Origin of the sequence: uncultured Arthrobacter sp. (genome assembly GCF_947495145.1) — a bacterium.
Lineage (GTDB): Bacteria > Actinomycetota > Actinomycetes > Actinomycetales > Micrococcaceae > Arthrobacter_D.
Genome location: NZ_CANLXP010000019.1, coordinates 1 through 57,671, shown reverse-complemented (window position 1 = coordinate 57,671; position 57,671 = coordinate 1). Strand labels below are relative to the sequence as shown.

The window sequence follows — 57,671 nt, the reverse complement described above, 5'->3', positions numbered from 1 at the left end:
AAATCAAAGTCCTGGCCGACCGTGCGAATCCGATCACTAATGCGCCGCGCTTCGTCCTGAGCTTCCCATTCGCCTATACGACCGTTGAGCTCATCCAGGGAACCCACGATAGGCATCGGAGAAAGACGGTTGCGGCGAAACCAACCCACCTCGCCCTCAACGCCACCCTTCTCGTGCGCACCGTCAATGCCCGGTTGACAGTAGAACGCGTCGAACCCGTAGTGGGAGCGGAACAACACCCACCGGTCGTTTTCCTGACGCTGCCTACCCTGCCCAAACACGACCGCAGTCACCGCGCTGGTCAGATTGTCATAGCGGATATGTCTCGTCGGGATTCCGCCCAGGGCGGTGAAGGCCTCGATATGACCTTCAAGAAAAGCTTCCTGGGCCTGCGTCGGGTAGACCCGGTGAATAGCCTTGCCCGAATAGGAAAGCCGATAGACAAACATGTGGCATTTCGTCTTCACCCCGTTCAACACGACCCAGACCTCACCGAAGTCCACCTCGGCCTCCGCCCCAGGTGCGTGCTCCTGCGGAACGAAGACCTCGACCCGGCGGCCAGCCTCGACATCGATCTGCGCGCGTCGAACTCGGACATAGTCGCGGACGGTCGAATACGACAGCTCTTCCGCACCATGCTCCTCAACGAGCCGGGCGAGGATCCTGCGTGCGGTATGGCGTTGCTTCCGCGGAGCAGTCGTGTCCTCCACCAACATCGCATCGATCACGGCCTTAAACGGTTCCAGCCGCCGGGACACACCCTGCCTAGGCTTACGTTCCGGCGGCGAAGCAGAGGTCAAAGCCTGCCGGACAGTTCTCCGGTGCACTCCGTGCCGGACCGCCAGCGCACGAACAGAAAGTCCCTCAACTCTGGCATCCCTACGTATCCGTGCGAATAAATCCACCCTTGACTCCATCCGAACCAGCCCTCCGTCGCGCTCATCAATTGATGAGTCCAACGGTGAGGGTGGGGCCACACATAACCGTCACAACAAGCCCGGCGAGTCACGAAGTGGGGCCAGAAATGACCGTCCTACCGGGGCCCACTCAAACCTGTCACAGTCATACAAGGATTCTCCGAATGGTCAGGAGCTACCCAGACCCTATTCACCAAACATTCAGGAACGGACAATAGTGTGGCGTCAATCACACTGACGAAAGGTCTCTCCTGATGACTGCCGAGCACTTCCCACCCGCAGACTTCTCGACGTTGAAGCGCGGCCAGCAGATTACGCTCCGGCACGCTTCCGGGAACCAGTTCACCGGGGTACTTGAGGACCGGGCTGATGACGCCACAGTCGTATGGGTCCGCTCTGATGACGGCGCAGGCCGTCGCCTCTTTCATCGCGAAGACGGTTACAGCATAGGGGTGTGACGGAGCTGAGTGCTCAGCCGGACTGCTCCGAGAACAGCCGCCTAACTTCATCGGCGCCGAGGGTCTCCTGGCGGTATTCATCCATGAGGACCCCCAGCACATTCTGCGCGTATTCATCGTTGGTCGAGGCAATTGCGTCCTTCGCGTAAACCACCCGCAGGTTGTTGGCATAGGCGTCGGCGGCCGTCTGCGCCACGCAGTTGTGTGTGGAAACGCCGGCAAGGACCACGGTCTCCACGTCAAGATTGCGCAGACGTTGCAGTAGATCCGTCCCGAAAAACGCACTGTCCCGCGTCTTCACCAGTTCAGGTAGCCCGGCCGTGTCCAGCCCGTCAACGGGTTCGGTCTGCTCCGTGCCGCTGAAAAGGAAACCCTGGTCGTCGTCGAGCATGCTTACGGTCCACGTCGACTTGTCCCGCTGGTGCTCCGTACGGATCACATAGACCGGAGCTCCTTCCGTGCGCGCATCAGAAATAGCGGAGTTGCATGCCTCTACCAAAGCGTCCTGCTGGTTCCCCAGGGACTCATCCTCGAAGAATGCCTTCTGCATGTCGATAATCAACAGCGCAGCCGTCATGTTTTTCTTTCCGTTCCAGGATGTCAGGGTCCTTAGACAGCATACTTACCAGTTTCCCTTGAGGCCCACCCGGACGGGGTCTACGGTTGGTCCCACGGAGGTGATCAACCGTGCGAACGCGTCTGCCCGGCGTAGCGGCGCTGCTCGCCGTCGTCATCCTTCCGGGTTGCAGCTCGGAACTCACCGCCGCGCCGGTGCCGCCCTACTTCCAGCCGCTGCCGGTCACCGTGGAGCCGGGCTCGGCCTTTCCGCTCCGGACCGCTTACAGCGGGTGGTGGGACACACTGGCCTTCGCTCCGGGCACCGCAGGACTCCCGCTGCGCGTGGGGCTCGTCCAGGCCGATAACGGACAGTTCCTTGCCGGTTATGACCGCAGGGCCGGCCGTCAGATTCCAGGCGAGGACCGGAATCCGGATCGCGGGTGGCCGTCCGGCGCTATTCTCGCCGTCGATCTATCCACAGGCGGAGTGTGGGACTGGTTCACGGTGTCCGACGACGGCCTCCCCACCCCTGATTTCAAGGACAGGGTTACTGCCGAACAGGGCTATCCGCCCATCGCCGGCAGCCTCGACCCCGGCACCTTTCACACGTTCCTCCGTGATGAGGACACCGGCGAGGTGATTTACCTCGGCACTGCGCCCGGCGACCTGCCCGACAGCACCAACATCGAACTGGACTGGTAAACAACCGCATTCCTGAAGGAGAACTGACCGTGAAATCCCTTTGGCTTGAATCTTCACCGCGCATTCCCGCCGACACCTTCCAGGAGGGCGCCCAGTACGATTCAGTGGTTGTCGGGGCCGGTATTACCGGGTTGACCACGGCAACACTGCTTGCCCGTTCCGGCCAGCGGGTGGCGGTCCTGGAAGCGCGCACGGTCGGTGCTGTCACCACCGGAAACAGCACAGCGAAAGTCTCCCTGCTGCAGGGCACGCAACTGTCATCGATCATCAAGCACCATGGCGCGGCGCTGGCCCGCCATTACGTCACCGGGAACCGTGAAGGCCAAAGCTGGCTGTTGCGGTTCTGTGACGAGTCCGGGGTCAGCTATGACGTCAGGGACGCCATCAACTACGCAATAACCGACGACGGCGCGCGCCTCCTCAGCGAGGAACGAGACGCCTGCGCCAATTCCGGACTCACAGCCGTGTTGGAAGACTCGTCGGAACTTCCCTTCGCTGTGACACGCACTTTGCGCGTAGCCGGTCAGGCGCAGGTGCATCCCATGGAGGTACTGGCCGCGCTGGCCAACGACCTGCGGAAGCACTCAGGGCAACTGGTTGAGGAGGTCCGGGTCACCGGGGTGAAAGCGGGGGCCACCAAGGGCGAGCGGACGACCATCCAGACTTCGCTAGGTGACGTATCGGCGGCCAATGTCGTCATCGCCACCGGCACGCCGATCCTGGATCGTGGCGGACACTTTTCCGTCCTCAAACCGCACCGTTCCTATGCGGTGGCATTCACGGTGCAGGATGAGATTCCCGACGGCATGTACCTCTCGGTGGATTCGCCCTCCCGGACCCTGCGCAATACAACCGTGGAGGGCAGGCCGTACCTGATCACCGGCGGTAACGGCCATGCGGTTGGACGTGAGGCGCATACCCAGTCGCTCGTTGACGACATCATCCGCTGGACCCAGGACCACTTTCCCACCGCGCAGGCAGCGTTCAGCTGGTCCGCACAGGACTACCAGCCGGCGTCGTCGGTTCCCTACGTCGGCAGGATGCCCATCGGCGGCCAATCCATCTATACAGCAACGGGATTCAACAAGTGGGGATTCACCAATGGAGTGGCTGCAGCCCTGTCCCTGTCCGCGGAAATCCTCGGTGGACACATGCCCTGGGCGAGGGAACTGTACAAGACGAGAGTGGGCAAGCAGGATGCGCTCAGCACTGCGAAAACCAACGCCGGCGTCGGCCGTGAGCTGGTGACCGGTTGGCTGGGCGGGCTGGCACGGACCTCCCACGCCCAACCACTGGAGGGGCAGGGCGTCATCGTCCGGGAGGGCGCACGGCCGGTGGGAGTGTGCCAGATCGCCGGAGTGACCCACCGCGTCTCAGCGGTATGTCCCCATCTGGGAGGAGTATTGAGCTGGAACGACGCCGAACAGTCCTGGGACTGCCCGCTCCACGGATCGCGCTTCACGCACGACGGCGTGCGGCTTGAGGGACCGGCCACCCGGAACCTTCAGGCACCGTAGGGCCGGTTCACCACTTGTTCGACGTGGGTTCATCCAGCATTCACCTGTATCGTGGGCGTGTGATTTTTCGCCGCGTTCTTACCATCGCCCTTGGCTGTGCCGCCGGCCTTACGGTCGCGTCCTGCGGCTCGGACTATCCGCTGGGTCCGGAACAGGAAGCGGCAGCGCAGAACGCAACCTCCACCCTGAGCGGAACCATCACCGGCGCCGGATCTTCGGCCCAGGGGCCGGCGATGAACGCCTGGCAGGCGGAGTTTTCCACCATGCACCCGGACGTGCGGGTGCAGTATTCGCCTGATGGTTCGGGGGCAGGACGCGGGGCGCTCCTCGCAGGAGCCGTCGACTTCGCGGGCTCGGACGCGTACCTCAGCGAAGAAGAACTCGAGGAGTCGCGTGAAGTATGCGGCCCCGAGGGCGCGTTCAACATCCCGGCCTACGTGGCACCGATCAGCATCGCCTTCAACCTGCCGGGCATCGAGGAACTGAACCTCGATGCCGAAACGATCGCCCGCATCTTCCGTGGCGAGATTACCCGTTGGGATGACCAGGCGATCGCCAGCCAGAACGAGGGCGTCGACCTTCCCGACACCCGGATCACGCCGGTAAGCCGCTCAGATGACTCCGGAACAACTGAAAACTTCACCGACTACCTGCATGCAGTGGTGCCGGAGATCTGGACCAACGAGGCTGACGGCACCTTCCCGTCCGGTCTGGCCGGGGAGAACGCCAAGGGCAATGCCGGCGTCGTCAGCACGGTTACCAGCACTGAAGGTGCGGTTACCTACGCGGATGATTCCGCCGTCGGGCCTCCGCTCGGCAGGGCGAAACTGCTGGTGGGCGATGAGTATGTAGCGGTCAGCCCGGAAGCGGCTGCGGCCGCCGTCGACGTGGCTGAGCCGGTGGAGGGACGCGCAGAATTCGACATCGCGCTGGACCTCGACCGAAGGACAACAGCGCCGGGCGCCTACCCGCTGGTGCTCGTTTCCTACCACATCTTCTGTTCCACCTACGAGGACGAGGAAACGGCGAACCTGGTCAAGACCTTCGGTTCCTTTGTGGTCAGTGCAGAGGGCCAGCAGGCTGCGGCAGAGGCCGCCGGGAGCGCGCCAATCTCAGAAAGCCTGTCCGAGCGGGCCACGGAAGCGATCAGCACAATCAGCGTCGAGAGCTGACGCATTCACCCACACGCAACGGAGGGCACTCCCTCAGGAAGTGCCCTCCGTGTTCGTATTTGCGCCGGGTGGCGGCTTATGCCGGGTTGGCTGCCCGCGGTCCGCCCGACTCCGGATCATCCAGTGACGGATCGGCAAGACCTGCGCCGCCTGCCAGTGGATCAACCGTCTGGCTGGCTGTAGCCGAACCCGAGCCGGGGGCGTTCACATCACCGCGCCAGGCGCCCGTCGCGTTTCCGGTGTTCTCGATGAACTCCTTGAAACGGGCAAGGTCGGACTTCACCTGCCGATCATCAGCGCCGACAGCAGCACCGACCTTCTCGGTGAAACTGTCCGGATCCCAGTCCAGCTGGACAGTTACCCGCGTGGTGGTGTCATCCAGCCTGTGGAAGGTTACGACGCCGGCATGGGACTTCCCGTCGGTGCTCTTCCAGGCGACGCGCTCATCCGGATGCTGCTCAGTGATCTCTGTGTCGAATTCCCGCTCGACTCCACCGATTTTGGTCACCCAGTGGTTATGGGTGTCGGAAATCTGGGTAATCGACTCAACCCCGCCCATGAACTCCGGAAAGGTTTCGAACTGCGTCCACTGGTTGTACGCGGTGGATACCGGCACTGAGACGTCGATGAATTCCTGAACTGTAGCCATTGTCTGTTCCTCCTTTTGCTGGAACTTCACGTGGAACAAGTCGCGGCCTTGTTCGACCGCTTGACCGCCACGCTAACCCACCGGGCATCACGGATCAATAAATTACTAAGTTTACTTAGGGTTCTGCCAGCAAACGGCCGAATTCTCGTTCCGAGTGGCCTAAGGGATCTCTGAACCGCTCGTGGCCAGGCCAGGCAGAAACTCTTCAGGCAGCTCAGCGACCGGCACAATCACCATGTCCTGGACTTTCCAGTCCATCTCCACGCACGCGTCGCGGGCCTTCTCAAGCCGCCGCAGCGTTGCCCTCGGCCACTTCCGTGGTACCACGAAGGATTCGACGTGGAACACGTGCCCCTCATCACGCACCCTCGACCTGGCTTCCCGGACCCAGCTCAGGCTCCGGAGATAGGAGTCGATCCGCTCGCCCACCGGGTCCGGTCTGGAGTCGTCATAGGTCCGGGCACGGGTGTCGGTCAGGCCTCCCACTGCTCCTCGTAGATTCTTGATCCCGTCGCGCAGGATGCTGGTTGAGATAAGTAGCGCAGCTACGGAGTCAGCCCACCACAGGCCCACGCCGATTCCCAGAACGCCCACCGCCGCAGAGAGCGCCGTCATCCAGTCAGCCTTGTTCATGTCCGCGTCGGCGTAGAGCACCTTGTCATGGAGCGTTTTGGCCAGCTTCATCTTGATGATCCCGAGCACCACCGGAGGTCCAGCGGTCAACAGCATTGCGAGCACCATCAGCCATCCCAGCCAGAAGGTGTTGCCCAGCAGGGTAACTGCGCCGATCGTGGGATGCTCGGCTGTTATCAGGCCGATCCCCGAGTCGACAATGAGGTACGCGCCCATCACCACCAGTGCCACTGCTGCAACGAGATGCGCCACGCCAACTGCACGGTGGTAGCCGTAGGGGTGCGTTTCAGAGGGGCGACGGCGGATAACCCGCGTCGCCACCAGAAATGAGATCGGCGGGAGGAAGGAAAGCAGGTCCTCGATCCAGGCAGCCTTCATAGCCTGCGAGTTTCCCAGCACCAGATACACCAGGAAGGTGGAGAGGGCCAGGAAGACTATGGTGATCCATTCCCACTTGACCGCCTTGCGCAGGGCGCGCCGCTGTTCCTCAGGCAACTCGGTGTGACCGAAGCGTGCTGTGCCCTTTTCCCTTGTGCCCTTTTCCCTTGCGGTGCTCACGGCTTCCTCTGCGGCGCTCACAGCGCAACCTCCTGCGACTGCAGGAACTGGTCCAGTTCCAGCAGGAATGCGTTCTCGCCGAGGGGGACGAGCATGACGTGCTTGACGGTTTCTCCGCGTTCGTTTGTCGTCTCGGTATACGGGCGCGTGATGCCGGCCTCCTCGATCCAGGGCGTATCAGCACCGAATCCGCCGATGGCCAGATCGAGTTCTCCATGGCGGAGGTCGTCGGCGAGTTCGTGTTCAGCACCGGGCACCCATTCGATCGTGGCATCCAGCGTGTCCGCGAACTCCCGGACAAGTCCCGGTTCAATGCCTTCGGGTTCTCCGGCCGGTGGCAGCTGAACCCACTGCGCGTTCTCGCTCACGCCCACCCTGAGGACTCCTTCGGACACCTTCTTCAGGGTTCCTTCCGGGTCCTGCGGGATGGTGATTCCACAGGACGTCAGCCCGAGAAGGAGAGCAAGTCCGGACACAGCCGCGCGAATCTTCAGCATGCTTAGCAACATACCCCTTCGCTAACTTTTCCGCAGGTCAGGGGCACATTTGGTCAGCGTCCGGGAAAGTTGGGGCGTTCCTTTGCGAGGAACGCGCGGGTTCCCTCGGCCTTGTCTTCTGTTGTGAAAGCCTCGCGGAATGCCTCAGCCTCAATGGCAAGACCTTCAGCGGTCGGTTTCCCCTGGGTAACGGACAGCGTCTTTTTGACGAGCGCGACGGCGGCGGGAGACTGGCGTGCCACCAGCGCCAGCGTGCTGTGAGCACCGTCGAGCAGATCTTGTGCTGTGTCAAAGAGTGCTGTGACGAGACCAGCGCTTTTCGCTTCCCCTGCATCCAGCCGCCGCCCCGTGAAGAGGAGTTCGCGCGCCAGGCCCGGTCCAACGTATTGCGGCAGCCGCACGGACCCGCCGAATCCGGGAACGAGGCCAAGGCTTACTTCCGGTTGGCCGAAGGACGCTGTCGACGCCGCATACACAAGGTCGCAGGCCATCGCGAGTTCGCAGCCACCGCCCAGGGCGAATCCGTTCACCGCTGCGATGACCGGGACCGGCAGTTGTTCGATCGTGAGCGTGACCTGGTGCATGCGGGAGCTGTATGCGTGGGCTTCCTCCGGTGTCATCGCCGTCATCTCACGGATGTCCGCTCCGGCGACGAAGGCTTTTCCAGCACCGGTGATGATGACGCCGCGGACCGGCCACGCGCCGTCGTCATTGGTAAGGACTTCCGATACTGCTGCCAGGCAGTGGTCAAGATCTTCAATCACCCTCGAGGACAGTGCGTTCAGCGCGTCCGGTCGATTGACCGTAATAGTCAGGACCTTGTCACGGATGTCTGTAAGGAGCGTGGTGTAGGCGGGAAACTGCATGCCCCCAGCGTAGCCACCCGGTGACCACCCGGTGGCTAAACTGCGCCCCTGATAACCGAAGCATCAGAAATGTCGGAGCGGGATGACACCTTTGGATCAGCACATCGAAGGAGCACACCATGACCGATCTCATCTTTCATCCACACTGCTCTTCGCTGGAGTTCTCCAACCTGCGGCGGGATGACGTTTTCGACCGGGAACGCGTCGAGGCCCAGATTGCACAGGAGGGGTTCCTGTTGCGCTTCAGCGAGGTCAACGGGGAACTGCCCTGTGCCTACACAGTCGGGCTTACCGAGCGGGGGCTTCCTGAACTGATCCTCTATGGGCAGAGTCTCGGTCACGTGCGCCATGCGTGGTCGTTGATGGAACCCGTGCTGCATCGGCTCACGCAATCAGGAGCACGGCTTTTCCACGGGCAGTTTGATGGGCGGGCTGTGGGTGTGCGCCGGGCATCGTTGCGCAGGCTCCGGGATGCGTTTCAGTTTTACGGCCAGGACGGTTTCAGCGCGCTGCAGGTCTACTGGATGGTGGGTTCGGACAATCATCTGCCGCAGCAATGGGAGATCCGGTTCCTGGCCGCGCAGCCTTTCCTCGGGGACGGCACGCTGGGAGACCTCGTCGATGGGGACAGTCCATAATCAGGGCAGCAGCTCAGGCGGAATCAGGAGCAGCAGGGCAACACCGGTGCCGTTGAACACAATATGGGTAACTATCGCTGCACCCAGCCGTCCGGTGAACACTGTCAGCACGCCGCACATCAGCCCAACCGTGAACGTACTGAGAAGCAGATAGATGGATGATCGGAGGTCCGGCACGGCACCGGTATGCAACAGACCGAAGGCAAGGGAGCTCACCAGAAGGGCCAGAACGGTGGAGGTCACAAGGGACCGCCGCTGCACCGCAGGTGTCACGGCGTCGTGGCGGTTGCCCGTCCGTCGGAGCCACAGTGCATTCTGGATCCCGCGCAACACCAGTCCGCGGTTGAACAGCTCCTCAAGGAATGGTGCAATCAGCACACCACCGAGAACGCCGTTGATGAGCAGCCAGACGGTATCGCCTGTGAGAAACAGTTCCGCATTGCCCTGGATGACTTCACCGTCCTCGAGGGGCCACAGCAGGGTCAGGACCGCGAGGATTACCGCCAGCACAATGCGTGCGGCGATTCCGACGCCAAGTCCCACAGCAAGGTCAATCCACCGAAACCGCAGACCGAAGTCGCGGGCAAGCGAGCGGAATCCGTGGCGTCGCGAAGCGTAGAAGGTTACCCCGAACATCGCCGTCCACGTCAGCAGCAGGGACGCAAATATCAACGGCGGCCCGAAAGGGAGCACTTCAACGAGCGCAAGCGTGCCCAGCAGTGGCAGAGCCACCACAAGCACCAGCCCTGCCAGCGCAAGACCGGCGCCCCAACGCGGGGCGAGGGGCCCCTCGGGAGTCAGCTGGCTCGGGTTGGCCAGGCGAAACGGCGTGGGCCGGACTGCGGGTGGAGGAAAGGATCGAGCCATGAAAGCACCCTATCCGGCCATGCCGGGAAGAAACCGGGTCGGGGCAGTTGACGGGCGGGGGTGGGGAGCTCTTTAGTGAAGGGACATCGAGATCAGGGAGTGCGGATGAGCGAGTTCGGATTGCCGGCGGGATTCGTATTTGGGACCTCGACGGCCGCAGCGCAAATCGAGGGTGCAGTCAATGAAGGCGGCCGCGGACCGAGCATCTGGGATGAATACGCGAGCCAGCACAGCAACATTCTTGATGCATCGAGCCCGGCCATCGCGTGCGACCACTACAACCGGTACGAGGAAGATTTCGATCTGCTCAGGCAGTTGGGCGGCAAGGCCTACCGCATGTCCATCGCCTGGCCCCGCATCCAGCCCACCGGCCGCGGGCCCGCCAATCCGGAAGGGATCGCTTTCTACCACCGGCTTCTCGACTCCCTGCTGGAGCGCGGCATTGAACCGTGGGTCACGCTGTATCACTGGGATCTTCCGCTGGCGCTGCAGGACGCCGGCGGCTGGCAGAACCGGGACACGATCGATGCCTTCGCCGATTACACGCGAATCCTCCGCGACGAGTTCGGAAGTAAGGTTGCCGCCTGGATGACGGTCAATGAACCGGTGGTGCACACCGGCGTCGGGCATGCGATCGGGAGGGCGGCGCCGGGGCTCATGCTTCTGGGCAGTGCCTTCTCTGTTGCGCACCACCTGCTGCTTGCGCACGGGCGCGCCGTGCGGGTATTGCGTGAAACGCTGGACACGCCCATCGGCGTCGTCAATAACCACTCCCCCGTGGAGCCAGCCGGCGATTCCGAGAAGGAGCGCAACCTCGCGCTTCTCTACGACCATTACCACAACGGCCAGTTCGCGGCGCCGCTACTGACCGGTGAGTACCCGGCTGATCTTGCGGAAATCGAGGGCATGTCCTTCGAGGTCATCCAGGACGGGGACATGGAGATTATTTCAACTCCCCTGGATTTCTACGGGATCAACTACTACTTCCCGACGAAGGTCGGCGCAGCTCCGCCGCTGTTCCCGGTTCCGTTCATGCCTCGTGATTATTCAGACGTGCCGAAAACCGACTTCGACTGGCCGGTCATCCCCAGCGGGCTGACCACCATCCTCAAACAACTCAAGGAGCAGTACCCCAACATTCCGCCGATCTACATCACCGAAAACGGCTGTGCCTACGACGACGGCCCCGGCGGAGATGTGGAGGACACCCGTCGGATTGAGTTCCTCGAAAAGCACCTGGCTGCGATCGGGGATGCGATTGCCGATGGCGTCGACGTGCGCGGCTACTTCCACTGGACCCTTGTGGACAACTGGGAGTGGCAGGAGGGCTACACCAAGAAATTCGGACTGATCCGTATGGAGCCCGCCACATTGGACCGAGTTCCGCGGGCGTCCTTCCACCGGTATGCCGAGATTATTGCTCAGCACAGTTCGGCAGACGCCGGCGCTGGACCCGCTGCGGCACCGTTGGCTACCGAAGCGTCCTGAAAACCAACTAACGACGGCGGCCGCGGCCGCGAGCGTTCGGCGCACCTTTAGAGGTCCCCGGCTTGTTCCTGGTCCTGCCGGGGGCAGACCTGCCCTTCGCAGACTTCGCTGCCTTCTTCGGCTCGCTACGGGTTTCCTTTTGCCTGGGTGCTTCCTTCTGGGCCGACGGCTGCCGTGAACTGCGCGCGGTCCTGCCCCGCACTATGCCGATGAATTCTTCGATGTCGTCCGTGGTGTTATCAGCAATCCAGGCGACGGCGATGGTGGTCGAAGGCGAATCCGGCACAACCCGGACCTCCACATCACGCCGGTTGTAGTGCCGGGCAACCGACATGGGAAGCATCACGACGCCGGCACCCGACGCCGCAATCTCGATGGCCATCCGCGCTCCGCCGCACTCCTCCACGTCGAGGACATTCTCAGTTCCCAGTTCAGCAAGCGGCACCTCGTCGAGCAGGGAGAGCTCATTCTCCTTTGACATAACCACCACAGCCAGCTCCTCATAGAGCGGGATAACGCTGAGTGCGTCCCTGTCCACAGGCAACCGTACAAAGGCGATGTCCACAGAACCGTCCCGAAGCGCTGAAGCCAGCGCGCCGGCGTCGTACTCTGTTGCTTCGATGGGAAGGTCGGGATTACGTTCCCGCCAACGCCCGACCCACTTGCCGGGTGTCACCCCGGGCACAAAACCGATACTCGGGGCGGAAGGTAGGGGCTCGGGCACGTCCTCACACTAACCCAGTCCGCGCTACGCGCTCCTGTCCTCCCACACCTCACTGTCGCTCGGCGCGGGTCCCTCGGCCAGTACGCTTAGAGGATGACCCCAGCGAAGTCCCCGCAGACCATGAAGCCGGCTACAGCAGCAAAGAAACTCGGCATCTACCTGCCAGCAGCACCGCAGGAATTCCAGGACACCGACATCAGCCGCGGAGACTTCAACGAACTCCAGGAGAATCCGCCCGAGTGGCTGGCGGAGCTGCGCCGCACCGGTCCGCATCCGCGCCCGGTGGTGGCACAGAAGCTCGGTGTCTCGATCAGCGGGCTGACCCGCGGTGGAATCACAGACCCACTGACGACGGCGGAGATCACCGCGCTGCTCCAGTCACCGCCTGAGTGGCTGGTTGCGGAGCGCTCAACGATGGCGCGGGTGCGTGACGAGGAAAAGCGGGCCAAGGAAGCGCGGCGCGCGAAAAGCTAGCCCTTACGCGGGATTCAGCGGCTCGATCAACAGGGGACTGTCTTCCCGGACGGGGCCAACCTCGTGGAACTGCAGCCGCTCAGCAACGGGCGTGGCGGCGGCAACCGCTTCATCGGCCAGCTCCTGCGTTCCCTTCGTTGCGGGGTTCAGCCACTCGTTCCAGAACTCGCGGGGAAGCGTGACTGGCGTGCGGTCGTGGATTTCAGCCACCGGACCCACTGCTTCGCGGGTCAGGATGGTGGAGGAAAGGACCCATCGGTTGGGATGGTCGTCCGGTAACTCCCGGTTTCGCCACCATGCATACAGTCCCGCGAACACCACCGGCTCGCCGGGTAGATGGATGTAGAACGGGATCTTGGTTTTTCCTTCGGTTCGCCATTCGTAGTAGCCGCTGGCCGGGATGAGAGCGCGCCGGCTCTCGAGGGACGGCTTGAAGGTGGGCTTGCTGCCCACCGTTTCCGATCTGGCGTTGAAGGTTGGTGCCTTCGTTTTCAGTTCCTTGGAGAACGACGGCGTCAGCCACCATCGCGCTGCTTCCATGCGCCGGGTGATTTGGTCCTCCTTGAGGGATTCCATCACAACGCGAATGGGGTCGGTTGGGCTGATGTTCCAGGAGGGTTCGGGCAGGTTATCGCCCACGGTGTCGACGTCGAAAAGGTCCACCAGATCCTTGTTCGAGCCTGCCACTACAAAGCGTCCACACATGGAGACAGGGTACTTGAGTACGGGTTGTCCACGAAGTCCTCCACAGGCTGCCGGGCCAATTGACTTAATCGAACACGCGTTCGAACATTAAGTGTGAGTTCATCATCTGCAGCCGTGTTTCAGGCGGCGCCCGCGGGTTCTACCCCGCAGGGTGCCCGCCGGGCTCTGTCGGCTGTGGATCATGCTGGTGACAAGGCCCGGCTCAAAGCGGAACTGCAATCCAAAATCAATGGAATGCAGAACAGCCGGCCCTCCTCCCGGCGGTTGCCAACTGTCCCGGTCCTTGCCGGAATCCTCCCGGGTGGCGGCCTGCAGGCGGGCGCAGCGTACTCGGTGGCCAACTCCACCACTCTCGCCATGGCTTTACTGGCAGGGCCCTCAGGCGCCGGAGCCTGGTGCAGCGTCATCGGCATGCCAACCTTCAGCGTGGAAGCCGCTGCAAGTTTCGGCATAGCACTGGACAGGCTGGTTCTGGTACCCCATCCCGGGGATCAATGGCTCACAGTTACCGCAGCAATGCTGGACGTGGTGTCCATTGTCCTGACCTGCGCCCCACAGCACATAGCTCCGTCGGATGCGTCCCGCCTCATGGCCCGCCTGCGCCAGCGGGGTGCGGCGTTGGTAACCATGGGCCCCTGGCCACACAGCGAGGCCACGCTCAGCGTAACCGGGAGCAACTGGCAGGGCCTGGGTTCAGGAACCGGGCACCTTCGAAGCCGCAGAATGAGAATCACGGCGCGTGCCTCCACCGGGCGTTCCCGCACTGCAGACCTGTGGCTTCCCGAGCTTCAGCACGGGCCCTGGTCAACCTCCATATCTGACCCCGCATCCACATCCACTGCGGACGCGGAATCAGGGCAGCAGGGATTCTTTGCCCGGTCAGCCCGTGCATCATGAAGCCCACCCGTTCCGGCCAGGGCGCTCCGGCTTCCCCCACCACTACCCGCACCATGGTTCTCTGGTGTCCCGACTGGCCCATTACTGCAGCGCTGAGGGAACACCTCCTGTCGGCAGAACATCCCGTGGCGCTGATCGAGAAAGGCGAGGTTTTTACCTGCTCTCCCTCCGCCCGGGAACAGGGAGTCAAACGTGGCCTGCGCCTGCGGGAAGCCCAGACGCGGTGCACCAGCCTTACTGTTCTTCCCTATGACCCTGCACTGGATGCAAGATCCTTTGAACCCGTCATAGCTATGGTGGAAAAAATTATGCCCGGGGTGCAATTGGTTCGCCCTGGATTGTGCGCCCTTCACGCCAAAGGCCCAGCCAGGTATTACGGCAGCGAAGAGCGCGCGGCCGCTGCCCTTCTGAAGGCCCTCGCCGCCATCGGTCTCACTGCCGCCCGGGTGGGAATCGCAGACAGCCCTTTTGCTGCTGAACATGCCGCCCGGGCAACTGAATTCGGAGATGATCCGGGTACCGATTCCATCTGGATCATTCCGCCCGGGGAGACTGCCTCTTTCCTCAGCAGCTTTCCCCTGGAAGTTCTGGAGGAACCAACGCTCGCGGTAGTCCTGCGCCGGCTTGGCATCCGTACTCTGGGTGATTTCGCTGCCCTTACCCGTGCTGACGTGCGCAACCGGTTCGGCGCGGAAGGCGCGCTGGCCCATCTCAAGGCGAGCGGACTTGACCATCACAGCGTGGTGGAGAGAAAACCGCCCGCTGAACTCGACGTCGTCGTGCACTGTGAACCACCGCTGGCACGCATTGATGAACTTACGTTCAGCCTGCGCCTGTCCGCGGAAAAATTTGTGGACCGGCTGCGCGAAGCAGGGCTGGTATGCACGGTCCTGGTGGTGCAGCTGCAATCAGAGTCAGGCGAGGAATCAGTTCGGCTCTGGCGGCATCCCCGCTGGTTCGACGCCGATGACGTACTGGACCGCGTCCGCTGGCAACTGCAGGGCAGCGGGGATGTTGAGCATGGGCTAAGTTCCGGAATCAGCCGGGTCCAGCTTTTACCGGAGACGGTGGAGGATCTCAGCGACCACGCGGACGGCCTGTGGGGAACCGGGCCGGACGAAAATATTCACCACGGCCTTGCCCGGGTCCAAAGCATGTTGGGGCATGGTGCGGTACTGACGGCCATGGTGGCCGGAGGAAGGATGCTTACCGACCGCCGGGTTTTCATTCCCTGGGGAGATCCGCCGTCGGAAGCTGCAGCCAAGAGCCGGAATCTTCCGTGGCCTGGCCAGCTTCCCGGCCCCGCTCCGGCAACCGTTTTCGACGAGCCCCGTGCTGTCCAGGTGCTGGACAGCACAGGAAGCACCGTGGATATTGATGAACGCGGACTGCTGACAGCGGTTCCGGTCACACTTGTCGCCGCACCTCCGCGGCAATCCGCCATTTCGTCCTGGGCCGGGCCGTGGCCCATTGTTGAGCGCTGGTGGGATTCGAACGGCCGGTCGCTCAACCGGTTCCAGATCGTGGATGAATCCGGAACGGCCTGGCTGCTGCTGCTTGTTGATCACCGCTGGTGGGCGGAGGCCAGCTATGACTAGGCCTTCCGCATGCGAAGTTGCGTACAGGGACGGGTTGCCCTGACATGGGTTTCAACAATCCCCCGGTTCCCTGGTCAGAGTTTGAGCGAACCCTTTCCGACCGGCGCCGTCCCGGTTCACCTCCGTTGGGCGCTGACGGCGGCGACAGTCCGGCCTGGTCCCTGAAGCGGCATCCGTATTCTCCGCCGGAAGAGCCGGTACCGGCCCCTGCCGGTCCGGTGGTGCCTTACGCGGAACTTCATGTGCACTCGAACTTTAGTTTCCTTGACGGTGCAGCCAGTCCCGAGCAGCTTGTGGAGGAAGCCCACCGTCTCCGTCTCCACGGATTGGCCCTGACCGACCACGATGGTCTCTACGGTGTTGTCCACCTTGCTGAAGCGGCGGAGAAACATCCAGGGCTGTCCACCGTCTACGGCACTGAACTGTCCCTGGAGCTGAACAAACCTCAAAACGGCGAACCGGATCCGGAAGGCAGACATCTGCTTGTCCTGGCCCGCGGAACTGAGGGTTACCATCGGCTGGCAGCGGCAATCACCGAAGCCCAACTGAAACCGGATGCCGAGAAGGGCAAACCACGGTACAACCTTGACGAGCTTGCCGGGAGGGCAGGCAACGGCTGGATGATACTGACCGGGTGCCGTAAAGGGTCCGTTCGCCATGCGCTCCTCAACGGCCGTGACCAGGATGCGGAACAGGAAACGCGGCACCTGATGGACCTGTTCGGTGCGGACAATGTCGCCGTCGAACTTTATGACCACGGCAATCCCCTGGACAGTGCGCACAATGATGCCCTTTGGGACATCGCAACACGGCTGAAACTACCCGTTGTTGCAACAAATAATGTGCACTACGCCGTACCTGCGCAGCACCGGCTTGCTACCGCCGTGGCTGCCGTCCGGGCGCGAAGGTCACTGGATGACATGGACGGGTGGCTGCCGGCGTCGGGCTCCGCCCACCTGCGCAGCGGCGCGGAGATGGCCGCCCGTTTTGCCGCCTATCCCGGTGCGGTTGACCGGACGGTGGAACTGGCCGATGATCTGGCGTTCCGGCTCAGCAGCGTCAAACCCGGCCTGCCCAGATTGAACCTGCCCGACGGCCACACGCAAATGAGTTGGCTGAGGAAGCTGGTCTGGGAAGGCGCAGCGAAGTATTACGCCGGCCGCGACGATGTGTACGAGCGCATTGAGAAGGAACTACGGGTTATCGAAGAAAAGGATTTTCCCGGCTACTTCCTGATTGTCCATGACCTGGTCCAGTTCGCCCGCAGCAGGGGAATCCTCTGCCAGGGCCGGGGATCAGCGGCGAATTCCGCGGTCTGTTACCTGCTGGAGATTACCGCCGTCGATTCCATTCTGTACGACCTCCCCTTTGAACGTTTTCTCTCCAGCCTGCGGGATGAGGAACCGGATATCGACGTTGACTTCGATTCCGACCGCCGCGAGGAGGTCATCCAGTACGTGTACAACAAGTACGGACGGTTCAACGCCGCGCAGGTTGCCAACGTCATCACCTACCGGCCCAAGTTTGCGGTCCGTGACATGGCCAAGGCGCTGGGACACAGTCCGGGCCAGCAGGACGCCTGGTCAAAACAGGTGGAACGCTGGGGGGCACTGGTGTCCAGCGATGATCACGACATCCCCGAACCGGTGGTGGAACTCGCGCAGGGAGTGCTGAAGTTTCCGCGCCACATGGGAATCCACTCCGGCGGCATGGTGCTTACGGACCGGCCGATCGGGGAAGTGTGTCCCATCGAACACGGCCGCATGGACGGGCGCACCGTCCTGCAGTGGGACAAGGATGACTGCGCCTGGATGGGACTGGTGAAGTTCGACCTGTTGGGGCTCGGCATCATGGCGGCCATCCAGTACAACTTTGATCTGGTCAAAAAGCACTTCGGTGAGGAATGGACGCTGCACACTTTGCCCCGGGAAGAGCAGGGTGTCTATGACCAACTGTGCTTCGCGGATTCCATCGGGGTGTTCCAGGTGGAAAGCCGTGCCCAGATGGGAATGCTGCCGCGGTTGCAGCCCCGGCGGTTCTACGATCTGGTCATAGAGGTTGCCCTGGTCCGTCCCGGCCCCATTCAGGGCGGTGCGGTTCACCCCTACATCAAACGAAAACTGGGCGAAGAAGAAGAAAGCTACCTTCACCCCAAACTCGTACCAGTTCTCAAGCGCACGCTCGGGGTGCCGCTCTTCCAGGAACAGCTCATGCAGATGGCCATGGTGGTCGGCAACTGTTCAGGTGCCGACGCCGACCAACTGCGCCGTGCAATGGGATCCAAACGCGGACTCGAGCGGATCGACACGCTCAGGGAGAAGCTGTACGAGGGCATGCAGTCCAACGGAATCACCGGTGAAGTCGCCGACTCCGTGTACCGAAAAATCCAGGCGTTCGCGAACTTCGGGTTCGCTGAAAGCCACTCGATCAGCTTCGCCCTACTGGTGTACGCCAGCGCCTGGCTCCGGCTCCACTATCCCGGGGCTTTCCTGGCCTCGCTCCTGCGCGCCCAGCCAATGGGCTTCTATTCGCCGCAGACCCTGGTGGCCGATGCCCGTCGGCATGGTGTCATGGTGCTGCGTCCGGACATCCTGCTTTCCGGAACCCATGCGGATCTGGAGCTCGGCAGCAACGCCGGCCCTGAAAGCGGCACCGGACCTACGGGTGCGGATGGCTGCCTGGCGTTTCATCAGCCGCCGGTCGGAAAATTTGACCGTTCAGTCCCCTTTGATTCCACCGTTCACAGGCGGGACGGCAACTATGCGGTCCGGTTGGGGCTGGACAGTGTTCAGTCCATCGGAAAGAAGCTGGCACAAACCATTGTCGAGGAGCGCGAGGCCAACGGTCCGTTTGAAACCATGGGGGATCTTGCGCGCCGAACCAAGCTGAATTCCAATCAACTTGAAGCACTGGCTGCAGCTGGAGCGTTTGACTCCATGGGAATTTCCCAACGGGAAGCTCTCTGGCATGCCGGTCCAGCCTCCACCGAGCGCGAGGGCCAGCTCAAGGGGACCACTGTGTACATTCAGCCGCCCCTGTTTCCCGACCTTACCGACGTCGACCGCGTGGCAGCCGACCTCTGGTCCACCGGAATCACTCCGGATGACCATCCGGTGCGCCACATCCGGCACACATTACGACGCCGGGGCGCACTGACGGCCGCAGACCTCCTAACAGCCGAATCCGGCCGGCGTATTGAGATTGGCGGAGTGGTCACTCACCGGCAGCGCCCAGCCACGGCCAGCGGCATCACGTTCATGAACCTCGAAGACGAGACCGGACTGGTGAATGTCATCTGCTCAGTGGGAGTGTGGCAGCGGTACCGGCGGATAGCGAGGGAGGCCAGCAGCGTCCTGGTCCGGGGGGTGCTGGAGCGATCCAATGAAGGGGTAGTGAACCTGGTTGCAGACAAGTTCGAGGTCCTCAGGCTCAAAGCCGCCACAAAGTCCCGCGACTTCCGATGAGCGGGGCGCGGCTGTTCAGGCACCCAACGCTGTTCAGGCAAAACGGGCCGCACAGCAAAATGCCCCGACCTGAGGTCGGGGCATTTTCTTTGGTGCGCGAGGGGGGATTTGAACCCCCACACCCTTTCGGATACTGGCACCTGAAGCCAGCGCGTCTGCCGTTCCGCCACTCGCGCAAATGAGAAGAACTGGGAAAGACTGTCAAAACAATCTCTAGAACAGCAGAAATAAGCATAACGGAGCGGCGTCGAAAACACCTAAACGGGTGAACTGCCGCACGCACCGCAACTTTGCGACGGGTGCAGACGTTGAAGGTAATCGACGGGGCAACATGCCCGGTTAAGGCCATTTAGGGGACGCCCCAGTAGTATCGACACAAGACAGCAGCGACCCGGCATGCCTCCGCGCGCTTTCGTGCGGGCACGTTCGGGCAGCCAAAGACGCAGGTGAGGAGGCAGAACATGGGCATATTGGATAACGTCGAACGCGGTCTCGAGAAGATGGTCCGTGGCGCCTTCTCCACTGGTTCGCGTTCCCAGGTGCAACCCGTCGAAATAGCCAGTGCGCTCCGCCGCGAGCTCGACAACAAATCGTTGACGTTGGCACAGGGACGCACGCTCGCTCCGAACGTTTTCACAGCCCGGTTATCGGATCCCGACTTCGCGCTGGCACAGGAGTGGGGGGCACCCCTCGCAGAGGAGCTGTGTGATGTCGTCATCAAGCACGTCAACAGCCAGAACTACACGCTCCAGGGGCCGGTGCGGGTCTCCTTCACACGCGATTCCGACCTCAAGCCCGGCACCTTTGAGATTGACTCCGCCACCGAAAAGCAGCCGGCGCAACGACGTTCCGCCCCCAGCGCCCCAAACCGCCAGCCCACCCGCTACCAGCCCGTTCTCGAACTCGACGGCCAGCGCTTCTCGCTCAATGCCGGCTCCGTCCTGTTGGGCCGCTCCTCCGAAGCCGACATCCTCATCGATGACACCGGAGTATCCCGGCGGCACCTCGAAATCCACACCGGCCAGGGCCAGTCACGCGCGGTGGACCTCGGCTCAACGAACGGCAGCTACGTCAATGGGCAGCGCGTACGGGGAGAGGCTGAACTGACAGACGGCTCAGTGATCACGATGGGCCACACCCGTATGACTTTCCGACTTGTACCTGTGCAGAACGGTGGCCGCCAAGCATGAGTGATCTGACCGTGACGCTGCTGAGGTACGGGTTTCTTCTCCTGATCTGGATCCTCGTGCTCAGTGTTGTCAGCGCTCTCCGACGCGACCTCGTGGTTGGGCGCCGCAACCGTACCGGCGCCCCAACAGCCCGCGAGGCCCGCAAGCATCCAGAGCTGGTTGAGGAGCCGCCCGCCAAGGCACAGGCCCGGCGCCTCGTTGTCACGGAGGGTCCGCTCAAGGGCACGGCCCTTGACCTTGCATCCAGCCCTATCCTGCTGGGCCGCGCGCAGGAAGCTACCCTCGTCCTCGAAGACGACTATGCCTCCGGCCGCCACGCCCGGCTTTTCCCCCAGGGGAGCCGATGGTTCATCGAAGATCTCGGTTCAACCAACGGAACCTATCTCAGCGGCAACCAGCTGACCCGTGCCCAACCAGTGGAGCCTGGAGTACCAGTTCGGATCGGTAAGACGGTCATCGAATTGAGGCAGTAGTACATGGCCTTGGTTTTCCGCTTCGCGGCCCGCTCTGATGTGGGAAAAGTCCGCGCCAAGAACGATGATTCCGCTTATGCCGGGCGCTATCTCGCGGTCGTAGCTGACGGCATGGGTGGTCACGCGGGCGGCAACATCGCCTCAGCATCGACCGTCCTGGATCTGGTGCATCTTGACCGCAAGGACTACGACGGCGACGCCGGCACCCACCTTGCTGACGAAATCCAGACCGCCAATTCCCTCCTGTCCGAATTGGTCAGCACCAACCCGCAACTGGCCGGCATGGGCACCACAGTCACCGCGTTGCTCCTCAACGGCGAGAAAATCTCCTTTGCCCATATCGGTGATTCCCGCGCCTACCGGCTCAAAGACGACGTTTTCGAACAGATCAGCGTCGACCACACCTTCGTGCAGCGGCTCATCGACGAGGGCAGGCTGAAGCCGGAAGAAGCTGAAATCCATCCTCACAAGAACGTGCTGATGCGTGTTCTCGGTGACGTTGATGCCAGCCCGGAACTCGACCTGACCACCCTAGATGCGGCGCCGGGCGAGCGGTGGCTGCTCTGCTCCGACGGATTGAACGCGGTGCTCGATGACGGCACAGTCGAGCGGGTTATTCGCGAGACGCACGATCTGTCAGCCTGCGTCAACACGCTCGTTGACCTGACGCTGGCCGGCGGTTCACCCGACAACGTCACCATCGTGGTGGTTGACGTGGATACCGCCACGCCCGAGGATCTGCGCACAGCGGCGCTGACCGCTCTCCCGCCCGCCCGTGAAGCCGCCGGGGAAAAAGACGGCGGTGCAGCTTCGCCCGATGTGGAGACTCCGGGCGTCGCCATCAGAGCGGACGTCATCCGTGAGGATCTGACGTCCAGGCCTCATACTCTCGTGGGCTCCGCCGCGCTGGCTACCGAAACCGGCCAGATTCCGATTGTCACCCAAAGGTCCACCGAGCGCCGCGCGGCCATGATGTTGACGCACAAGGCGCCGCCTGCCGGTACTGAGAACGACGACGACGACACCGAGGGTGCGTCTGATTCCCGCCGCCGGCGCTGGCTGATGCCCGCCGCCCTGGCTCTCATGGCCCTCATTCTCGCAGCAGTCCTCTCGCTCGGCTACGTGTGGACCCAGACCCGCTATTACGTTGCGACCTTCGAGAACAGCGTGGCCATCTATAACGGCGTTGCACAGACTCTGGGGCCGATTCCACTGAGTCACGTCGACCAGACAACTGATATCCCGGTTTCGAGCCTTCCGGAGTTTCAGCGGAACCGCCTGGAAAACACCCTTGCGGCAAGGGACCTTGAACATGCCCAAACCATCGTCGAGGACCTACGCCAGTCGCTTCGCGCGCTGCCCTGTCCGCCCGCAAGTGATCCCAGCCCGTCGGCGAGCCCCTCGCCTACAAGCTCAGCTTCACCTGAGACGACGACGCCAGAGCCGTCGGCATCTGCCGACGCAACGCGGGAGCCGAGTGCCAGCGCCACTGCTGAACCGAGTGTGGGTGCATCCGCGAGCGCCGATGCCGATCCGGGCGAACCCGCCCTGTGTGGAGGGAGAGTCCAATGAGTGAGGTTTTCACTGTCCCCAAGTCCCGGCGCAATGCCGAGGCGCTTCTGCTGCTCGTCGCGCTGACCGTAGCGATCGGCGCCAACTGGCTGGTCGGCCTGGACAAGGATAATCCCTTCGATTCAGCCTTCTGGCTGCAGGGCGGCACCCTGGCGGCCCTGGCACTGATTTTCCACCTTCTGCTTCGCTTCCGCGCTAAGTATGCTGACCCGGTAATACTTCCGATCGTCATCGCTCTGAACGGAATCGGCCTGGCTATGATCTACCGGCTGGACCTCGCGCTTCCCGCCGAAGCGCAACCCGTAGCTCCGAGCCAGTTCCTCTGGACGACGGTCGCCATGGCCGCGTCCATCGCAACACTTCTGGTCATCCGTGACCACCGCATACTGCGACGTTTCACTTATATCTCCCTGATTGTCAGCGCAGTTCTGCTGATGCTGCCGCTCACCCCGCTCGGAGTAGAGATCAACGGAGCGCGTATCTGGATCAATGTCGGTGTAGGCACATTCCAACCCGGTGAAGTCGCGAAAATAACGCTGGCTATATTCTTTGCTGGGTATCTCTCGACGAACCGGGATCTAATCCTGCTGGCCGGCAAGAAGCTCGGACCGCTGCAGCTTCCACGTTTCCGTGACCTTGCTCCCATGGTCGCTGCCTGGCTGGTCAGTATCGGCGTGTTGATCTTCCAACGCGACCTTGGCTCCTCCATTCTGTTCTTCGGCCTGTTCATGGCAATGATTTACGTCGCCACCTCACGCGTCAGCTGGGTCTTGATCGGTCTGGCGATGATTGCCGTCGGCGGCTATGTCGCCCTTCAGCTTTTCAGCCACGTCGCCCTGCGCATCGACAGCTGGATCAACGCGTTCGAGCCGGAAGTCTTCAACCGCAATCCTGGTGGAAGCGGCCAGGTGGTCCAGGGGCTCTTCGGGCTCGCCAACGGCGGGCTCGTCGGCACCGGACTCGGTCAAGGCAGACCGGACCTGGTGACCTATGCCAATAGCGACATGATCATCACTGCGCTCGGCGAGGAGCTCGGCCTTATCGGACTCTTTGCCATCGTGCTGCTCTATATCCTGCTCATCTCGCGCGGATTCAGGGCAGCACTTGGTACCCGCGACGGTTTCGGCAAACTGCTGGCCTGCGGCCTGTCGTTCACCATCGCCCTACAGTGCTTCGTGGTCATCGGCGGTGTGACCCGGTTGATCCCGCTCACGGGTCTCACCACGCCCTTCATGTCCGCCGGCGGTTCCTCCCTCTTGGCGAACTGGATCATCGTCGCCCTCCTCCTCCTCATCTCCGAGACGGCCCGGCGGCCGGCAGTCAAGGGTCCCGTGCGTGAAACATTCACTGACGGAAAGCAGAACCGCAACACCCCGGCAACGGGCAGCACCAGGGAGGTCAGCGCATGAACCAGGCCATCCGACGCTCGTGGATCGTAGCCATCAGCATGTTCGCGCTGGTCCTGGGATCGCTCACCTACGTCCAGTTCTTCGAAGCCGACGCCCTCGAGAACAACGACTGGAATACGCGCCAGATACTGCAGGATTACGGCAAGAACCGCGGCGCAATTCTGGTCGACGGTCGTCCCGTTGCCGAATCGGTTCCCTCCGACGACCAGTTCAACTATCAGCGCGTCTACAACCAGCCGGAAATGTATGCGCACCTCACCGGCTTCTTCTCGCTGGTGAACGGGTCCACCCAGCTTGAGAACGTCATGAACGAAGAGCTCTCGGGCAGTAGTGACGACCTCTTCATCGACCAGATGGTGCGCCTGTTCTCCGGCGCCCAGGCCCAGGGTGCGTCCGTCGAGCTGACCATTGACCCGCAGCTGCAGCAGATGGCCTGGGACATGATCCCCGAGGGCCAGACGGGATCGATCGTGGTGATGGAGCCGGCCACCGGAAACATCCTGGCGATGGCGTCCAAGCCGTCCTACGACCCCAATCTGCTGGCCGCACACGACACCTCGGTGGTTGTGGAGAACATTGAGCAGCTGTCCCGAGTTCCGGGGTTGTCCATCTACTTCAATCCGGCCACGCAGGCCCTGGTTGCTCCGGGCTCAGTGTTCAAGCTCGTGGTGGCGGCAGCAGCCCTAGAAACAGGCCAGTTCGACGCGGAATCCACCATTCCCAACCCGCCGGTGCTTGACCTGCCCGGTACAGACGTGGGGCTCCCTAACTTCACCACAGGCGGATGCGCTGCTCGGGACACCGCAGACCTCGAATTCGCCCTGGAGCAGTCCTGCAATACGCCGTTCGCGCAGATCGCCTGGGAGCTCGGTGAGCAGGCAGTATTGGAGCAGGCGCAGGACTTCGGCTTCGGGGAGAACTTCAATATCCCGGTCGACGTCACGGCCAGCCAGTTCCCCAACGAGCTCGGTGAAGCGCAGCTCGCGCAGTCAGCCATCGGGCAGTTCAGCGTCGCGGTGACACCGCTGCAGATGGCGATGGTGAGCGCGGCCATCGCCAACGACGGTGTGCTGATGAAGCCGAATCTGGTGAAAGCCGTCCGCGCGCCTGATCTCTCCATCATCGATGAACCTGAGCCGGAGGTTTTCCGGGAGTCGCTCAACGCTGATAACGCCAACCAGATCACTGACTGGATGGTCAACGTGGTGGAGAACGGTACCGCGCAGAACGCTGCGGTCCCCGGCGTGGACGTGGCCGGGAAGACCGGCACGGCGGAAGTTCCCGAGCAGGGAGACAACGCCTGGTTCACGGGCTTCGCTCCGGCGGACAATCCGGAAGTAGTGGTTTCCATCGTTATGCAGGACGTCGACATCGCGACGGGCGCCCAGCTGACAAGTCCAAACGCTAAGCAACTCATAGAGGCGGTGTTGAATAGGTGAGACCTACTTCAGGTATCACATTAGGCGGCAGGTTCCAGCTCACTGATCGCATCGCCATCGGGGGTATGGGTGAGGTCTGGAAGGCACGGGATCAGGTTCTTGGCCGCATCGTGGCCATCAAAATCCTGAAAGAGGAATACACGGGCGACCCCGGGTTCCTCAATCGGTTCCGCGCCGAGGCCCGCCACACTGCACTGCTGAACCATGAGGGCATCGCAAACGTCTTTGATTATGGGGAAGAGGGAGGCTCCGCCTACCTCGTGATGGAACTCGTTCCTGGTCAGCCGCTGTCCACCATCATCGAGCGTGAGCAGATCCTGTCCCCGGACCGGGCGCTCTCCATCATCGGCCAGACCGCAACAGCCCTCAGCGTTGCCCACCGTCAGGGACTCGTGCACCGCGACGTGAAGCCGGGAAACCTGCTGATCATGCCGGACGGCCGCGTGAAGATCACCGACTTCGGAATCGCACGCCTGGCGGATCAGGTTCCCCTGACTGCCACTGGCCAGGTAATGGGCACCGCCCAGTACTTGGCGCCTGAGCAGGCCACCGGCCAGCAGGCAACCGGTTCCAGCGATATTTATGCACTAGGGGTGATCGGCTATGAGCTGCTCGCCGGCCGTCGCCCGTTCTCGGGCGAGTCGCAGATCGCCATTGCACTCGCCCAGGTCAACGATGCTCCGCCTGACCTCCCGGAAAACATTCCCCACGCGGTTCGTGCGCTCATTGCCAGCATGCTGGCGAAGGACCCGGCGGACCGCCCGCCGAACGCTGAAGCTCTAGCCGAGGCTGTTGCAGCGATCCGCCGCAACGATGTCCGCGCGGCCGAGGCCGCCGTTCCCGGCATGCTTCTCTTCACGGACCCCACCGGGCCACTCACCACTCCCGTGCCTGCGCCCACCAGCGCCACCCGAGCTGTTCCCGCCCCGACGACCTCGGCCCTGCCGACCGTTGCGGGTGTCGGCGCCGATGCGGGGGCGGTGGCAGCATCCCGTGAATGGAGCGAGGAAGACATTGATGACGCAGCCCCGCGCGAGGAGGAGTCACGCGGGCGCAGCCCCTGGCTCATCGCTTTGATCGTCCTGCTCGTGCTGGCGGCGCTTGCGGTTGCCGGTTTCCTGCTGGCTCCCCTTCTGGCGGGAGGCGACGACGACCCCGCCCCGGCGCCAAGCACCTCCTCGGCGTCTCCGTCTCCGTCGGAAACGGAAACTGAGCCTGCAACCGAAAGTCCGACGCCGGAAGAGACAACTCCCGAGCCCGCAACCCCGGCGCCCACAACGCCGGAAGCGATCGTGGTGGACGCGCTGACCTATCAGGGGCGGCCGATTGAAGACGTCGTGACTGAGCTCAATGCACTTGGATTTTCGGTGGACCAGCAGCCGGAGGTTACGGATGACTTCGCCCCCGGTACGGTACTGACACTGAATCCGGTGGGTCCCCTCGCGCCCGGCTCTCAGATCACGGTCACCTTCGCGGAGGCACCCGAGACAGTGACACTGCCGGAGGGCCTCGAAGGCGCCACCGAGGAAGAGTTGCAGCAGACCCTTGCCGATCTGGGGCTCAGTGCCGTCCGTTCCGGCACTGAGACATCCGAGGAAGAAGCTGGCACCGTACTTTCAGTGGATCCGGCAGAAGGAACCGAGTTGGAACCGGGCAGCACGGTCCGCTACGTCGTCTCTTCGGGCCCCGAGACCGAAGCGCCGCCGGCGATCGGACCCGGCCAGACCCCGCCTGGCCAGGACCAGCCCTAGGAAGCATGTGAAGGGGCACCAGGTGAGCAGCGAGAGAGTCCTCAACGGACGCTATGAAATGGGTGAACTGATCGGCCGTGGCGGAATGGCCGACGTCCACCTTGGTCGCGATGTCCGGCTTGGCCGGACCGTGGCCATCAAGGTGCTGCGCCAGGATCTGGCCCGGGACCCGCTGTTCCAGTCCCGTTTCCGCCGGGAAGCCCAGGCTGTGGCCGGGCTGAACCACCCAACGATTGTCTCCGTGTACGACACCGGTGAGGAAGAAATTGAGGGCCAGCACCATGACGAGGTCCGGGTTCCGTTCATCGTAATGGAATACGTCGCCGGGCGCACTCTGCGTGACCTGCTGAAGGCCGGGGAGCTCACCCCGGAGACGTCCGTGAACTACCTCCTGGGGGTTCTCTCAGCACTGGAGTACAGCCACCGTGCCGGAATCGTTCACCGGGACATCAAACCGGCCAACGTCATGATCACTCCTGAGGGCCAGGTAAAGGTGATGGATTTCGGTATTGCCCGCGCAATCGCTGACTCCGCAGCAACCATGACCCAGACGCAGGCGGTGATCGGCACCGCGCAGTACTTATCGCCTGAGCAAGCGCGCGGGGAGACTGTCGATGCGCGCAGCGACCTGTACTCGGCCGGGTGCCTACTGTACGAACTGCTGACCGGGCGGCCGCCATTCATCGGTGACAGCCCGGTCTCCGTTGCTTACCAGCATGTCCGTGAGGCTCCCACACCCGCACGCGAACTCGACGGCAGCATTCCGGCGGAGATCGAGTCAGTGCTGCACATCGCTCTTGAGAAGGACCGCGCCCGGCGCTTCCAGACCGCCGCAGATTTCCGGACCGCGCTCCTTGACGCCCGGAAGGGCATACCGCCCGGTGCACCCGGTGATCCGACCGAGGCGCTCGCTGCGGTTCCAACCCGGGCTGACGACGACGCCCCGCAGACGAGAGCCATGGCCAAGGTCCTGGCCGGCGGCAGCATTGCTGGCAGTCCACTGATGGAGGATGAGGAGACCGGTCCGCTGACGGCAGCGCATGCGGAACAGAGCGGGCGCGACGCCGATGACCGGCGTCGTTCCCGGCGGCGCGGCTGGATCGCGGTGCTGCTTGTGCTGCTGGCCCTACTGCTGACAGCCGGTGCCATCGCACTGTTCGGGATTCTCAACTCGCAGCCGGAGGAGCCTGTGCTCACTTCGGTACCGTCTGTCGAATCAATGACTTCAACCGAGGCCAGCAACGCGCTTACCGCCGTCGGCCTCCGACCCCAGGTGGAACATACCTTCCATGATGAGGTGGAGTCCGGACTTGCGATCGGCACGGAGCCCGAGACCGGCAGTGAGGTTGAGCCGGACTCATTGGTGACTCTGCTGATTTCCGATGGTCCCGCCAACCGCACTATCCCTGATGACCTTTTCCAGATGACCGAATCGTCCGCGCGGGACGCACTCGAATCGATCGGTCTGCGCGGCGGCAGCGTAAGTGAGGCGAACAGCGCCACCGTCCCCGCCGGGAGGGTCATTGCAACTGAACCGGCGCTCGGTTCGTCAGTGCCTGCGGAAACAGAAGTGAACCTGGTGCTTTCCACCGGCTTGGTGACGGTTCCACGGCTTATCGGTCTGCCCAGCGAGGAAGCCGTAGCTCTTCTCGAAGACCCGGTCCGTGCGCTGGTGCCGCGGATCGAGGAGGAGGTGAACGCCGTCGTCGAACCCGGGCTTGTAGTGCGGCACGAGCCAGGTCCTGATTCCAACGTCGCGCCGGGCACTGAAGTGGTGCTCTACGTCGCCACAGAGCCACCCGAAGAAGAACCCTCCGCGCCGGCGAGTCCCGCCCCCACGTCCAGTGCTCCTGCCGAGGAAGATCCCGGCAACCAGGGAAGCGGACGTGGCCAGGGGAACGGAGGCAACCAGGGAAGCGGACGTGGCCAGGGGAACGGAAACGGCCAGGGGAACGGAGGCGGTCAGGGGAACGGAAACGGCGGCTGATCAGCGACGCTCTTGAGGGCCTAAGACCCTGACTGCTGGTGAATCAGCGGGCTGAGCTTGGCTGAGCGGTCAGCCGCACCATTCAGGCCGACTGTCTCCAGCCAGTTTCCCAGCATCCGGTATCCGCCCTCGGTGAGCACCGATTCCGGATGGAACTGCACGCTGCACAGCGGGGCCGAACGGTGCTCCAGGCCCATGATGACGCCACTCGCCGTTCGAGCCGTGACACGGAGCTCCGCGGGAACTTCGCCGACCGCTGCCAGCGAGTGGTAACGGGTAGCCGTCAGGGGCGAGTCCAGTCCCTCGAACACGTTGGTGGAGTCGTGCTCCACCAGGGATGTCTTGCCGTGCATCAGTTCAGGGGCGTGGGTAACCGATCCTCCGTAAGCCTCGGCGAGTGCCTGGTGGCCAAGGCACACGCCCAGCATCGGCTTGCCATTCACGCCGCACCACTTGATGAGGTCGATGCAGACGCCAGCCTCGGCAGGGGCACCCGGACCGGGAGAGATAAGGACCCCGTCCCGCGCTTCGGCAAGCGCAACCGCTTCGGTGAGCGTCACGTCGTCGTTCCGGACGACAGTGGTCTCTGCGCCGAGTTCCTGAAGGTAACCGACCAGGGTGTACACAAAGCTGTCGTAGTTATCGACAACCAGAATGCGGGTGGGATTACTCATGCTTAAGTGCCAATCGTTGAATCGGTCAGAGGGCTGAACTGGGAGAGCCAGGGGAAGACCCAGGTCACAAGAACTACCAGCGCTGCGGCGACCAGCAGAATCACCCAAATGATGCGCAGCCAGAGCGGCCCCGGCAGGTGACGGAAAATGAATGCGTACATCAGGCGGATCCAGCAGCGACGTCCGCCACCTGGGCGGCAATCTCGTCCGGCGGCCCGTCGGCCAGCGGCTGGAAAGATTCCATCACGGCGTAGGCGATGATTCGTTCCTGTGCGCCGAAGCGGGGGTTGCAGCTTGTCAGGGTGAGCATCCGTTCCTCCGGTTCCACGCCCGGCCGTGTGGGAACCGGCGCGAGTACATCAACGCGGTCGGGCAGCACAATCTGGGTATTGCGGTACACGTAGCTATAGAACCCGTCCTGGGTCTGCACATAGATGCGGTCGCCGGGCACCAGCGTGTGGATGTCGTCGAGGACAGCCCCGTTGGTCTGCCGGTGGCCGGCCAGCGCGAAGTTGCCTACGGCGCCCGGCATGCCCGTCTCCGGATAGTGGCCGAGACCCAGATTATCGAGTACCGCCGTTGTAACCCCACTTGTGACCGGGCGGGTGTAGTTATCTCCGAACCGCGGGATGTAGATGACAGCAAACGTCTCACCCGGTGCCATCGTCTCCAGCACGGGGATCTGATCGCCGCCGGAGGTTTGGATGTCTTCTTCGGGTTCCTGGGTGACGGGATTCTCGCCGAGGTCCGCGAAAAACTCCTCCACCGCCTGGTCCTGTTTGGCGTTCGATTCGACGTTTGTCCACCAGAGCTGCCAGGCGACGAACAACAGGAGGATCACACCGGCCGTGATGAGCAGTTCACCGAATACCTGGGCAGCTATCTGCAGGAAACTGCGACGACGGCGACGAGCGGACGGGCGTTGGGATCGATCACGGCGGGTCACCGCGATGCCGCCGCCGAGGTTGCTCAAACCTTCTCCCTGCCTACCGAATGGTTGTTCGGCTTCATAGCGCCGGTTCATTAGCTAGAATGGGCAGCTAGAACCGCGCCGATGACAATAGTCCTGTTCTCAGGATAACTGGTGTCGTGCCCGCGTTCGGTGCCCGTATGACCGCAAACACAGCGGCTGGAAGCCCAGCCGCGTCCAGGAGGATCCGTGCCCGAGTCGAAGTCCCGCAAGAAGCAGGTCGAGTCGAAGACGCGCGCCGCTGCGGAGCCGAAGCCCAACCCGGTCTGGTACAAGCCGGTGATGTTCGGTTTGATGGTGCTCGGGCTGCTGTGGATCCTCGTGTACTACATCTCGGAAGGACGCCTTCCCATTCCGGGAATCGACTCCTGGAACATCCTCATCGGCTTCGGAATTGCCATTGTCGGATTCCTGATGACAACCCGCTGGCGGTAGCAGCTTTCGCCTAAGCCCGAACATGAAAGAGGCGCCTTCCGAGCGGAAGGCGCCTCTTTTCACGTCCGGCGGCTTTACGTCCGGGCGTTGCAGTTCTTATCCGAGGGAGGCAAGCCCAAAGACGGCGGCGGCGATCCCGAAGCCCATCACGCCAATGGCTGTCTCCATCACGGTCCAGGTCTTGAAGGTCGTTTTCACATCCATGTCGAAGAACCGGCCCACCAGCCAGAATCCTGAGTCGTTGACGTGGCTGACCACAACGGAGCCGGCAGCAACCGCGATCACGAGGGCTGCCAGCTGGAGACCACCGTAGTCTGCCGATGCGATTGCAGGACTGATCAGGCCGGCCGCTGTAGTCAGTGCAACGGTGGCGGAACCCTGCGCGATTCGAAGAATTGCGGCGATGAGGAACCCCGCAAGGATGACGGGAATGCCGAGGTTGCCGAGTGCGCTCTCAAGCGCTGCTCCGATTCCGGAGGACCGCAGCACGCCGCCGAACATACCGCCGGCGCCGGTGATGAGGATGACCGAGCAGACGGGCCCCAACGAGGATTCGAGGACCTTCTCGAGCGCGGTCTTCTCAACACCGCGTCGTCGTCCAAGTACATAGGCAGCGACGAGCAGGGCGATCAGGAGGGCGACCGGCGTCTCGCCCACGGTCCGCAGCACCTGGAACCACCCCTGGTCGGCAGCGCCTTCCGGAAGTGCACCGCCGACGTTGAGCGCGTTCAAACCGGTGTTCAGGAAAATGAGAACCAGCGGAAGCAGCAGGATTGCCACGACGGTACCGAAAGAGGGCGGATTGTTCTCGTGTTCTTCATCCGCCTGGCCGAGGAGCGCCGGAACCGGCAGGACAATACGCTTGCCCGTCCACAGCCCGTAGAGGTAGCACGTAACGTACCAGGTGGGAATGGCCGCAATGAGTCCCACGAGCACAACGAGACCGATATTTGCTCCGAAGAACTCAGAGGCGGCAACCGGGCCGGGATGGGGCGGTACGAAGATGTGCATCACCGAGAAGGCGCCCGCAGCGGGCAGGCCATAGATCAGTACGCCGCCGCCCAGTCGCCGGGCCACTGAGAACACCACCGGCAGCATAACCACGAGGCCTGCGTCAAAGAAGATCGGGAAGCCGAAAATCAGTGACGCGACGCCGAGAGCGAGCGGCGCCCTCTTCTCACCGAACTTGCCGATGAGATAGTCGGCGAGCACTTTCGCACCGCCGCTTGTCTCCACCAGGCGCCCCAGCATTGCACCCAGACCCACGAGCAACGCCACTGTCGCGAGCGTCGAGCCGAACCCGCTGGTCAGTACGGGCACTACCTGGTTGGCCGGGATTCCGGTAGCGAACGCGGTCAGCAGGCTGACGAGGATCAGTGCAACGAATGCATGGACCCGTAGCTTGATGATGAGTACCAGGAGCACTGCGATTGCGCCGGCCGCGATGAGCAGGAGGGGACCGGCGCCGAGCGTCTGGGTCCAGCCTTCAATTTGCATGGGTTGTTTCTCCGTCAGATCTTTTCGTAGGTTCTCAGGCGGCCAGGCCCAGACGGGCCATGATGTCGTCGATCACGTTTTCCAGGGTGTCGACATTGTCAACGGTGAGCCCGTGCTCACCCTCCTGAAGCGGTTCCAGCGTGCTGACCTGTGAGGCCAGCAGGGACTCGGGCATGAAATGCCCGGTACGGGTCTTCATGCGGGAGCGAATGAGTTCCACGTCCCCGCGCAGATGGACAAACCGGACGTCCCCGTCAGCAGCCGCGAGTACGTCACGGTAACTCCTTTTGAGCGCCGAACAGGTCACGATGGTCGACTCACCGTTCCGGCTCTTGAGACTGATCCACTGCGCGATTGCATCGAGCCAGGGCTTTCGGTCCTCGTCAGTCAGGGCAATGCCCTGAGTCATCCTGGAGATGTTCTCTCTGGAATGAAACTCATCAGCTTCGGCGTAGATCCAGCCGAGGCGTTCGGCCAAAGCGGTCGCGATCGTTGTCTTGCCCGATCCCGACACACCCATGATCACCAGATGCATGCGTGGTTCCATGTCGTCTCCTCGACTCCCTCGTCGCCCGCGCCATGTGACGCACCGCTCGTTTGCTCGAGGACAAAGGTAGCATCTTTACGCGTCCGAAAGATAGCACCTTTAGTTTATTGTCGTCCCCGCCTATCCTGATCTCATCCTCCCCTCGGAAAGGTCTAAACAGTGGCGCTGTCCTCGCAAGATCCTGCACCGGCGGCAGCGGTGCTGTACAGCAGCATCATTGAGGAGCTTGGAAAAAGCATCGTCAGCGGCGAGCTGGCAGCGGGCGAACGGCTGACGATTGAATCGCTGCAGCAGCGGTTCGGTGTTTCGCGAACCGTGATCCGGGACTGCATGCGCATCCTGGAATCCATGAACCTGGTCTTCAGCAAGCGCCGGGTGGGAATCGTGGTGCAATCACCGCGCCAGTGGAACGTCTACGACGCCCGGATCATCCGTTGGCGGCTGGAGGGCGCCTCCCGTGCGCGCCAGTTCAAGAGCCTGACCGAACTGCGCTGTGCGGTCGAGCCGCTTGCCGCGGCAGGAGCAGCCCGCAACGCGACCGAGGAACAGCGTGCCGCCGTCGTCGACCTCGCCGGCCGGCTGCGCACCCTGGGCGAGGCAGGCCGGCTTGAAGAGTTTCTCAGCGTGGACATCGAATTTCACGCGCTGCTTCTGCTAGCCAGCGGCAACGAAATGTTCTCAGCTCTTGACGACGTCGTCACGGAGGTGCTGCGCGGCAGGACCAATCAGGGACTGATGCCCCGCACGCCGCGGGAACATGCCCTTGCCAGCCATGAAGCCGTTGCGGCTGCAATTGCCGAAGCCGATGCCACCGCAGCGGAAACGGCGATGCGCAGCCTGCTCGCGGAAGTACGGGACGCGATCACCTAGGAGAGAAGGTCCTGATTGCGTCATACACACGTTGTGCACCGAGTTATCCACAGCTGTGTGTAACTTGAGTTGTTCTTCCACGTTCGACCCCGAAAACACGGGGATATGCTTATCCACAGCTGTGGAATTACATGTGTGTAAGTTATCCCCGTTGTTGATAAACCCTGTGGAAAACTAGAACGGCAGCATGACCAGGTTGGCGCCCACGAAGGTCAGCACCACCAGTAGAATCGTCAGCGCAGCCATCCCGGACCACTGGATCAGTGAGCGCTTGGGACTGCGCGGCGTATAGGCAATAATTGCTGCGGCCGCGCTTCCCGCTAGAAGACCGCCGAGGTGTGCCTGCCAGGAGATTCCTGAAACCACAAACCCCAGCACGGTATTGATGGCGATCAACACCACCAGTTGACGCACGTCCCCGCCGCGTCGCCGCTGCACAATGAGCATGGCGCCAAAGAGCCCGAAGACCGCTCCGGACGCTCCGACGACTCCCTGCAGGGGATTGGTCAGCAGGAGGACAGCAACCGAGCCGCCGAACGCGGCGATCAGGTAGAGGGCAAGGAACCTCGCCCTCCCAAGCAGCGGTTCGAGGGCCTGCCCGATGATCCATAGCGCATACATGTTGAAACCGATATGGAGCAGGAACCCGGTCGAATGCAGGAACGCCGCAGTGATCATGCGCCACGGTTCCGGAGCGACGATGTCAGAGGTGTAGATACCCGCGTACGCCAAGGCGTCAGTAACTCCGGGGATCACGAGTTGGGCGAGGAAAAGAGCCACGCAGGCACCAATGAGGGTGAAGGTGACAAGCGGGCGTCCCTGCCGCACTGTTGCACCGAAGATAGTTCTGGTTGCAGGAGCGTTGTGCTGAGCCTCTTGCACGCAGTCAACGCACTGGATCCCGACGGCCGCCGGACGCTGGCATTCCGGGCAGGCAGGCCTGCCGCATCGTTGACACCGCACATAGCTCACCCTGTCGAGGTGGCGCGGGCACACGGGAACGTCCTGGCCCGGCTGACCCGCCGGGATTCCATAGGTCATGAGGCGTTATGCCTGCTCGATGGTGATGCTGCTGATGACGACGTCTTCGAGCGGACGATCGCGTCCATCCGTGGGAATGGCATTGAGCTGATCAACGATGGCACGGGAATCCTCGTCTTTCACCTCGCCGAAGATGGTGTGCTTGCCCTGCAGCCAGGTGGTGGGAACCGAGGTGATGAAGAACTGGGATCCGTTGGTTCCGCGGCCGTTCTGCAGACCGGCGTTCGCCATTGCCAGCTTGTAGGGGGTGGCGAAGTCGAGATCCGGGTTGATCTCGTCGTCGAACTTGTAGCCTGGCCCGCCGATCCCCTTGCCGAGGGGATCCCCGCCCTGGATCATGAAGTCCTTGATAACGCGGTGGAAGATGGTGCCGTCGTAAAGCGGTGCGTTCGTTTCTTCGCCGGTGCCCGGGTGGGTCCACGCGATCTCGCCCGTGGCGAGGCCGGTGAAGTTCTTGACCGTCTTGGGAGCGTGGTTGCCGTAGAGCTCTACCTTGATGTCACCGAGGCTGGTGTGGATGGTTGCGTGTGCAGTAGCGATAGCTGTCATGCGCTCCATTCTTCCACGCGGGTGCGTTGTTATCCCCTGAAGTACCGGGTTCCGCGCACAGTGAAAAAGCTGTGAAAAAAGTGTGCGGATAGCACGGACCTCGGGATAGCACGTAGGCTGACTAACAACAGTCACTATCCCCGGGAGGTAGTTGTGAAGAAATCCGAAAGCGTTGTCCGCACCATCGAGAACAACGTTCTGATGGGCGTCGGCACGGCACGTGATTGGGCCGTGCCGCGGGTGGACGCCGCAAAGGTGTGGGTCGCTCCGCGTATTGAACGAGGCATCGAAACGGCGTCACCGAGGATCCAGCAGGGTGTGAATCGTGCAACCCAGGGTTTGTCGGACGGCATCGCCGTGGTCACCCCTCGCATTCAGGGGAGCCTGGACCGGGTGGGGCCGCGCATTTCGCAGTTCGTCGACGGTACCGCACCGCGCATCCAGGGAACCCTGGACCGCGCAACTCCAGCCATCAACCAGGCACGTGATCGCGTCGTCACCGAGTACATTCCGGCCGTTTCATACCGGCTCGGGGATGCAGCGGACTCTGCGTCGCGCACGCTGGCCGCTGCCACCATCCCAGCCGGTGTTGCTGGTGTTGTCACCAGGGTGACCGGTGACAAGAAGGCTGTGAAGAAGTATCAGAAGGCTGCCGTTGTGGCGGCTCAGAAGGCTGCGAAGGATCTCAAGCGAAGCCAGCAGAGCAAGAGCAGCAAGGGCGGCAAGGGCTGGCTTATCGTCGGTATCATCGCCGCGGCCATCACCGCAGGCGTAGCCGTCTGGCGTGCATCCCAGCCAGTTGAGGATCCGTGGAAAACCCCCGCTCCAGTTGAGCCCAAGCCGGTTGCCGACATTGAGCACAATGACGAAGCCAAGAAGGCCGTCAATGACATCAAGGAAGCAGCGGATCGCGCGGCTGAGAAGTCGAACGACGACGACGGCGCACCGAAGGGTTCTGCCATCTAGTCCCTGCACCGCCCGAAAGCGGGAAGGATCCACCGAAGGGCGGATCTTTCCCGCTTTTTTCATGTCTGCCCCCCTGAGCATCACCGGCTGGTGATAGATTTACCGCCGTGCACCCCGAGAAGCCGTCCGTGTCGATCGTGATCCCGGCCTACAACGAGGAAGGCGTTATTCGCCAATGCCTCATCGCTGCCATCTACCAGTCCATGCCGGCGCACGAAATTCTGGTCGTCAATAACCGTTCGACCGACCATACAGCCGACGTGGTCCGCCAGATGCAGCTCGAGTACCCGGAGAGCCCTATCTATCTGCTCGAGCAGAATGAAGTGCAGGGCCTCATCCCTACCCGGAACTTCGGTCTGAACCACGCCACGGGCGACGTGCTGGGCCGGATTGACGCAGACTCCGTTCTGGAACCCGATTGGGTGGAAACCGTCCAGGCTGGCTTCACCGATCCCGAGGTGGCCGCTGCTACGGGTCCTGTCGTGTACTACGACATGCCGATGCGTCGATGGGGCCTCAAAGCTGACGACAAGATGCGCCAGCTCGTTCTCAAGCTCGCGCGCAACCAGTACCACTTCCTGTTTGGCTCGAATATGGCCCTTCGCAGGACGGCGTGGGAACAGATCCGGGACAGAACCTGCCTCGACGAGCAGGACCAGATGCACGAGGATATCGACATATCCCTGCATCTCGCGGAACAGGACCTGGTCATCCGCTATATTCCAGCCATGGTCAGCGGCATGTCGGCCAGGCGTCTTGAGAATTCGCCCAAGGACTACCGCTACTACGTCACGAGGTTTGACCGCACGTACCGTGCGCACGAGATCGACAAGACGGTTCTCAAGATTCCCATGCTGATTTTCATGTCGATCTACTATCCGGCGAAGGTCCTTCGCGCCGTACATACTGCTCGCACGGCCAGAACCACAACACCTCAGCGCCAGGAGCGTTAACCAACGAAGGGCTCCAGCCTTCCGGCTGGAACCCTTCGTCTTTCGGTGGAGGCACGGGGACTCGAACCCCGAACCCCCTGCTTGCAAAGCAGGTGCGCTACCAATTGCGCCATGCCCCCGTAAAACGGAACCTGATCAGTATACCCCGATCAGGGAGTGAAGTTTTACTCGACCGAATCGGTCGCGTTGCTCCACACTTCCTTGTCCTTCTCGGATTCCTGCCACCGCTTGTAGGCAAAGACACCTGCGACCGCAGCTGCAGCTACCAGCAACTTCTTCACAGTGCTCCTCCTTGCAGTTTCCTGCCGGTTTCAGGATCCGTGGGCGTACCAGGACTTGAACCTGGGACCTCTTCGTTATCAGCGAAGCGCTCTAACCGCCTGAGCTATACGCCCCCGTACCTCATCGGGCCGAGATACGACTTTACAGTAGGCCCTCAGCGATCTACAAATTGAGAGCCTAGCCCCGATTACAGCGGGTCAGTCGTCCGTGAGGGTGACACCAATGCCGCCCACAAGTGTGGATGAGATGTTGTACAGGACCGCTGCAAGCATTGCGAGAGCGGTCAGTAGGACAACATTCACGACGGCGATGATGGTGGCGAAGGAGACGACCTGACCGAGGGATGCGAACTGGCGAAGATCGAATCCTGCACCCTCCGACCCGGCAATCTCTCCGAGTAGCTGGTTAACCCGGTCGAAGATTCCCGTGAGGTCGAGAACTGTCCAGATCACAATCGCCGCAACAACCGTGACAATCCCCAGCGCTACGGAGAGCAGGAAGGACATCTTCAGCACCGACCACGGATCGATCTTGCTGACCAGGAGTCTGGCCTTGCGCGCCTTCGCCTTTGGAGCTGGTTTCACCAGCCCAGGTCGATTGCCGGCAGGCCGCGCGGCCGACGAGGCTGGCCGCTGGGTTGGGCGTGCAGGTGGGTTCACCCGAGGTCCTCCACCCGACGACCGGACAGCACTTCCCGCTGCCGCGCGCGGATTTGAGTTGGCAGAACTCACTCGGAACCTCCAATATCGCTTGACTCAGCATCAGGCTCAGCCGTTTCTTCTGACGACAACGGTACTTCATCTCCAGCGTCCGGTGCAGATACAACGTCTTCCACGCCGATCACTGGAATCTCGTCATCAACCGTGAGACCGCGTTCGGTATTGCGGGCGACGGCGATAATCCTGTCGGACTTGTCCGGCTTCGCGAAGATGACGCCCATGGTGTCCCGGCCCTTTGCAGGAACACCCGAAACAGCGGAGCGGACAACCTTTCCGCCGCCCATGACCACGAGGACCTCATCCTCTTCCTGAACGATGAGGGCACCGACGAGATCTCCACGGACCTCGGCGAGTTTGGCAACCTTGATGCCCAGGCCGCCACGGCCCTGTACCCGGTACTCATCCACTTTGGTCCGCTTGGCAAAGCCCCCCTCCGTCACGATGAAGACATAGGAATCATCACTGACGACATTGGCTGCAAGCAGCTCATCATCCGCCCTGAACTTCATACCGGTAACTCCCGAAGTGGCCCTGCCCATCGGACGAAGCGCGTCATCGGTGGCACTGAAGCGAAGGGATTGACCCTTTCGGGAGACAAGCATCATGTCATCGTTCTCCGACACCAGCTGGGCAGAGACCAGCTCGTCGCCGTCGCGCAGATTGATGGCAATGACACCCGCTGAACGGTTGGTGTCGTAATCCTCGAGCCTTGTCTTCTTGACCAGGCCGCGCTTGGTCGCGAGCACCAGATACGGCGACTGCTGATAGTCCCGCAGGTCCAGAACCTGGGCAATCTTCTCCTCAGGCTGGAACGCCAGCAGGTTCGCGACATGCTGGCCCTTGGCGTCACGCGCCGCTTCCACAAGCTCATAGGCTTTCGCGCGGTAGACGCGGCCAAGGTTGGTGAAGAACAACAGCCAGTGGTGCGTCGTGGTCACGAAGAAATGCTCGACGACATCGTCGCCCCGCAGCTGGGCGCCACGGATTCCCTTACCGCCACGTGCCTGCTGGCGATAGTTGTCGCTTCGGGTCCGCTTGACGTAACCGCCGCGGGTGATAGTGACCACCATCTCCTCTTCAGGGATGAGGTCTTCCATGCTCATGTCGCCGTCGTAACCCATGAGGATCTCGGTGCGGCGGTCATCACCATGCTTGTCGACAATCTCCTGCAGCTCGGTCGAGACAATCTCACGCTGCTGCACCTCGGAGGCGAGAATCTTCTTGTACTCGGTGATCTCTGATTCAAGCTTGGCATGCTGGTCCTGGATCTTTTGCCTCTCCAGGGCGGCGAGCCGGCGCAGCTGCATGTCCAGAATTGCCTGTGCCTGGATCTCGTCGATCTCCAGAAGGCCCATCAGGCCGTTGCGCGCATCCTCCACGGTCGAAGACCTGCGGATAAGGGCGATGACCTCATCGAGCGCATCAAGTGCCTTCAGCAGTCCGCGCAGGATATGCGCGGCTTCTTCGGCTTTACGCAGACGGTACTGGGTCCTGCGGACAATGACCTCGAGCTGGTGCGTAACCCAGTGACGGATGAACGCGTCAAGGCTGAGTGTCCGCGGCACCTCATCCACAATCGCAAGCATGTTCGCGCTGAAATTGTCCTGCAGCTGAGTGTGCTTGTAGAGATTGTTCAGGACCACCTTGGCTACGGCATCGCGCTTCAGGACGATGACGAGGCGTTGACCTGTGCGCCCTGAAGTTTCATCCCTGAGGTCAGCGATTCCCGAAACCTTCCCGTCCTTGACGAGATCGGCGATCTTGATAGCGAGGTTGTCGGGGTTGGCCTGGTAGGGCAACTCGGTCACGACCAGGCAGGTACGGCCCTGAATCTCCTCGACGTTGACCACGGCACGCATGGTGATTGAACCGCGGCCGGTCCGATATGCGTCCTCGATTCCCTTGTGGCCGAGGATCTGCGCACCGGTGGGGAAATCCGGGCCCTTGATGCGCTGGATGAGCGCCTCAAGCAGATCTTCCTTACTCGCCGTCGGGTTCTGCAGGTACCACTGCACACCGTCCGCAACCTCGCGCAGATTGTGCGGCGGGATGTTGGTGGCCATGCCCACCGCGATGCCCGAGGATCCATTGACCAGCAGGTTGGGAAAGCGTGACGGCAGGATAGTTGGTTCCTGGTTTTTTCCGTCGTAGTTGTCCTGGAAATCGACTGTCTCTTCGTCGATGTCACGGACCATCTCCATGGCAAGGGGAGCCATCTTGGTCTCGGTGTACCGGGGAGCGGCAGCGCCGTCATTGCCCGGCGATCCGAAGTTCCCCTGGCCAAGGGCCAGTGGATACCGCATGGTCCAGTCCTGGATCAGGCGAACGAGTGCATCGTAGATAGCACTGTCACCGTGCGGGTGGTACTGGCCCATGACCTCGCCGACAACACGCGCACACTTGTTGAACGAGCGGTCAGGGCGGTAGCCGCCGTCGAACATTGCATACAGGACGCGCCGGTGGACCGGCTTCAGACCGTCACGCACGTCAGGCAGCGCGCGACCGACAATGACCGCCATGGCATAGTCCAGGTAGGACCGCTGCATCTCTGTCTGCAGGTCCACCTGCTCGATGCGGTCCGTCAGCACGGCACCTTCAAGAGGCGTGCCGTCGCTCGGAACCTCAGGCGTTACTTCGTCACTCATCTAGTTCGTTCCATTCGTAAGTGCGTGTCAAAATCCGGTGACAAGATAGCTGCGTGCCCGGCCGGGTCTGCGCGACCTCGGTCAGATGTCGAGGAACCGTACGTCCTTGGCGTTCTGCTGGATGAAGTTGCGGCGTGACTCGACATCCTCACCCATCAGGACAGAGAAGATCTGGTCGGCTGCCGCGGCATCGTCCATGGTGACCTGCAGGAGAGTGCGGTTGTCGGGATCCATGGTGGTTTCCCACAGCTCCGTGTAGTCCATCTCGCCAAGGCCCTTGTAGCGCTGGATCCCGTTGTCCTTGGGAAGACGCTGGTTGTTGGCAAGGCCCATCTTGATCGTTTCGTCACGCTCACGGTCGCTGTACACATAGGAGTGCGCAGCATTGGACCACTTGATGCGATAGAGGGGCGGCTGTGCCAGGTACACATAGCCGTTCTCGATCAGCGGGCGCATATAGCGGAAGAGAAGCGTTAGCAGCAGCGTGGTGATGTGCTGGCCATCGACGTCGGCGTCCGCCATCAGCACGATCTTGTGGTACCGGGCCTTCTCAACGTCGAAATCCTCACCGATTCCGGCTCCGAAAGCGGTGATCATTGCCTGGACTTCAGTGTTGCTCAGGGCGCGGTCAAGCCGGGCACGCTCGACGTTCAGGATCTTCCCGCGCAATGGCAGGATGGCCTGAGTTTCGGGGTTGCGGCCGCGCACCGCCGAACCGCCCGCGGAGTCGCCCTCCACAATGTAGATCTCGGACTTCGAGGGATCCTTGGATTGGCAGTCCTTGAGTTTGCCGGGCATCCCACCGGACTCCAACAGGCCCTTGCGCCGCGTGGATTCGCGGGCCTTGCGCGCGGCAAGGCGGGCCTGGGCTGCCTGGATGGATTTGCGGATGACGTCGCGGGCCGGGCCGGGATTGCGCTCCAGCCAATCACCGAGCTGATCGGTGACCACTCGCTGTACGAAGCCCTTGGCTTCCGAGTTGCCCAGCTTCGTCTTGGTCTGTCCCTCGAACTGCGGTTCTGACAGCTTCACGGAGATGACGGCGGTCAGACCTTCACGGATGTCGTCACCCGTAAGGTTGTCATCCTTTTCCTTGATGATGTTCTTCTCGCGCGCATAGCGGTTGATCAACGACGTCATCGCTGCGCGGAAACCCTCTTCGTGGGTCCCACCCTCGTGGGTGTTGATCGTATTGGCGTAGGTATGAACACTCTCGGAATACGCCGTGGTCCACTGCATTGCCACTTCGACGGCGATGGACCGGTCGGAATCTTCGGTCTCGAACGCGATCACATCTTCATGGATGACGTCCACGCGCTTCGACGAATTCAGGTGCTTGACGTAGTCCAGCAAGCCGTTCTCGTACAAGTACTCCACATGCCGGTGTTTGTTCTCTTCGGCCTTTTCTGCCTCAGCATGAGCGGCGTCCGTAATCTCTTCGGTCTCCACCTCGGGAACGCGCTCATCCACAAGGGTGATACGCAGGCCCTTGTTGAGAAAGGCCATCTGCTGGAACCGCGCCCGCAGGGTCTCAAAATCAAACTCAACCGATTCAAAGATGGAAGCATCGGGGTAGAAGGTCTGCGTGGTTCCGGTCTCGGTGGTTTCCCCGCCCTTTTCGAGCTGCCCGACCGGCTTACCGCCGTCCTCGAAGGACTGTCTCCAAACGTGGCCTTGACGCTTGATTTCCGTGTCCACGCGGGAGGAAAGCGCATTCACAACCGAGATGCCAACTCCATGGAGGCCGCCCGAAACGGCGTACCCGCCACCGCCGAATTTGCCGCCCGCGTGCAGGATGGTCATGACCACCTCGACGGTGGGTTTGCCTTCGGTTGGGTGCATGTCGACCGGGATACCGCGGCCATTGTCGATAACCCGCACGCCACCGTCTGCCATTAGGGTCACCCTGATGTGATCGCAGTACCCGGCGAGCGCCTCATCCACAGAGTTATCCACAACTTCGTAAACCAGGTGGTGCAGGCCGCGCGGCCCAGTGGACCCGATATACATACCGGGCCGTTTGCGGACTGCTTCGAGTCCTTCAAGGACCGTGATGTCGCTTGCGCCGTAACCCTTGGGTGCGCCGGCGCCGGTCTCCGGCGATCCGGCAGATTCCACTTCGTTGTCGTTAGCCACGGACGCTGTCGACTCCTCGTTGTCCTAGTGTTGCCCAGTCTCAGAATGAAGGCATCCCGAAAAGGAATGCCTGCACGTTCCATTCTACCGTGCACGCCGCCACAACGGTGCCTCAAATGCCCTCTAGCACCGAATAAACCGTGATTTAAGCTCACGGCAGGGGGTCGCGTGGGGGCGTATACGTCCGCTGGGGTCCGCTCGACGCTGCACGCCGTCCAACAATGGGCTTCCGATTGTTCCGCTGCCGGCTACCCGTAGGTATCCCGAGGTCCGCGACCTCGAACCGATCGGCCGCCCTTTCGCCAGGATGGAGCGGATGGGCCAACGATCTTCATGGCCGTCACTACGCCGGTACCCAGCTCGTGCTCGAACCGCCGGAGCAGGTCCGGGCTGATCAGCCTGAGCTGCGTTGCCCAGGCGGTCGAATCGCACCGGACAAGAACTGTTGTTTCATGGAAACTTTCAGGCGTGCAGTGGGCAGCAATCTCCGGGCCCACCAATTCTGCCCATCGCGCCATGACTGAGCCGACAGCTACCGGAGAATTCCAGCCCCGCTCGCTCAGAAGCCGCCCGAAGACCGCGCCGACACCCTGAGGATCCCTTCCGGTGTAGGACTCCTGTCCCCTCGGGCGAGCAGCACCGGAACCAGTACGACGACGACGGGCCGCCGGCGCCCGAAGATCACCGCGCGCTATAGACGCGTCACGAAGGCGGTTCAACAGAAGCCGCGGTGCATCCTGCACCGGGGTTTCGCCGGCGTCGGCAGGAACGGGGGCGCCGTCGTCGTCGTTGGTGGGTACCGTTTTCGCCTCTGACCGCTTTGCCTTATCCTCAGGCCGGAACTTCACTGAAACCTCCCGGCACCACCTCGAACTGCCGGCCGTCCAGTGCGGCCGGGACATCGTCACCGACTGCTGCAGTCACAAGGACCTGCTCCGCGCCGACGACGACCGAGGCCAGTCGTTCCCGCCGGTCTGCGTCCAGCTCAGCGAATACATCATCAAGGATCAGAACGGGCGTCGATCCAGGAGTCCGGTCATCGTCGGTAAGAAGGTAATAGGATCCAAGGCGCAGCGCCAGGGCCATGGACCAGGTCTCCCCATGGGAGGCATACCCCTTGACCAGGGCACGCCCGAGCATGAGCTCCACTTCGTCGCGGTGCGGTCCCACGAGGGAGATCCCGCGCTCGGTTTCGCGCCGGCGCTGCTCAGCAATCGCGGTCAGAAACCGTTCGTTGATTGCTTCGACAGAGAGGGCGCTGAGGTCTTCGCCGGTGGCGGTGGAGTCAGCATCGTCATCTGAAACCGCACTGACCAGAGACGAGCGATACACGGCCGCAGCGATTTTGGAACCGTCCGTCAGCTCACGATAGGCCTGCTGCATGTGTGGCAGGAGCCTGGTCAGTACCGCAAGGCGGGCATGGAGCAGCTTCGACCCGACAGCAGCAAGATGCTGGTCCCACACTTCGAGGGTGGTCTCGTGAGCGTCAGTCAGCCTTCGCCCCCGAATCGACTTGAGCAGGGCATTGCGCTGTTTCAGGACCCGTTCATAATCCGCTCGCACACCAGCATGGTGTGGCACCAGCTGCACCATCAATTCGTCGAGGAACCGGCGTCTGTTGGAGGGGTCGCCCTTCACCAGTGCGAGGTCTTCCGGCGCAAACAGAACCGTTCGCAGTATCCCCGCAGCGACCCGGGCGCGCACAGGATTTGCGCGGTTGATGCGTGCACGGTTGGCGCGCTCGCCGTTGATCTCAAGCTCCACGCTCGTAGCCTGTGTTCCGCGCACGAGCCGTCCGCGCACCAGTGCCCGCTCTGCGTCGAAAGCGATGAGAGGTTTGTCTGTACTGACCCGGTGTGAGGATAGAGACCCCAGGTAGCCGATCGCTTCAACGATATTGGTTTTTCCTACACCGTTCGGTCCGACGAATACCGTCACACCTGGCTCGAGCGGGACCTCAAGCTGCGAATAGCTGCGGAAATCGGTCAGGGAAAGATGCTGGACATACACCACTTATCACTCATGCTTCAATTGCGGGGTGCGCGCACGGCGTGGCCGCCGAACTGGTTGCGCAGCGCAGCTACCATCTTCAGCGATGGCGCGTCCTCCTGACGTGAACTGAAGCGGGCGAAGAGCGCCGCAGTGATAGCGGGCGCTGCCACTTCGTTGGCGATCGCCTGTTCCACAGTCCAGCGACCCTCGCCGGAATCCTCAACGTACGCACCGACGTTGCTGAGTTTCGGATCTTCCTCCAACGCCTTGATCAGCAGATCCAGCAGCCAGGAACGAACAACCGTTCCCTTCTGCCAAGCGCGGAAGGTGCCGTGAACATCCTTGATGATGTCTTTCGCTTCAAGAAGTTCGTATCCTTCGGCGTACGCCTGCATCAGACCATATTCGATGCCGTTATGCACCATCTTCGCGTAGTGGCCGGCACCCGTCTCACCCACGTGAACGAAGCTTTCCTCGCGATCGCCTTCGGGCCGCAACGCGTCAAAGACCGGCATCACGCGCTCGACGTCGGCCTCTGATCCTCCGACCATCAGGCCATAGCCGTTCTCCAGGCCCCAAACACCACCCGATACTCCACAGTCAACGAAGGAAATACCCCTTTGGGCGAGCTCCGCGCTGTGCTCCTGATCTGTGCTGAACTTGGTATTCCCGCCATCGATCACCAAATCACCTTCAGCGAGTTTTGCGCCCAGCTCGGTGATTACCTGGTCGGTGACCTTTCCAGCCGGCACCATCACCCACACGACCCTCGGCGCGGGCAGTGCAGCGACAAGCTCATCGAGCGTTGCAACGTCGGATACTTCGGGATTCCGGTCGTAGCCGGTGACCTCAATACCGCGGGCACGCAACCGTTCCCGCATGTTGTGTCCCATTTTCCCGAGTCCGATCAGGCCGATGTGCATACTGTCCTCCATGGGGTTCGGTGCGGTGGGTGATGCGTTCCTACTGGTTCGGCAGCCTCACGGGCATCAGCAGGTATCTGTAGTCTTCACGGTCCTCGCCGGTGGCTTCTTCCTGTGCGGAAATGACGGCAGGCTTGGGCGGCGTGGTGAAGGAGAATCGCACGAAACGGCTGCTGAATGCTCCCAGTCCTTCGCTCAGGTAGTGCGGGTTGAATGCGACTGTGATGTCGTCGCCGTCGAGAGTTGCCTCGATCGCTTCAGATGCCTGGGCGTCCTCACCGGTTCCGGCGTCGAGGACCACCTGGCCGGCGCTGAACGCGAGACGCACGGGGGTGTTCCGCTCCGCAACCAGTGCCACGCGGCGTACTGCTTCGACCAGCTGGCTGGTTTCCACCGTTGCGTGGATTGGTGTGTTGTCAGGAAAGAGTGAGCGAATCTTCGGGTAATCCCCGTCGACCAGTAGTGACGTTGTGCGCCTGCCACCGCTTTCGAATCCGATCAGTTCGCTGTTGTCGGACAACGCAATCTTGAGGTCGCCGGATCCACCAAGCGTTTTCGCTACTTCGCTAAGGGTCTTGGCCTTTACCAGGGCGCTGGTGGAGATTCCGGGATTGGTGGGCTTCCAGGAGAGTTCACGCAGCGCGAGCCGATAACGGTCCGTCGCCAGGAACGTGATGAGGTCTTCCTCGATTTCCATGCGCACACCGGTGAGAATCGGCAGAGTGTCGTCGCGGCTGGCAGCGATGATGACCTGGGAAACGGCTTCAGCGAATGCATCGCCGTCGACGACGCCGCTGACGTCGGGGAGGGCAGGAAGCTCCGGGTACTCGGCTTCCGGCATGGTGGCGAGATTGAACCGGCTGTTACGGCAGGTGAGGGTTACTTTCGAGCCGTCCGTCGCGACTTCGACCGGTGCAGACGGAAGACTGCGGCAAATATCAGCGAGCAACCGACCGGAAACCAGGATTGTTCCTTCTTCGGCTACGTCCGCGGGTATCTCCAAGCGCGCTGAGATCTCGTAGTCGAAGCTGGCGAGGCTCAGACTGCCGGCGCCCGCCTTGATCAGCAAGCCAGAGAGCACCGGCACTGGAGGCCGCGGCGACAGGGAACGCGCTGTCCACGTTACGGCCTCAGCCAGGACATCGCGCTCGACTCGGAATTTCACTGAAGGGTGCCGCCTTTCGCGAGGTACATGGGAAGCCACTCATCCTCGCCTTTCGACAAAGGAGGACGCGTGGGCAAAGGTCAACTCTACTGAGTGACAGCTTAGCGCGACACAGTGGGCAGTCTTGCCGGGTGGTCGGGAGGGGAAATGTTATTTGGAAAGGATCGATGGACTAAGGATCAGTAGTGTTAATAACTCCTGTGGATACTGTGGATAACCGGGATGACCCGTGTGTTTCAGGCAGTGTTGCCTGTTGACAGGATGTGAACTCAGTCGACTGGGGCAGATGCTTCGTTGTGTATGAAACATCTTTGTTTCCAGCGGTCCACACCCCTGTGGGAGCTTGTCCTCATTAACGTCCACGGGAATCGCCTTGTTATCCACAATTCTTTCCACAGCTGTTAATTTCAGTTCGGCGAAGAGCCTTCCGCCTGGAGGCTACGATTCCTTGCGGTGGTGCTTGATGCGGTTGGTCAGCTCAGTGACCTGGTTGTAGATCGCGCGGCGCTCGGCCATCAGTTCACGGATCTTGCGATCGGCATGGATGACCGTGGTGTGATCCCGTCCGCCCAGCTCGTGACCGATCTTGGGCAGCGACATATCCGTCAGTTCCCGGCACAGATACATAGCTATCTGTCGAGCGGTGACGAGCGTGCGCGTCCGGGACTTGCTGCACAGGTCATCGAGCGTGATGTTGAAGTACTCGGCCGTCTGGGCCATGATCAGCGACGAAGTGATCTCTTGCGCGCCGTCGTCGGTGATGAGGTCTTTGAGGACTATCTCAGCGAGATTCTCATCGACCGCCTGGCGGTTCAGGCTCGCGAATGCGGTAACCCGGATCAGGGCACCCTCCAGTTCACGGATGTTCGTTGAAATCTTCGACGCGATGTACTCGAGCACTTCGTCAGGTGCGCTCATTCCTTCGCTGATTGCCTTTTTGCGGAGAATCGCAATCCGGGTCTCGAGTTCCGGCGGCTGGATGTCGGTGAGCAGTCCCCACTCGAACCGTGAACGCATCCGTTCCTCGAAGCCCGACATCTGCTTGGGAGGCAGATCCGAGGTGATGACCACCTGCTTGTTGTGGTTGTGCAGCGCGTTGAAAGTATGGAAAAACTCCTCCTGCGTGCGGTCCTTGCCGCTCAGGAACTGGATGTCATCGATCAGGAGGATGTCAACGTTGCGATAGGTCTGTTTAAAGCTCGTTCCTTCATCGTCACGGATCGAGTTGATGAAGTCGTTGGTGAATTCCTCGGAGTTGACGTATCGGACGCGGATGCCTGTATAGAGATGGCGGGCATAGTGTCCGATGGCGTGGAGCAGGTGGGTTTTTCCCAATCCTGAATCCCCGTAGATGAACAGGGGATTGTACGCCTTTGCCGGTGCTTCCGCTACAGCTACAGCTGCTGCATGTGCGAATCGGTTCGACGAACCGATGACGAACGTATCGAAAACGTACTTCGGGTTCAGGCGCCCGAACTCATGGGAGTTGCTCGGAGGGGTAGGCGACGGCGCCTGCTCCCGCTGGGTACTTTCGTCCGGGACCTCCTCGGGCTCCTCTTCGATGACCGGAGTAAGGTCCGAATCGATAACGAATGCGCATTGGATCTCTTCCCGGAACACGTCCCGAAGGGCATCATTCAACGGGCTTTTCAGCTGGCTTTGAAGAACCTCGCGGGTCAGTTCGTTGGGAACCGCTACAAGGAGGGTGGTGCCGATCAGTCCCTGTGCCTGGGCGAGTACAACGAAACCGCGCTGGCGTGGAGATATCCGTTCGTCCTGTTCAAGCGTGCGAATCACCTTGCGCCAGGAGCTGCCTACATCGTTGATCTCGTCGGTACTCACTCGCGTCCTCAATTGAAGTTCAAAACAGGTGTCCAGGCCGTGTTGGGGCACTCATCCACAGAGTTATACACAGCACGTGGATAAATGCGTCATCCGGCAACAGTAGACGATGAAAAGTCCACAGGACAGCTGGAACCCCACCTGTGGATAATGATCACAACAAGGTCCCTGCGAGCTGCTTTCTGCAGCGTGCGGCTCGCCAGTTGTCCACAGAGTTTCCGCAGACCTGCGCTTCAGGCAGACCTGCCTCCGGTTTGACCGTCGTGCACCCGGTGCCCTAACGTTATGTAGTCCTTTATGTCTGCATTTCGCATGCCTCCGTACCGTCAGCCACGTGCTGAACAGTATGCCGGGGTAAGCCAAGGTGGACGTACTACAACTTCATTGCGCCAGCCCGTTCTTCCCCCTTGTTGCAACGGCAGCGCATGCCAAGAACGTTCTGGAGTATCACAGTGAGCAAGCGGACCTTTCAGCCGAATAACCGCCGTCGTGCCAAGAAGCACGGTTTCCGTCTTCGCATGCGGACCCGTGCCGGTCGTGCCATTCTGTCCGCGCGCCGCGGCAAGGGACGCACCGAGCTTTCGGCTTAACCTCAGTTAATCCGTCCGCCGGCGCTGGCCAACCAACGGCGCCCTGACCGTCACGGAGCTCCAGGTGCTGTCTACCGCCCACCGAGTTCGGACGGCAACAGATTTCTCTCACACCGTACGTTCCGGTGCCCGGTCAGGGTGCCGGAACTTGGTGTTATATGCGGTAGGAACCGGAACGGGTACGCCTTCACGGTTCGGCTTCATCGTCTCAAAGAGTGTGGGGAACGCTGTCACACGGAACCTCGTTAAGAGGAGACTGAGAGAAGCAGCAGCGTCAGCGCTCGCTCAGCGACCGGTCGGACTCGATGTTGTAGTTCGGGCGTTGCCCCCGGCGGCGTCTGCGAGTTGGTTTGACCTCAGCTCCGATTTTGAGCGGTGTCTGGCATCGAGTGTAAAGCGGTTCAGTAAGAGCGGCGGCAGAAAGGAAGACGGCAAATGACAGCGGATCATTCGCCGTCGAACTTGTCTCGGCTTGCTTCGCTGCCCCGCGCCGTCCTCATCGGGCTTCTGGTGGGATACCGCCGCGTGATCTCACCTCTGTACGGGCCGGTATGCCGCTTTTTCCCTTCCTGCTCGGCGTACGCGCTCGAGGCAGTGGTGGTGCACGGTGCGCTGAAGGGTTCCTGGTTCGCTGCCAGGCGGCTATGTCGCTGTCACCCCTGGAACGACGGCGGAGTAGACCATGTGCCTTCCGGGGGACGACGTTTTGCATCCGGTGAAGAACCACAGATTGTAGTGCTGAATCACCCGGTGATTCCTGCAGATGAGGAAAGCCGCCCAGCGGCCTGAGGAGCAACAGATTATGGATTTCTTCGAGACGATTCTCCTGCCCTTCCGCTGGCTGGTGTCCTGGGTTATGTGGGCCTTCCACGAAGGATTCACCTTCCTCGGAATGGAAGCGGCCTCGGGCTGGACCTGGACACTGTCCATTGTTGGCCTCGTGGTGGTGATCCGTGCCGCGTTGATCCCGGTCTTCGTCAAGCAGATCAAGGCGCAGCGCGGAATGCAGGCCCTGCAGCCAGACCTTAGGAAGCTGCAGCAGAAGTACAAGGGCAAGACGGATCAGCTCTCGCGCCAGGCAATGACGCAGGAGCAGATGGCCCTATACAAGAAGCACGGAACAAACCCGTTTGCTGCCTGTCTGCCGATCCTGATCCAGATGCCGTTCTTCTTCGCCCTGTTCACAGTTCTAAATGGCGTATCGTCTGCAAGCCGGGATGGCGAAGGAATCGGCGCACTCACGGTAGAGGACGTCCGTCAGTTCGATGCCGCCGAGATTTTCGGGGCTCCGCTCTCCTCATCCCTCCTTCACGGTTGGGGTACCCCTGGGCATGGTTCTGTGGCCATCCTCTCCATCATCATGATTCTGGCAATGACTGCCTCGCAGTTCATCACGCAGAAGCAGATCATGGCGAAGAACATGTCCGAAGAGGCGATGCAGAGTCCCTTCATGCGTCAGCAGAAGATCATGCTGTACATCCTGCCGCTGGTCTTCGGCGTTGGTGGTATCAACTTCCCCATTGGTGTGCTGATCTACTGGACCACCACCAACCTGTGGACTATGGTGCAGCAGTTCTACGTCATCAGGCGGATGCCCACGCCTGGATCTCCCGCCGCTAAGGCCCTGGCTGAGCGCCGGGCAAAGAAGGGCCTCCCCATGGTCCCTTTGCTTGGTGAGAAAAAGAGTGAGCCGGCGGTTGAAGCAGTGACACCACCCCGAGCTCAACGAGTACAGCCTCAGCGCAAGAACAGGAAACGCAAATGAGTACTGACAACATGCAGGAAGAGACGCTCGAGACGGAGAACGAGGACACGGTTGGCAAGGACGGAGGAGGTCCAGCCGAGGACGAAGGCGACGTAGCAGCGGACTATCTCGAGGAACTCCTCGACATTGCCGACATAGACGGCGACATCGACATTGAGGTGCGGAACGGGCGTACCTACATCTCCATAGTGTCGGAAGATAACGATGCACAGGGGCTGCAGGCTCTCGTCGGTCGGGACGGTGAGGTACTGGAAGCCCTGCAGGAACTGACACGTCTTTCCGTGCTCACGTCGACTGAGCACCGCTCGCGCCTGGTTCTGGATATCGACGGCTTCCGCGATTCCCGTAACAAGGAACTGCGCGAGATTGCAGAGCAGGCAGTTGCCAAGGTGAAGTCGGCTGGCGACGCAGTAGCGCTGGCGCCGATGTCTGCCTATGAACGCAAGATCGTTCACGACATCGTGGCTGATCTCGGCATGGTCAGTGAATCCGAGGGCGAGGGTTCGCGGCGCCACATCGTTGTGTCGGCGGAGTCCTGACGTCTGCCTGTCTTTGCCGGAGGAGGGATTGCCTTGACGATTGAGATTGGCACCAAGGAGCTTGAGGCTGCGCGCAGCATCTTCGGTGAGCGCCTGACACTTGCCGAGCGATTCGTGGAGCACCTTGCAACTTCCGGAATTGAGCGTGGCCTGCTCGGACCACGTGAGGTACCCCGCTTGTGGGACAGACATGTGCTGAACTGCGCCGTGGTAGGTGAGTTGATACCCGCAGACGCCCGTGTAGCCGATGTTGGCAGTGGCGCCGGCCTTCCCGGATTGGCTCTTGCCATAGCGCGCCCGGATGCAACGTTCTACCTGATAGAGCCTCTTGAGAGAAGAGTGAACTGGTTACGCGAAGTGACCGACGATCTTGGTTTGACCAACGTTGAGATCTTTCGCGGACGGGCCGAGCAAGCGGTGGGTAAGTTCTCGGTGAATGTTGTGACTGCGCGTGCTGTTTCAGCGCTTTCCGGCCTTGCCTCACTAACCATTCCCCTTCTGAAGGGGTCTGGTGAGGTCCTGGCCATCAAGGGTCGCAGCGCACATGAGGAAGTGGAAAAGGCGGCCAAGATCATTCGTCGCCTGGGCGGCAAGAGCACCAGCGTTGAGACGGTCGGGGGCTCGCTTCTTGAGGAGCCGACGACGGTAGTCCGCATCGTCGTCGTGCGCTGACTTCCGATTGAGAGGGAAGTTCCGCACTCGTCGGATAGTCTGCCCGAGTATTTCGATCACACCGGATAACCTAGAGTGGACCCATCCGGTACCAGAAAGTGAGCGAGGCGCTTGTGACGAAGAATTCTGCCACGCGACGTGAGCAGCCTACGTCGACGATGACTTCTTCTCTGGCTATCACTATCGCCGATATTCAACCGGAAGTGTTTTCAAACCCCATAAACACAGGCATTGTTTCACGTGAAACAGTGGCAGTGCACGGGGTAATCGATTCGAGTCAGGCCACAAGAGTGAAATCGAATGGAAATGCCAAGAACGTGATGGACGTTCTGGACGACAGCACCCCTCTAGCGCGCGAGCTGGCGTCCGAGACCCGACGCCGCGAGAAGTTGTTGGGACGGAAGCTTCGCCGGCCAGCCGAGACGCGTGTTCTCACGGTAAGTAACCAAAAGGGCGGTGTGGGTAAGACAACCACCACGGTCAATCTGGCCGCTGGCCTCGCATCGGCGGGTTTGAACGTGCTCGTCATCGACATTGACCCGCAAGGGAACGCCTCCACCGCGCTGGGCATCGAGCACCACGCGGAAGTAGACAGTATCTATGACGTGCTCATCGATGACCTGCCGTTATCCGGCGTTGTTGCACCCTGCCCTGACGTCCCTAATTTGATCTGTGCGCCGGCGACAATTCATTTGGCCGGCGCTGAAATCGAGCTGGTGTCCCTTGTCGCTCGCGAGCAGCGCCTTCGTCGTGCGATCGATCTCTATGCGAAGGAGCGCGCGGAGAATGGGGAGGAGCGACTGGACTACATCTTCATTGATTGCCCGCCCAGCCTCGGCCTACTGACCGTGAACGCGTTCGTCGCGGCGCGGGAAGTACTTATCCCGATCCAGTGCGAGTATTACGCCCTTGAAGGGTTGAGCCAGCTTCTCAAGAACATTGAGATGATTCAGAAGCATCTCAACGCTGAGCTGGTTGTCTCTACTATCCTGCTGACGATGTACGACGGGCGCACCAATCTCGCTGCCCAAGTTGCCGCAGAGGTTCGCGAACACTTTCCTGACCAGGTGTTGAAAGCTGTAGTACCTCGGTCAGTACGAATATCCGAGGCTCCGAGCTACCAGCAGACGGTGCTCACCTACGATCCCTCCTCGAGTGGCGCGCTGTCCTATCTTGAGGCTGCAGCAGAAATAGCTGAACGCTCCTAGAGAGCGCCTTCCTGCGTGGCGGTGTCCCCCGCAGTAGACTGAACGCGTTATCAATCGCTGCAGTTTGTCTGCTCTCCTTCGAGAGGAACCGTTTCATGCCCGAGAAGCGTAGGGGTCTAGGTCGAGGACTCGGCGCGCTCATTCCGAGTAGCGCAGAGCAGCAGGGCGATACCGCCGGCAACACGAGCACGAGGGTGGCTGAGCGAGGCCGCCCGGTGGACCTCTTCTTCCCCTCCGCTGGGTCCAAGAGTGTCGCCGATCAGGGAGCTGGCGGCGGCGAAGAGGAACGTTCTTCGCGCTCGACCGGCAGGTCGTCGATCAACAAGGAAGCGCTCACGGCGCCGTCCAAGAGGACCAATGGACGGGGCCAGACGGCTTCGAAAAGGCCCTCGACGACGAAAGCTAAGAAGCCCGTGGATGGGACGCCCGGGGCTAAGGTCGCCGCACAGCCTGTTGAGGCGGCAGATCGAGAACCGATCGTCGATGAGTCAGTGGCCATAGAGCAGACTATTGTTGAGCCGGCACTCGAGAAGTCAGCTGTCCTCGAGCCGGTCATCAAGGATTTGACTGTCACCGACCCGATTGCTGAGGAGGCGGCTGCGACCGAGCCCGACGTTGATCCCGCGGTGGAAGATCATGTCTCGCCGTCGGCGGACGCTGAGGCAGAATCCGGTGGCGCTGAGGAGAATGATCCGGAGGTAGCTTCGGGTTCTCGAGAAACCAGTGGCGAGGGCGCGGAAGACGTTTCACGTGAAACGCTGCGGGAGGTACCCGGGGCCCGGTTTGCCGAGCTGGCCATTGACTCCATCCACCCAAATCGAAAGCAGCCACGTACGGTCTTCGATGAGGACGAGATGGCTGAACTGGTGCACTCAGTCCGTGAGATCGGAGTGCTGCAGCCTGTAGTGGTTCGCATTTCGCCGGAGGGCGGAGAACATAGCTATGAGCTGGTTATGGGGGAACGGCGGTGGCGCGCATCAAAGGAAGCCGGGCTTGATTCCGTTCCGGCGATCATTCGCGACACCACCGATGATGATCTACTCCGCGACGCACTCCTCGAGAACTTGCATCGTAGTCAACTGAATCCGCTTGAGGAAGCCGCTGCATACCAGCAGCTCCTGGAAGATTTCGGTTGTTCTCAGGAGGAGCTCGCCACGCGGATCGGTCGTTCTCGTCCGCAGATCTCAAATACTCTGAGGTTGATGAAGCTACCGCCGCTTGTGCAGCGACGGCTGGCAGCAGGGGTACTCAGCGCTGGCCACGCACGGGCGCTCCTGGGCTTGTCTGATCCGGCTGAAATGGAGAAGCTCGCGCAGAGGGTGGTTGCAGAGGGTCTTTCAGTTCGTTCGACAGAAGAAGCCGTCGCGATGAGCGACGGATTGCGTCGACCAAGTAAGCCCAGCACTCCTCGCGCCGGTGCGCGTCACGAGAGACTCGATTACCTCGCCACGTCGCTCTCGGATCGTCTGGACACCAACGTAAAGATAACTTTGGGTGCCAAAAAGGGTCGGGTCAGCATCGAGTTCGCTAGCGTCGATGATCTCAATCGAATCATGGGCGTTCTTTCTCCCACCCCGTAGGTCCGAACACTTAAGGAGTCGGCGCCGTTTCACGTGAAACGGCGCCTCTTCTGTGGGCTGTGTCAGTAGACCAGGTCGGATCTCCCTGCAACGCGTCGAAGTCACAACCATCGAGGCCACCCGGGAATTGGGCCTGCTAAGGCGTGACGGTGGTCTTGGAGGAGGGTATGCGCCTGACATATCCAGATGAGACGGCGTTGTAGTGATTGTCAGCGCGCTCGTCACTCAGAGTGCGCTCTCTAAAGCTCATGTAGGTGATAGATCTTCGCTCGTTCCCATTCGCGGCGGCTGACTCTCGCTGCCGTACTGACCGGGGTTCATTCACGTTGGTCGATCGTGATCGAGCCTGATGCGCCCGCGGGAGGGAATCCGGAGGATCCGGCCCGTTTCACGTGAAACAGTATCGAGTGGCGGTGTGCCGGGACGCGCTCAGACAGCGACCGGCCGTTGGTTGGGGTCCCCGAGGCAGCGTGTCGAGGAACGTTCGGTGGATCGCATAGTGCAAGGCTTGGGAGAGGCGAGGGGTAATGAGCTGATCGGACGGTCGATTGGCTTGTGGCCGCGAGAATGTCGCCCACTGGTGGGTCCCGCTGCACCGCGCACTTCTCAATTTACGACACGGTCAAACGCCCTTCGGCACAAGTGGTGGATCTCAGTTATACCCCCGCCGGCTCACGCGACGGGAGATCCGCAATCCCAGGAGAGTCGGGTACCTCGGCTTCCAGGAAAGCCGGCTACGTCGACTTCGGCTTTCCTAATCGCGCGCGAACTGGTGTGCCTGTTCTGCACGCTAAGTGGTTACTACGCGAGAACCGACGCGAGTAATCTCTTACTTGTTGCGCCCGTGCGTGGTCAGCGCATCTCTTGATTGACCAAACATCGACCCCTACGGGTAAGGGTGTTTCACGTGAAACACAGTGTTCGTGCGCGCCCTATTTGGCGGCTAGCGTCTGGAGCACATTATGACGACCTGTGTTCGGTCAGGGGCGAAGGGCACGTGACGGACGCGGCCCACATTCGTCTGCGAACTCGTCCGAGCGACGAAAGGGCCGCCGCCGACAACGACTATCCGGCACGAGCATGACCGCGTGGTACTCGCCGCGCCCCCCGCACTTCTGCAGGGCGAAGCTGCCAGTTCATTCGTGGGCTCGAGCTGCTCGTGTCCTTAGCGGGGTCTGGGAGCAACTATTGGCTTTGCTCCCCGCTAGTAGCAGCGTCTCCCCAGCAGCGACGCGAACCAACCATCGCAAGCTGGCCGGTCGGACGCCCGTGTGTTGGTCCGTCCTAACGTCAGTGACCAGCGCCGCCGCGGGTGCTGTTTCACGTGAAACGCTTGCCGTGGTCGGCCTGGAGGGGTCAAGATCGGCTATCGAGGGACAGATCCGACAGGAGTTGTGCGCGATCGGACGTTCACGCTCCTGGCTTAGATGACATTGCGCTACCCGTGCGTGGTTTAACCATCTGGTGATGTCGATGCTACGTTTAGCTGCCGTCGGCATCGCCCTGGTGTCCAGTCAGGACAATAAGGTTTGTGAACGAACGCGAGCTATCAGGAGCAACCGCCTGGTTGAAGGCCTTCTCAAGAGTCGACCCAGTATCAGTGCCGTGCCACTATCGCTTGAAGGAAGCAAGCCCGCGCGGCGCCCCGAGCTGCTGAGGGCGAATTTCCTCTTATCCGGAGGTTGGTGCGGCGTTGGGGTGTCCGTTCTCGATTAGAACTTCGTTTCGATGGAGAGTGCTTATGACGGTTTCACGTGAAACCTCAGCTTGTAATTCGGGCTATAAGGTTGCCCGGTTAGAAGCCCTTCTCCACCCTTGACGGGTGCCGGACAGTAGTGCCCCTTAGAGTGGTGTAACGCCCGCCGGTGACCCGGCACCGCCCCGCAACGGGGCGCGGTCACCGTGTGC

53 protein-coding genes, 3 tRNA genes and 1 pseudogene (1 of these 57 running past the window's edge) are annotated in these 57,671 nt (G+C 61.5%); 29 read left to right on the top strand and 28 right to left on the bottom strand.

Going from position 1 to position 57,671, the window contains the following annotated elements:
* A protein-coding gene (gene istA / locus Q0877_RS13485) for an IS21 family transposase (RefSeq protein WP_299168646.1) crosses the window boundary here: on the bottom strand, positions 1–917 show its 5' portion. 820 nt of this gene lie to the left of the window's left edge; 917 of the gene's 1,737 nt are visible here — the first part of the coding sequence; the start codon lies at positions 915–917; its stop codon lies beyond the left edge, outside the window.
* A 254-nt stretch (positions 918–1,171) separates the two neighbouring features.
* Between istA and Q0877_RS13480 the strand changes: the two genes are divergently transcribed.
* Positions 1,172–1,375, top strand: coding sequence for a hypothetical protein (locus Q0877_RS13480; protein WP_299168645.1), 204 nt, complete (start codon positions 1,172–1,174; stop codon positions 1,373–1,375).
* A 13-nt stretch (positions 1,376–1,388) separates the two neighbouring features.
* On the opposite strand, the gene Q0877_RS13475 is transcribed toward Q0877_RS13480, so the two are convergent.
* Complete coding sequence (locus Q0877_RS13475) at positions 1,389–1,952, bottom strand: cysteine hydrolase family protein (protein ID WP_299168643.1); 564 nt, start codon at positions 1,950–1,952, stop codon at positions 1,389–1,391.
* 110 nt (positions 1,953–2,062) lie between these two features.
* Between Q0877_RS13475 and Q0877_RS13470 the strand changes: the two genes are divergently transcribed.
* From Q0877_RS13470 to pstS, 3 genes are all read left to right on the top strand, one after another.
* Positions 2,063–2,635: a hypothetical protein gene (locus tag Q0877_RS13470; RefSeq protein WP_299168641.1), complete on the top strand. Its 573-nt coding sequence runs from the start codon at positions 2,063–2,065 to the stop codon at positions 2,633–2,635.
* Positions 2,636–2,664: 29 nt separating this feature from the next.
* Positions 2,665–4,152: an FAD-dependent oxidoreductase gene (locus tag Q0877_RS13465; protein ID WP_299168639.1), complete on the top strand. Its 1,488-nt coding sequence runs from the start codon at positions 2,665–2,667 to the stop codon at positions 4,150–4,152.
* Between the two features lie 62 nt (positions 4,153–4,214).
* Positions 4,215–5,324, top strand: coding sequence for a phosphate ABC transporter substrate-binding protein PstS (gene pstS, locus Q0877_RS13460; protein WP_299168668.1), 1,110 nt, complete (start codon positions 4,215–4,217; stop codon positions 5,322–5,324).
* A gap of 202 nt (positions 5,325–5,526) precedes the next feature.
* Here pstS and Q0877_RS13455 read toward each other — a convergent pair.
* The 4 genes and pseudogenes from Q0877_RS13455 to Q0877_RS13440 all read right to left on the bottom strand — a co-directional run.
* Positions 5,527–5,973: pseudogene (locus tag Q0877_RS13455) on the bottom strand (SRPBCC family protein); the annotation flags it as partial.
* A gap of 159 nt (positions 5,974–6,132) precedes the next feature.
* Positions 6,133–7,185 carry a cation diffusion facilitator family transporter gene (locus Q0877_RS13450; RefSeq protein WP_299168637.1) on the bottom strand — a complete coding sequence of 351 codons (1,053 nt, stop codon included), beginning with the start codon at positions 7,183–7,185 and terminating at the stop codon, positions 6,133–6,135.
* The gene (locus tag Q0877_RS13445; RefSeq protein ID WP_299168636.1) at positions 7,182–7,661 is read right to left on the bottom strand and encodes a transporter substrate-binding domain-containing protein; all 480 of its coding nucleotides are present in this window, start codon (positions 7,659–7,661) and stop codon (positions 7,182–7,184) included. The genes Q0877_RS13450 and Q0877_RS13445 overlap by 4 nt, the downstream gene beginning before the upstream one ends.
* Before the next feature lie 53 nt (positions 7,662–7,714).
* Positions 7,715–8,527 (bottom strand): enoyl-CoA hydratase/isomerase family protein, encoded by an 813-nt coding sequence (locus Q0877_RS13440; RefSeq protein ID WP_299168634.1) that lies wholly within the window; start codon positions 8,525–8,527, stop codon positions 7,715–7,717.
* A 119-nt stretch (positions 8,528–8,646) separates the two neighbouring features.
* Here Q0877_RS13440 and Q0877_RS13435 point away from each other — a divergent pair, with 119 nt between their 5' ends.
* Positions 8,647–9,165: a DUF4262 domain-containing protein gene (locus Q0877_RS13435; protein ID WP_299168633.1), complete on the top strand. Its 519-nt coding sequence runs from the start codon at positions 8,647–8,649 to the stop codon at positions 9,163–9,165.
* Here the strand turns inward: Q0877_RS13435 and Q0877_RS13430 are convergent, their stop codons facing one another.
* Positions 9,166–10,032 carry a CPBP family intramembrane glutamic endopeptidase gene (locus Q0877_RS13430; RefSeq protein WP_299168632.1) on the bottom strand — a complete coding sequence of 289 codons (867 nt, stop codon included), beginning with the start codon at positions 10,030–10,032 and terminating at the stop codon, positions 9,166–9,168. It abuts the gene before it with no gap.
* 105 nt (positions 10,033–10,137) lie between these two features.
* On the opposite strand from Q0877_RS13430, the gene Q0877_RS13425 reads away from it, so the two are divergent.
* A complete protein-coding gene (locus Q0877_RS13425) occupies positions 10,138–11,520 on the top strand; it encodes a GH1 family beta-glucosidase (RefSeq protein WP_299168629.1) in 1,383 nt (460 codons plus the stop codon).
* A 7-nt stretch (positions 11,521–11,527) separates the two neighbouring features.
* Here the strand turns inward: Q0877_RS13425 and Q0877_RS13420 are convergent, their stop codons facing one another.
* Positions 11,528–12,244, bottom strand: a complete 717-nt coding sequence (locus Q0877_RS13420) for a LysR substrate-binding domain-containing protein (protein ID WP_299168625.1) — start codon at positions 12,242–12,244, stop codon at positions 11,528–11,530.
* A 93-nt stretch (positions 12,245–12,337) separates the two neighbouring features.
* Between Q0877_RS13420 and Q0877_RS13415 the strand changes: the two genes are divergently transcribed.
* Positions 12,338–12,718 (top strand): DUF5997 family protein, encoded by a 381-nt coding sequence (locus Q0877_RS13415; RefSeq protein ID WP_367182177.1) that lies wholly within the window; start codon positions 12,338–12,340, stop codon positions 12,716–12,718.
* Between the two features lie 3 nt (positions 12,719–12,721).
* Here the strand turns inward: Q0877_RS13415 and Q0877_RS13410 are convergent, their stop codons facing one another.
* Positions 12,722–13,423 (bottom strand): SOS response-associated peptidase, encoded by a 702-nt coding sequence (locus Q0877_RS13410; protein ID WP_299168620.1) that lies wholly within the window; start codon positions 13,421–13,423, stop codon positions 12,722–12,724.
* Between the two features lie 234 nt (positions 13,424–13,657).
* Here Q0877_RS13410 and Q0877_RS13405 point away from each other — a divergent pair, with 234 nt between their 5' ends.
* From Q0877_RS13405 to Q0877_RS13395, 3 genes are read left to right on the top strand one after another with little or no spacing between them, the layout of a single operon-like run.
* A complete protein-coding gene (locus Q0877_RS13405; protein ID WP_299168617.1) occupies positions 13,658–14,320 on the top strand; it encodes a hypothetical protein in 663 nt (220 codons plus the stop codon).
* A complete protein-coding gene (locus tag Q0877_RS13400) occupies positions 14,317–15,918 on the top strand; it encodes a DNA polymerase Y family protein (protein ID WP_299168614.1) in 1,602 nt (533 codons plus the stop codon). Before Q0877_RS13405 ends, Q0877_RS13400 begins: the two co-directional genes overlap by 4 nt.
* Before the next feature lie 44 nt (positions 15,919–15,962).
* A complete protein-coding gene (locus tag Q0877_RS13395) occupies positions 15,963–19,382 on the top strand; it encodes an error-prone DNA polymerase (RefSeq protein WP_299168609.1) in 3,420 nt (1,139 codons plus the stop codon).
* A 90-nt stretch (positions 19,383–19,472) separates the two neighbouring features.
* On the opposite strand, the gene Q0877_RS13390 is transcribed toward Q0877_RS13395, so the two are convergent.
* Positions 19,473–19,558: transfer RNA gene (locus Q0877_RS13390), tRNA-Leu, on the bottom strand.
* Positions 19,559–19,843: 285 nt separating this feature from the next.
* Here Q0877_RS13390 and Q0877_RS13385 point away from each other — a divergent pair.
* From Q0877_RS13385 to pknB, 7 genes are read left to right on the top strand one after another with little or no spacing between them, the layout of a single operon-like run.
* Positions 19,844–20,572 (top strand): DUF3662 and FHA domain-containing protein, encoded by a 729-nt coding sequence (locus Q0877_RS13385; protein WP_299168606.1) that lies wholly within the window; start codon positions 19,844–19,846, stop codon positions 20,570–20,572.
* Positions 20,569–21,045 carry an FHA domain-containing protein gene (locus Q0877_RS13380; RefSeq protein WP_299168604.1) on the top strand — a complete coding sequence of 159 codons (477 nt, stop codon included), beginning with the start codon at positions 20,569–20,571 and terminating at the stop codon, positions 21,043–21,045. Before Q0877_RS13385 ends, Q0877_RS13380 begins: the two co-directional genes overlap by 4 nt.
* A gap of 3 nt (positions 21,046–21,048) precedes the next feature.
* A complete protein-coding gene (locus tag Q0877_RS13375; RefSeq protein WP_299168602.1) occupies positions 21,049–22,617 on the top strand; it encodes a PP2C family serine/threonine-protein phosphatase in 1,569 nt (522 codons plus the stop codon).
* Entirely contained in the window at positions 22,614–24,026 is a 1,413-nt protein-coding gene (locus Q0877_RS13370) for an FtsW/RodA/SpoVE family cell cycle protein (protein WP_299168601.1), read from the top strand. Before Q0877_RS13375 ends, Q0877_RS13370 begins: the two co-directional genes overlap by 4 nt.
* Positions 24,023–25,465, top strand: coding sequence for a penicillin-binding protein 2 (locus Q0877_RS13365; RefSeq protein WP_299168600.1), 1,443 nt, complete (start codon positions 24,023–24,025; stop codon positions 25,463–25,465). The genes Q0877_RS13370 and Q0877_RS13365 overlap by 4 nt, the downstream gene beginning before the upstream one ends.
* Positions 25,462–27,216, top strand: a complete 1,755-nt coding sequence (locus Q0877_RS13360) for a protein kinase domain-containing protein (RefSeq protein ID WP_299168597.1) — start codon at positions 25,462–25,464, stop codon at positions 27,214–27,216. Before Q0877_RS13365 ends, Q0877_RS13360 begins: the two co-directional genes overlap by 4 nt.
* A gap of 22 nt (positions 27,217–27,238) precedes the next feature.
* A complete protein-coding gene (gene pknB, locus Q0877_RS13355) occupies positions 27,239–29,203 on the top strand; it encodes a Stk1 family PASTA domain-containing Ser/Thr kinase (RefSeq protein ID WP_299168595.1) in 1,965 nt (654 codons plus the stop codon).
* 20 nt (positions 29,204–29,223) lie between these two features.
* Here pknB and Q0877_RS13350 read toward each other — a convergent pair whose 3' ends face one another.
* From Q0877_RS13350 to Q0877_RS13340, 3 genes are read right to left on the bottom strand one after another with little or no spacing between them, the layout of a single operon-like run.
* Positions 29,224–29,877, bottom strand: coding sequence for an aminodeoxychorismate/anthranilate synthase component II (locus Q0877_RS13350; RefSeq protein ID WP_299168593.1), 654 nt, complete (start codon positions 29,875–29,877; stop codon positions 29,224–29,226).
* A gap of 2 nt (positions 29,878–29,879) precedes the next feature.
* Positions 29,880–30,038, bottom strand: coding sequence for a hypothetical protein (locus Q0877_RS13345; RefSeq protein WP_299168592.1), 159 nt, complete (start codon positions 30,036–30,038; stop codon positions 29,880–29,882).
* Complete coding sequence (locus Q0877_RS13340; RefSeq protein WP_299168665.1) at positions 30,038–30,823, bottom strand: class E sortase; 786 nt, start codon at positions 30,821–30,823, stop codon at positions 30,038–30,040. The genes Q0877_RS13345 and Q0877_RS13340 overlap by 1 nt, the downstream gene beginning before the upstream one ends.
* A 213-nt stretch (positions 30,824–31,036) precedes the next feature.
* On the opposite strand from Q0877_RS13340, the gene Q0877_RS13335 reads away from it, so the two are divergent.
* Positions 31,037–31,282: a cell division protein CrgA gene (locus Q0877_RS13335; RefSeq protein WP_299168591.1), complete on the top strand. Its 246-nt coding sequence runs from the start codon at positions 31,037–31,039 to the stop codon at positions 31,280–31,282.
* A 96-nt stretch (positions 31,283–31,378) separates the two neighbouring features.
* Here Q0877_RS13335 and Q0877_RS13330 read toward each other — a convergent pair whose 3' ends face one another.
* Together Q0877_RS13330 and Q0877_RS13325 are read right to left on the bottom strand one after the other, a co-directional pair.
* On the bottom strand, positions 31,379–32,779 hold the full coding sequence (locus tag Q0877_RS13330; RefSeq protein WP_299168590.1) for a GntP family permease: 1,401 nt from the start codon (positions 32,777–32,779) through the stop codon (positions 31,379–31,381).
* Between the two features lie 34 nt (positions 32,780–32,813).
* On the bottom strand, positions 32,814–33,326 hold the full coding sequence (locus tag Q0877_RS13325; RefSeq protein WP_299168589.1) for a gluconokinase: 513 nt from the start codon (positions 33,324–33,326) through the stop codon (positions 32,814–32,816).
* A gap of 159 nt (positions 33,327–33,485) precedes the next feature.
* On the opposite strand from Q0877_RS13325, the gene Q0877_RS13320 reads away from it, so the two are divergent.
* A complete protein-coding gene (locus Q0877_RS13320) occupies positions 33,486–34,196 on the top strand; it encodes a FadR/GntR family transcriptional regulator (RefSeq protein WP_299168588.1) in 711 nt (236 codons plus the stop codon).
* Positions 34,197–34,370: 174 nt separating this feature from the next.
* Here Q0877_RS13320 and Q0877_RS13315 read toward each other — a convergent pair whose 3' ends face one another.
* Together Q0877_RS13315 and Q0877_RS13310 are read right to left on the bottom strand one after the other, a co-directional pair.
* Positions 34,371–35,024, bottom strand: coding sequence for a rhomboid family intramembrane serine protease (locus Q0877_RS13315; RefSeq protein WP_367182176.1), 654 nt, complete (start codon positions 35,022–35,024; stop codon positions 34,371–34,373).
* A 219-nt stretch (positions 35,025–35,243) separates the two neighbouring features.
* On the bottom strand, positions 35,244–35,786 hold the full coding sequence (locus tag Q0877_RS13310) for a peptidylprolyl isomerase (protein ID WP_299168586.1): 543 nt from the start codon (positions 35,784–35,786) through the stop codon (positions 35,244–35,246).
* Positions 35,787–35,939: 153 nt separating this feature from the next.
* Between Q0877_RS13310 and Q0877_RS13305 the strand changes: the two genes are divergently transcribed.
* Entirely contained in the window at positions 35,940–36,752 is an 813-nt protein-coding gene (locus tag Q0877_RS13305; protein WP_299168585.1) for a hypothetical protein, read from the top strand.
* 107 nt (positions 36,753–36,859) lie between these two features.
* Positions 36,860–37,705, top strand: coding sequence for a glycosyltransferase family 2 protein (locus Q0877_RS13300; RefSeq protein ID WP_299168584.1), 846 nt, complete (start codon positions 36,860–36,862; stop codon positions 37,703–37,705).
* Between the two features lie 46 nt (positions 37,706–37,751).
* On the opposite strand, the gene Q0877_RS13295 is transcribed toward Q0877_RS13300, so the two are convergent.
* The 11 genes from Q0877_RS13295 to dnaA form a co-directional block, all read right to left on the bottom strand.
* Positions 37,752–37,824, bottom strand: a tRNA-Ala gene (locus Q0877_RS13295).
* A gap of 45 nt (positions 37,825–37,869) precedes the next feature.
* The gene (locus Q0877_RS13290) at positions 37,870–37,986 is read right to left on the bottom strand and encodes a DLW-39 family protein (RefSeq protein WP_299168583.1); all 117 of its coding nucleotides are present in this window, start codon (positions 37,984–37,986) and stop codon (positions 37,870–37,872) included.
* Positions 37,987–38,026: 40 nt separating this feature from the next.
* Positions 38,027–38,100, bottom strand: a tRNA-Ile gene (locus Q0877_RS13285).
* Between the two features lie 84 nt (positions 38,101–38,184).
* Positions 38,185–38,718, bottom strand: a complete 534-nt coding sequence (locus Q0877_RS13280; RefSeq protein ID WP_299168582.1) for a DUF3566 domain-containing protein — start codon at positions 38,716–38,718, stop codon at positions 38,185–38,187.
* Entirely contained in the window at positions 38,715–41,351 is a 2,637-nt protein-coding gene (gyrA, locus tag Q0877_RS13275; protein ID WP_299168580.1) for a DNA gyrase subunit A, read from the bottom strand. The genes Q0877_RS13280 and gyrA overlap by 4 nt, the downstream gene beginning before the upstream one ends.
* Positions 41,352–41,432: 81 nt before the next feature.
* On the bottom strand, positions 41,433–43,469 hold the full coding sequence (gyrB, locus tag Q0877_RS13270) for a DNA topoisomerase (ATP-hydrolyzing) subunit B (RefSeq protein ID WP_299168664.1): 2,037 nt from the start codon (positions 43,467–43,469) through the stop codon (positions 41,433–41,435).
* A gap of 266 nt (positions 43,470–43,735) precedes the next feature.
* Entirely contained in the window at positions 43,736–44,230 is a 495-nt protein-coding gene (locus Q0877_RS13265; RefSeq protein ID WP_299168663.1) for a DUF721 domain-containing protein, read from the bottom strand.
* A gap of 88 nt (positions 44,231–44,318) precedes the next feature.
* Positions 44,319–45,497, bottom strand: a complete 1,179-nt coding sequence (recF, locus tag Q0877_RS13260) for a DNA replication/repair protein RecF (protein ID WP_299168662.1) — start codon at positions 45,495–45,497, stop codon at positions 44,319–44,321.
* 17 nt (positions 45,498–45,514) lie between these two features.
* Positions 45,515–46,402 (bottom strand): phosphogluconate dehydrogenase (NAD(+)-dependent, decarboxylating), encoded by an 888-nt coding sequence (gnd, locus tag Q0877_RS13255; protein WP_299168578.1) that lies wholly within the window; start codon positions 46,400–46,402, stop codon positions 45,515–45,517.
* Positions 46,403–46,442: 40 nt separating this feature from the next.
* Entirely contained in the window at positions 46,443–47,567 is a 1,125-nt protein-coding gene (dnaN, locus tag Q0877_RS13250; RefSeq protein WP_299168575.1) for a DNA polymerase III subunit beta, read from the bottom strand.
* A 438-nt stretch (positions 47,568–48,005) separates the two neighbouring features.
* Positions 48,006–49,409 (bottom strand): chromosomal replication initiator protein DnaA, encoded by a 1,404-nt coding sequence (dnaA, locus tag Q0877_RS13245; protein ID WP_299168574.1) that lies wholly within the window; start codon positions 49,407–49,409, stop codon positions 48,006–48,008.
* Between the two features lie 452 nt (positions 49,410–49,861).
* Here dnaA and rpmH point away from each other — a divergent pair, with 452 nt between their 5' ends.
* The 8 genes from rpmH to Q0877_RS13205 all read left to right on the top strand — a co-directional run bounded on the left by rpmH (position 49,862) and on the right by Q0877_RS13205 (position 55,763).
* Positions 49,862–49,999 (top strand): 50S ribosomal protein L34, encoded by a 138-nt coding sequence (gene rpmH / locus Q0877_RS13240; protein WP_022892375.1) that lies wholly within the window; start codon positions 49,862–49,864, stop codon positions 49,997–49,999.
* Between the two features lie 64 nt (positions 50,000–50,063).
* Positions 50,064–50,438, top strand: coding sequence for a ribonuclease P protein component (rnpA, locus tag Q0877_RS13235; RefSeq protein ID WP_299168572.1), 375 nt, complete (start codon positions 50,064–50,066; stop codon positions 50,436–50,438).
* Positions 50,435–50,788, top strand: a complete 354-nt coding sequence (gene yidD / locus Q0877_RS13230) for a membrane protein insertion efficiency factor YidD (RefSeq protein ID WP_299168570.1) — start codon at positions 50,435–50,437, stop codon at positions 50,786–50,788. Before rnpA ends, yidD begins: the two co-directional genes overlap by 4 nt.
* A gap of 13 nt (positions 50,789–50,801) precedes the next feature.
* Positions 50,802–51,764, top strand: a complete 963-nt coding sequence (yidC, locus tag Q0877_RS13225; RefSeq protein WP_299168568.1) for a membrane protein insertase YidC — start codon at positions 50,802–50,804, stop codon at positions 51,762–51,764.
* Complete coding sequence (locus Q0877_RS13220) at positions 51,761–52,303, top strand: R3H domain-containing nucleic acid-binding protein (protein ID WP_299168566.1); 543 nt, start codon at positions 51,761–51,763, stop codon at positions 52,301–52,303. The genes yidC and Q0877_RS13220 overlap by 4 nt, the downstream gene beginning before the upstream one ends.
* Before the next feature lie 27 nt (positions 52,304–52,330).
* Positions 52,331–52,975, top strand: a complete 645-nt coding sequence (rsmG, locus tag Q0877_RS13215; protein ID WP_299168661.1) for a 16S rRNA (guanine(527)-N(7))-methyltransferase RsmG — start codon at positions 52,331–52,333, stop codon at positions 52,973–52,975.
* Positions 52,976–53,133: 158 nt separating this feature from the next.
* The gene (locus tag Q0877_RS13210) at positions 53,134–54,183 is read left to right on the top strand and encodes a ParA family protein (protein ID WP_299168561.1); all 1,050 of its coding nucleotides are present in this window, start codon (positions 53,134–53,136) and stop codon (positions 54,181–54,183) included.
* 95 nt (positions 54,184–54,278) lie between these two features.
* Positions 54,279–55,763 (top strand): ParB/RepB/Spo0J family partition protein, encoded by a 1,485-nt coding sequence (locus Q0877_RS13205; protein ID WP_299168559.1) that lies wholly within the window; start codon positions 54,279–54,281, stop codon positions 55,761–55,763.
* The last annotated feature ends 1,908 nt before the right edge of the window (positions 55,764–57,671 follow it).

Bases quoted from the DNA above. Each gene is read 5' to 3' on its own strand.
- Q0877_RS13385 (WP_299168606.1), top strand. From the start codon at position 19,844: ATGGGCATATTGGATAACGTCGAACGCGGTCTCGAGAAGATGGTCCGT.
- yidC (WP_299168568.1), top strand. From the start codon at position 50,802: ATGGATTTCTTCGAGACGATTCTCCTGCCCTTCCGCTGGCTGGTGTCC.
- Q0877_RS13480 (WP_299168645.1), top strand. From the start codon at position 1,172: ATGACTGCCGAGCACTTCCCACCCGCAGACTTCTCGACGTTGAAGCGC.
- Q0877_RS13405 (WP_299168617.1), top strand. From the start codon at position 13,658: ATGCAGAACAGCCGGCCCTCCTCCCGGCGGTTGCCAACTGTCCCGGTC.
- Q0877_RS13410 (WP_299168620.1), bottom strand. From the start codon at position 13,423: ATGTGTGGACGCTTTGTAGTGGCAGGCTCGAACAAGGATCTGGTGGAC.
- Q0877_RS13350 (WP_299168593.1), bottom strand. From the start codon at position 29,877: ATGAGTAATCCCACCCGCATTCTGGTTGTCGATAACTACGACAGCTTT.
- Q0877_RS13430 (WP_299168632.1), bottom strand. From the start codon at position 10,032: ATGGCTCGATCCTTTCCTCCACCCGCAGTCCGGCCCACGCCGTTTCGC.
- Q0877_RS13475 (WP_299168643.1), bottom strand. From the start codon at position 1,952: ATGACGGCTGCGCTGTTGATTATCGACATGCAGAAGGCATTCTTCGAG.
- Q0877_RS13370 (WP_299168601.1), top strand. From the start codon at position 22,614: ATGAGTGAGGTTTTCACTGTCCCCAAGTCCCGGCGCAATGCCGAGGCG.
- Q0877_RS13310 (WP_299168586.1), bottom strand. From the start codon at position 35,786: ATGACAGCTATCGCTACTGCACACGCAACCATCCACACCAGCCTCGGT.
- gnd (WP_299168578.1), bottom strand. From the start codon at position 46,402: ATGCACATCGGCCTGATCGGACTCGGGAAAATGGGACACAACATGCGG.
- Q0877_RS13365 (WP_299168600.1), top strand. From the start codon at position 24,023: ATGAACCAGGCCATCCGACGCTCGTGGATCGTAGCCATCAGCATGTTC.
- Q0877_RS13425 (WP_299168629.1), top strand. From the start codon at position 10,138: ATGAGCGAGTTCGGATTGCCGGCGGGATTCGTATTTGGGACCTCGACG.
- Q0877_RS13210 (WP_299168561.1), top strand. From the start codon at position 53,134: ATGACTTCTTCTCTGGCTATCACTATCGCCGATATTCAACCGGAAGTG.
- yidD (WP_299168570.1), top strand. From the start codon at position 50,435: ATGACAGCGGATCATTCGCCGTCGAACTTGTCTCGGCTTGCTTCGCTG.
- Q0877_RS13400 (WP_299168614.1), top strand. From the start codon at position 14,317: ATGAAGCCCACCCGTTCCGGCCAGGGCGCTCCGGCTTCCCCCACCACT.
- Q0877_RS13395 (WP_299168609.1), top strand. From the start codon at position 15,963: ATGGGTTTCAACAATCCCCCGGTTCCCTGGTCAGAGTTTGAGCGAACC.
- Q0877_RS13415 (WP_367182177.1), top strand. From the start codon at position 12,338: ATGACCCCAGCGAAGTCCCCGCAGACCATGAAGCCGGCTACAGCAGCA.
- Q0877_RS13445 (WP_299168636.1), bottom strand. From the start codon at position 7,661: ATGCTGAAGATTCGCGCGGCTGTGTCCGGACTTGCTCTCCTTCTCGGG.
- Q0877_RS13380 (WP_299168604.1), top strand. From the start codon at position 20,569: ATGAGTGATCTGACCGTGACGCTGCTGAGGTACGGGTTTCTTCTCCTG.
- Q0877_RS13220 (WP_299168566.1), top strand. From the start codon at position 51,761: ATGAGTACTGACAACATGCAGGAAGAGACGCTCGAGACGGAGAACGAG.
- Q0877_RS13375 (WP_299168602.1), top strand. From the start codon at position 21,049: ATGGCCTTGGTTTTCCGCTTCGCGGCCCGCTCTGATGTGGGAAAAGTC.
- gyrA (WP_299168580.1), bottom strand. From the start codon at position 41,351: ATGAGTGACGAAGTAACGCCTGAGGTTCCGAGCGACGGCACGCCTCTT.
- Q0877_RS13440 (WP_299168634.1), bottom strand. From the start codon at position 8,527: ATGCAGTTTCCCGCCTACACCACGCTCCTTACAGACATCCGTGACAAG.
- Q0877_RS13345 (WP_299168592.1), bottom strand. From the start codon at position 30,038: ATGTACGCATTCATTTTCCGTCACCTGCCGGGGCCGCTCTGGCTGCGC.
- Q0877_RS13435 (WP_299168633.1), top strand. From the start codon at position 8,647: ATGACCGATCTCATCTTTCATCCACACTGCTCTTCGCTGGAGTTCTCC.
- Q0877_RS13205 (WP_299168559.1), top strand. From the start codon at position 54,279: ATGCCCGAGAAGCGTAGGGGTCTAGGTCGAGGACTCGGCGCGCTCATT.
- Q0877_RS13325 (WP_299168589.1), bottom strand. From the start codon at position 33,326: ATGGAACCACGCATGCATCTGGTGATCATGGGTGTGTCGGGATCGGGC.
- Q0877_RS13330 (WP_299168590.1), bottom strand. From the start codon at position 32,779: ATGCAAATTGAAGGCTGGACCCAGACGCTCGGCGCCGGTCCCCTCCTG.